Origin of the sequence: uncultured Alistipes sp., from assembly GCF_902388705.1 — a bacterium.
GTDB lineage: Bacteria > Bacteroidota > Bacteroidia > Bacteroidales > Rikenellaceae > Alistipes.
In genome coordinates, this window is the sequence record NZ_CABMQJ010000003.1 from 115,344 (window position 1) to 173,014 (window position 57,671).

Below are 57,671 nucleotides of genomic sequence, written 5' to 3' on the forward strand. Positions count from 1 at the left end.
GCTTCGCGGATGCCGTTCCAGTCGAACGAAGAGTTGAGTATTGCCTCGGAAAAATCCCCGTTGGGCAAGAAATCCGTCCACTGGCGTTGTCCTTGGAATCCGCCGGCTATTGCATTGTGCCCCATAGCCTCTTCACGAAATCCCATGTGTTCCAGTTTCGGATTTCCGATCATCAAATCCCGGATAATCATGGTCATTTTAACGACGTATTCCCAGATTGCATCTTTTTCGGAACGGGAATAAACGAGGTGTTCGGGATTGTGATCCTGCCCCTCTTTGCAATGCTGTTTTGTCCATTTCAGGGCTTGTGCGAACTCTTCGTGGTCATAGATTTCAAGTCGTATGCGGCGTTCCACTTCTACCGATTCCACGAACTCGTTGCGCATCCCCAGGTATTCCTGAAAGAAGTCTGGGTTGACCATTGATCCGGCGATACCCATTGAACATGAACCGATTGCGAGATAAGACTTTCCCCGCATCTGTGCCATGGCAAGTGCTGCCCGCCCGAATCGGAGCAGTTTTTCCTGCACGTCCTTCGGAATCACCGGGTCGCCCATATCCTGAACTTCTCGGCCATAAATTCCGAAAGCGGGAAGTCCTTTCTGGTTATGGCCCGCCAATGCGGATGCAAGGTAGACTGCTCCGGGCCTTTCCGTACCGTTGAAGCCCCAGATGGCTTTCGGAATCAGCGGATCCATGTTGATCGTTTCACAACCGTAACACCAGCAAGGCGTTACGGAAAGCACAGCTCCGACGTTTTCCCGACTGAACTTATCATCCGCCATAGCAGCTTCGGTCACCCCGCCGATACAGCGGTCTGCAATGACGCATTCCACGGGTATGCCGTCGCTGTAATGCAGGTTGGCTGTGTAGAATTTTGCTACGTTGCGGGCCATGCTCATCGTCACGTCTTCGAGCGATTCGCGGATGCCGCCGCGCCGCCCGTCGATAATAGGTCGTATTCCGATACGGGGATGCGCCCCTGCCAATTGTTGGTTTTTCATTATTTAAATCAGTTTAGGTCTTTATTTAGGTTTTGTATTATTTGTTGCGGTTCCGGATAGCTTTTTTGGGATTCAATATTTAATTTAAATATTACTATAACGTTTTAGCATAATCCGTAAAAAAATAAAAAATTTCCCCGATAAGCATCTGGTTCCCGGTCATTTGCGTGAAGAGGAATTTCCTTTCACCAATTCCGGGTTTAGCATGATGGCCGAGCATTTTATTTGTTCCTTTTGTCCTATGGCTTTTATCAGCAGGTCGAGTGCTTCCTGTCCGAATTGCTCCACCGGTTGTTTGATATAGCTTACCGTGGTATAGTATAGTTCGAAGGCTTCACTGCTGTCGAAACACACGACAGCGATGTCATCGGGTACTCGCAGATTATGTTTGTAAAGCGTTTTCATGCCTGCGATGGCCAGTGTGTTGGTGGCAAAAACCAAAGCTTCCACACCCTTACTCATTGCCTCCGTTACGACTCTTTCCATTTGGTCGGGAATATTCTTGTATTTGAGCCGGTGAATGCATATGTTTTCTGAAAGGGAAAATTGCTTCATGGTATGCTGGTATCCGGCTTCCCGTTCCGCAATGTTGGAAACGCTCCATGTATAGGAGATCATTTCTATTTTCCGACTTCCGCCTTCGATAAGTTCCCCTACGGCAAGTGCGAGCGCTTTCTTGTTGTTGAGCGTAATATGGTTTACTTCGAGATCAGGGATCGTTCGGTCGAGCAAAACCAGTGGAATGTTGGCCTCGAGCACTTTCTCGATATATTGTCGTGAGCCCTCGCATGGTACGATAATCAGGCCGTCGACGCCCTTGTTGATAAACACTTTGATCAAGTTGTCCAACTTTCCTGCGTCTTCGTCCGTGCTGCCGAAAATAACCGTATATTTGTATTGGTAGGCTTTGTCTTCGATGCAGCGTGCGATGTCGGAAAAAAAGGGGTTGGAAATATCGGAGAGGATTACACCGATAGTATTGGAACGTCCTTTACGCAGGCTGCGGGCCGCATTGTTGGGTTGATAATCGAGTGCTTCGGAGATCGAAAGTATTTTCTTTGTTGTTTTGGCGCTTACGCGGTACTTTCCGCCCGACATATTGTTCATGACAAACGATACCAGCGCGACGGAAACTCCTGCTGCGTCGGCGATATCCTTGATCGTGGTTTTACGTTTCGATGCCATTTTGTCGGAATAAGGGATAACTTCTACTGCAAAAGTAGCTAAAACAATTTAACAAACAAATTTTTGGTCGATTATTTTATGATTTTTATAAAAAATGGGCGCAAATTTTATCGCTGATGGGTAAATTGATGCAAGGGCCTGTGTGCAGATTTGGATTCCGGAACGTGTGGAAGTTTATTCTCCTGCCACCTCAAATCTCCGCGAAAAGATTGAACTGGTGCAGCAGGGTGAACGTGAAGAAGGCGCCGATGATGACGCACAGCACGACGAGCAGCGCGTTGAGTATGCGCGGCGAGGGTTTTGTCGCCTGCGAGGCGTTGTTGCGGATGTATTCGCGGAAAAAGAGGTAGAGCGCCGGAACGATGCTGCATGCCAGCAGGTAGTCTTCGGGGATGCCGAAGAAGTAGACTTTCGAAAGGCCGATCAACGCCCAGTGGCAGAGGAACATGGCCAGCACGATGTTGACCCTTTCGGAGAAGGCCAGCATCAGCCCGATGGTGAATACGGCCACCGAGCAGGGCATTACGGGCGAGGTGATCATCGGGAACGTGCGGCCCAGCGCCAGCGAAAAGAGCGGATAGACGAGCGGCATGGCGAACAGCAGCAGTGCGAATGCGGTATGGTTGCCCGTACGCTCGAGCGAAGCGTGTTTGACCGCGAGGTCGTACACCCAGATACACCCCATGATGGCCCAGAAAATCGCCAGCATGTCGTGGTATTCGCGCGGTTCGCAGTACACGAGGTAGTAAACCCCGGCTATCCAGAAGTTGAGCATCGCCATAAAGACTTTCATGGCGATGCGCACGGCGGGCGACGGCCGCAGGTAGAGCAGCAGGGTCAGCACCACGGCGGCCGCGACCAGCACGACCTGTGCGGGCCATGTTGCGGCGTTGTAGGAGGCGATTGTATTCCAGAAAATTTCCATGGGTTGTTATTTGTCGGTGCGTTTGCGCCGCGTGAGCGAGAATGCCCGGCGGTTGAAAACGAAAATGGGCAGCGTGGCCCCGGCGGCCAGCAGTGCGATTACGCTGAACGACACGGTGGCGTTGAGGAAGAACTGCTGCATGTATTGCAATCCCTGTCCCGGGTCGTTGAGCGACTGCAGGAACATGATGAGCGAAAAAACGGTCTTGTAGGCGTAGATGCCCGGCACCATCGGCAGCAGCGCCGGGATATAAAGCGCCGTCATCGGGCAGCGGATGCCCCGTCCCAGCCACAGGCTGCCGAATCCGATCGTTATCGAGGCGAACAGCGAAGCCGTTGCGATGTCGAACGAAAGGCCGTGCATCAGGCAGAAACGCAGCGCGTGCCCCACGGCCGCCAGCAGGGCGATGCGGGGAAATGCCCGCATGGGCGGGTCGGAGATGGCGCCGAATCCGACCGCCGCGATTGCCGCGAAAAGTCCGTCGAGCAGGATGTCAGCCACTATCATAACAGTCCGTCCTTAACCATTAGCAATGTCGCCGAGAGCCCCACGGCGATACAGATGATGAGCAGCAGGGCGTTTATCAGGCGGCTGCAACCGATCAGGATGTGGCCCTCGACGATGTCGATTACGCCGTTGATGAGCGGTACGCCCGGTACGAGGAACAGCACGCTCGTCGCCAGCGCCGTTTCGGCCGTGCAGTCGAAACGCAGTGCGGCCGAGGCGCACAGCGATGCCATGAATGCCGAGATGATGAAAATCAGGAAGTGGTTCACGCCGTGCGCCTGCATGCGCTGTTTGGCGGCGAAACCCACGAGCGTCGCGGTGAAGACGATGCTTACGGCCGTCCAGTCGCCGCCGAACAGCTTGCAGAACGACGCGTTGGCCAACCCGACGGTAATCAGCACGAAAATCGGGTCGATGCGCGGTTTTGCGACCAGTTCGCCGTAGCGCCTTCGGATCTCACCGAGCGGCAGCGCCTCGTCGACGGCGTCCCAGCTCAAGGCGCTCAAATCGGAGTTGCGTTCGAAGCTGATCGGCAGGGCGGGAATCTTCACCACACGGGTAATCGCCTCGCCGCTCGCAGCGTCGCGGGCCGTGATGATCGTGCTTTTCTGGAAACTCGACAACTGGATATCGATTCCCTGCGACTCCCCGATGCGCTGCGAGTTGCGTATTACGCGCGAAGTATGCACGCCCGAGCCGAGCAGGTAGGTCGAATACTCCGCAATGAAGTCGAGGATTTCCGTCAGTTCTTGTCTGGTTTTCATAGCGAGGGCAAAAATAGTGTATTTCGGTCAAACCGCCCTCCCCGGCGCCGGAAAAATGCACGAACCCTTTCGTCCGGTGCCGGGCGGGCATTGTACCCGCTGTTGCGGCTACGGTTTGCGGCGGAAGCGCCCGGTAATATCTTCCATTCCGCCGTCCGGGCCGATTTTGTACAGCCGTTGGTTGGTCGTCGGCGAGGTCAGCGGGCCCAACTCTTCGACCCAGCCGCCCAGCTTTATGTAGTCGAACGCCTGCGGTGCGATGCCCGCGGGCAGTTCGCTGCGGCCCGAATACCATCCTGTGCGCAGCGCCGGAAACTCCTGCCGCACGACGCCCGCCAGCCGGGCGATTTGTGCCGGTGCGGCGTCGCCGCCCATGAAGCAGACGCAGGTCACCGAACGCCCGTAACGGGCGAGCAGCGCCCGCAACTCCGCATCGTCCAATACCTGTCCCGCATCGGCCTGCAGGTGCGGGCTGTGGCATCCCGGACAGCGGTTGGGGCAGTTCGTGATGTTGATTGCCAGCGTCGTTTCGCCCGGAATCTCTGCGAATACGACGTCGAAATTGTGATACCTGACCATCGCCCGCTACTGCGCTTTGGCGTAATAGCGTTGCGCCGCCTCCTTCTGGCGTGCCGCCGAGAAGTTCGACACCCGCTTCATGTAGCCGATTACGCGCGTCAGGTAGTCGAGGTTGTCGCTGTGACACGCGGGGCACTCCTTCAGGTAACGTTTGTCGATGTGCCCGCACTTGTTGCAGACCGTGTTGGGGATGTTGAACGTGAAGTAGTTGCACCCTTCGGCCGCGGCTACGCGCAGCAGGTGGCGGTACTGTTCCTGCGTGAGGTGCTCTTCGAGGTTCATGTGCAGCGCCGAGCCGCCCGTGAGGTGGTCGATGTAGCGGCGGCCGTGGAGCCGGAACTTGTCGATGACGTTCAGCGACTCGTCCTCGACGACGTAGAAATAGGAGTTGTAACAGTCGCGCGGCACGGCGTAGCCGTCCTCGCGGTCCCACTTGGCGTGCTTCACGCCCACGTTTTCGGCCGGAATCATTTCGCAGTTGAACATCACCTCTTTCGAGCGGTACTTCTTGTTGTAACGCTCGATCAGCCCCAGCACGTTTTGCACGAAGGCGACGTAGTCGTCGTTGTCGTTGATGGGGAGCCCCAGCGACTCCGCCGCTTCGACCAGTCCGTTGACGCCGATGGTGAGGTACTGGCGCGCGAGGTTGATGTACCCGGCGTCGAACAGCGGAAGCATGCCTTTGGCCTGCAGCTCCTTGAGGTTTTCGTTGTAGGCCATCTGCACCTTGTGTACCAGGTCCACGACCTCCTCGAGGTACGTGAGGTAGTGCATGCCGTTCTTGGTGGCGTACTGGATGCAGCGGTTGAGGTTGATGGTCAGCACGCTCTTCGAGCCGGTCGAAACGCCGCCCGCCCCGAGCGTATAGCTGAATCCGTTGTCCTGGATTTCGTTGCGCAGGCGGCAGCACGACGACAGCGAGTCGGCGTTGTCGCTGATGTAGGTGAAGAACGAGTGCCCTTCGGAGTACATCCGTGCCGTGAAGTCGCCCCACTCCCTGTCCATCGCGTCACCGTCTTTGGTGAGCAGCGCCATCGTCTCGACCGGGAAGGTCAGCACGGTCTTCGTGCGCTCGCGGTTGAACCAGGTCATGAAACGCTTCTGCAGCCACGACAGCGACTCCCAGTGCGGGTGCGAGCCGTCCGGGAATACGAATTCGCCGAAGAGGCTTTCGAAATAGTAGCGGTCGTAGTAGGCCACGTTCCAGAACACGGCCTGGAAATTACGCGCCCCGGTCGGCTGGTTGATCGAGTAGACGATTTGCTCGAAGCAGTCGGTAATCATCTTGTCGATCGTGCGGTGCTTGTTCGAGAGGTCGACCACCTCGCCGGCCCGCTTGTAGTAGTCTTCGCCGTACTCCTGCTCGATGAAGTAATTCATGTACATCAGGAATTCCGGTGTGGCGCATGCACCCGAGAGCATCGACGACACGATGAATACCATGTTGACGAAGCCGCCGCAGAACGATTTGAGGTTGGTCGGCCGCGTCGAGTTGCCGCCCACCGACAGCGTGCCGTTCAGCAGCCACGGGTACATCGTAATCGAGGCGCAGTAGTTGGCCATCGACGTTTCGTCGTTCTTGTAGATGAAGTGGTTCTTCAGCAGGTATAGGTACTTGTCCGACAGCTCTTTGCCGTACATCTCCTTGATGCGGTCGGTCAGCAGGCGGCGGTTCAGCCGGATGAAGTTCTGCTTGGGCAGCTCGCCGATCAGCGTGGCGATGTTCTTGTTCTCGACATTGGCGTTGGCGTCGTATTTCGAGCCCGAGGCGGGGTTCGAAGCGTCGCAGTAGTTAATCAGGAACTCCAGTTTTTCGCGGTCTTCGCGGTCTTCGGTGTGCTTTTGCCGGTAGAGCATGTAGCTTTTGGCCACGGCGAAATAGCGCTCGGCCATGAGCGCCACCTCGACCTGGTTCTGGATCTCCTCGACCGACATGCCGTCGGCCACGCGTACGCGGCTCAACACCGACGTCAGGTCGTCGTCCGTGGCATAGCCGCCGACCGAAAGGAATGCCCTGCTGATTGCGCGTTTGATTTTCTCGACCGAAAACGTTTCCCGTTTGCCGTCGCGCTTGACGATGTAAAGTTCCGAAATGCCCATATTTATCCTAATAGTTGTTTGTATGCCTGTCGTGCGGGGACGTCGCTCCCTCCCGCGCCTGCCGCGGGAAGAGTGGGTGTCACCCTGAAGAATCTGTGGTGTAAAAATGTCCGGGTATTGCCCTAAATCCCGAGGGCGGATACCGTTCCTCGCAAGGCAGGTCTTCTGACTCGCCCCGTCCGCACGCCTTCCCGCCCCGTGTAGGGGCAGTGGCTCAAAGAGTGTGCGGAACGCAACGGAGCTTACAGCTACGGGAATAGTCCCTGATTTCCACAGGAGTTCCCTTTTGATCCCGTGCCGGCAGCCGCCGGCGGGGAACCTTGCACGGGAGCAAATGTAAAGATACTTCCCCGAAGCGCAAATATCCCCTGCGGCTTTTAATGAACAAATTGTAAACAAAAACGGGTATTCCGGGAATCCGGCGCTGGCGGACAGGCGGTTGCCCGCAGTGCATTCCGCCGGCCCCGCCGGATGCCGGGCCCACGAAAAAAGACACGCCGGACGGAGCGTGTCTTTTGGATTCGGGCGGGCGCCGGAACGCCTTCCCTGTAAATCCCGGCGGGTCAGTATCCGAATTTGGCCGCCGCCCGCCGCATATGCCCGACGATGTCGACGCCGAACGGACAGTTTTTCTCGCACCGGCCGCAGGCGATGCACTCCGAGGCGTGGTGCGGCAGCACTCTGTAATGCTCGCGTACGGTTTCCGGCACTTCGTCCTGCGCCCGGGCCAGGTTGTAATATTTGTTTACGGCGGCGATGTCGATTCCCGCCGTGCAGGGGGCGCAGTGGCCGCAGTACATGCAGTGTCCCTCCCACGAGAACCTGTCCAGTCCGGCCAGCGCCTGCGTGTAGTCGCGTTCCGCCGCCGGGGCCGTGCACCAGGCGAGTGCGGCCTGCATCTCGGCGCGGCTGCGGCAGCCGGCCATGACGGCGGCCACGCCCGGCCGCGTGAGGGCGTATTCGAGGCATTGCACCGGGGTCATCGGACGTCCGAAAGGCGAGTCGGCGTCACTCAACAGGTCGCCGCCGCCGTAGGCTTTCATCACGTCGACGGCGACGCCTTCGCGTTCGCAGAATTCATAGAGCCGCTGCCGTTCGGGGTCGATGTTGTGCAGGCTGCGGGCATAGCTTTCGCCGGCCCACAGCTTGTCCGCGTCGTCGCTCGGCGGCAGCAAATCGTAACAGGGGTTTACCGAGAACATCAGCACGTCGATTGCACCCGTTTCGGCGGCCATGCGCGCGACGACGGGGTTGTGGCTGCTCATGCCGATATGGCGGATGCGCCCTTCCGATTTGAGCTTTTGCGCCAGCCGCAGGACGGGCCCGTCGAGCACTTTCCGCAGGTCGGCTTCAGCGTCGACGTAGTGAATCATCCCGATTTCGAGGTAATCCGTGCCCAGCCGGGCGAGCAGGTCTTCGAACGCCGCCAGCGTTTTCTGCGGGTCGCGCGTGCGCAGGTACTGCCCCGCTTCCCATACCGAGCAGAGGTGTCCCTGGATGACGAACTTTTCGCGCCGCCCGGCCAGCGCCGCACCGATGTTGCTGCGCAGTTCCGGGTTCGAGGCGTAGAGGTCGAGGAAGTTGATGCCGTTGCCGAGCGCGAAATCGAAATCGGCCCGCACCGCTGCGGCCGTCCTGTTCATGAACCCTTCGCAGCCCAGCGCGATGGCGCTGACTTTCAGTCCTGTGCGCCCCAGAGTCCGGTACTCCATGCTATTTCAGCTCAACGAGTTCGTATTGCTGCGAGCCCAGTCCGATCGCTTCGCCGTGCTCGAGCGTGTGGATGCCGTGGCGCGATTCCATGCGTTCGATCAGGTGCACCTTGCCCGCATCGGGCGAGGCGTAGACCAAATCGACGCACGCCTTGTCGAGGGCCACGGGGTCAATCGAGGCGAGTATGCCGATGTCGCCCATCTTCGGCTCCTCGGGGTGCGCGTCGCAGTCGCAGTCGACCGAGAGGTTGTTCATCACGTTGATGTAGAGTATCTTTTCGCCGCAGTGGTCGGCCACCGATTTGGCCGCTTCGGCCATCGATTCGAGGAAGTCGTCCTGCGGGGGCAGATCGCCCCACATCTCGGCGGCGTTCTTCGTCTTCCCGGCCGAATGTATCCAGGCCTTGCCCGACGACGAGGCGATGCCGATCGAGATGTTCTTCACCGCGCCGCCGAAGCCGCCCATGGCGTGTCCCTTGAAGTGCGAGAGCACGACCGTGAAGTCGTAGCCGGGGTAATGCGAGCCGACGAAATTCTCCCGGAGGTGCCTGCCGCCCTTCACGGGCAGGCTCGCCTCGCCGTCGGCGTCCATGATGTCGATGGGGGCGATGGCCGTGAAGCCGTGGTCGGCGGCGGCTTTCAGGTGGTCTGCGGTGCTGGCGCGGCCGCCGCCGTAGGCCGTGTTGCACTCGACGATGGTGCCCCCCACTTTCTGCACGAGGTCCTTGATAAGCTCCGGCTTGAGGAAGTTATGCCCGCCCGGCTCCCCGGTGCTCAATTTGACGGCGACCTTTCCGGACACGGGCCGCTCGAGCGCCTCGTAGAGGCGCACCATGTTCTCCGGCGTGATTTCCCGGACGAAATATACCTCGGGCGTTTCGGGCTCCTGCCCGCCGCCCTGTGCCGATCCGCAGCCTGTGGCTGCGAAGGGCAGAACCGACAGCAATGAAACCATATATGTTTTTATCATGGCTTTGAGGAATTAGTTGCGGAGTAAATACCGGATGACCGCATATCCGCCTGCCACCTGCGCCAGCATGCCGGGTATTCCGATGCGGATGTCCTGCATGGCTGCCGCCGGCGAACCCGTCCAGGCCCATTCGCCCAGCGAGCCGAACAGTTGGTAGAAGAGGACTACACCCGCCAGCAGCGGCAGCGACACGCGGCCGGAGCGCCGAGCGGCGAACGCGGCCCCGAGGGCGAGCAGCACCGATTTGAGCAGGATTACGGGCAGCACCGCAGCAGCAGGCATGCCGAACAGGGCGGAGTTCACGAGCGGCGACAGCAGGGCAGTCAGCAGTCCGACCCGCCAGCCGTATTTGTAGGCGCCGACCAGCGTGAAGAAGTAGATGGGCAGCCACCGCATTCCGCCCTGCGGTACGAGGTGGCAGAGCTGCGGCAGGACGATGTTGCCCGCGACGAAGAGCGCCGCCGCGAGGTAAGTCTTTGCCTCGCGGTATCCGGGCGAATAGAGTTTTACAGTCGTTGTTTCCATATTGTCGTTATTTGGTTACTTCAAAAATAGTGTTTTTCGGCCGGATTCAAAAGTCCAGGCTTACGCCTCCGAAGAGGGTCGCCCGGGGCATCGGGTATCCGGCGTTGATTTCGTAGCGCTGCGCCAGCAGGTTTTCACCCCGGGCGTAGAGCGTCAGGCGGCGGTTGACGCGCAGCGAGGCCCGCAGGTTCCACAGCACGAACTCCTCCTGCGCCGCCGGTGCGGTGGCGGTGTAGAGCCCGGCGATGTACTGTACGCCCGTCGACAGGGCCCAGCGTCCGCGGACGAAATCGGCGCCCGCGAAAAGTTTGTGTCCGGGAGCCCCGGCGACGGGATGCTCCATGTTGAGCCAGCTGTAATTGGCCGACAGCGTCCATGCCCTGCCGATTCGCCAGGCGACGTTCGCCTCGGCGCCCCAGTTCTCGATGCGGCCCGAGTTGACGTTGAGCCGCCGCCCGTCGATTATCAGGGGCAGGATGATGTTGTCGCCTTTTATATAATAGAAGTTCACGCCGTACGAGAGCGCTCCCGCCGCGGGCCGGTGCGACCACGCCAGCTCATAGCTCCACAGCCGCTCGGGCTCGAGGTCGGGATTCGCCGGGCGGAACATGTAGAGCTCGCGGATCGTGGGGTTGCGGAATCCCTTGCCCGCCGTCGCTTTCAGTTCGGCGTTCCCCGCCGGGCGGAATGCGACTCCGGCCTGCGGCACCCACTCCAGCCCGCTGCGGGTATGGTAGTCGGCGCGCACCCCCGCGTCGATGGTGAAGCGGCCCAGCGTCTGCCGGAAATCGACGTATCCGGCCGCTTCGTCCTCGGCCTTGTCGGAGAGCTGCTCCCGGTGGCCGTCCGTTACGTACCGGTTCCAGGCCCTGCCGCCGAAGTGCTGGTAGTCGACGCCCGCCGTCAGGCGGTTGCCGCGGAACAGCGAAACGCTCTGGTACAGCGAAACGCCCAGCATTTCGTCCCGCGAGTTGAACCGGAAGTCGAGCGGTTCTTCGCCCGTTTGGTATCCGTCGTCGATTCGGTGGCGGCCCCAGTTGTAGAAGAATTTCAGTGCGCCCGAACTCCGGCCGTAGTCGTTCTCCAGCGAGAAGGAGGCCATGCCGCGCGTGATGCGCGAGTCGTTGTCATAAATCCGTGCGGTCACGGTGCCGGGATTCGAGGCGTTGAAATGCGTCAGGTTCACGTCGGCAAAGGCGTTCCAGTGCGTGCCGAAATCATATCCCAGTTTGACGTAACCGCCGTACTGTTCGAATCCCATGTCGGCGCGGTGGCCGTCGGTGCGGTTGTACGAACCCGCTGCGACGCTCGAAAAACGCCCTTTGCGGATGCGGTTCGTCAATTCCGTCTGCAGGGTGTTGTACGAGCCGTAGCCGGCATTCAGCCCTGTCTTTACGCCGTCCTCTTTCTGCTGCCGGGTGACGATGTTCACCACGCCGCCCATGGCGTTCGAGCCGTACAGCACCGATGCCGGGCCGCGCAGGACTTCGACCCGCTCGGCCAGCATCGACTGGTAGGCGTCCGAAATCGGATGTCCGAAAAGCCCCATGTACTGCGGATGTCCGTCGATCAGCACGAGCAGCTGCGCCGCCGAGCCTGCGCCGATGCCGCGCAGCGACATGCCGCCCGCCGCACCGTCCGACACGCCGTATCCCATCACGCCGCGCGCGGTGATGAACAGCCCCGGCACCTGCTCCGTGAGCGACGGCAGCAGCGACGCCTGCCTGCTGCGTTCGATTTGTTCGCGTCCCACCACCGACACCGTCATCGGCAGGGGGGGGATGTCCGACGCATAGCGGGCGCCCGTCACGACAATCGAGTCGATTTTCACGTTTTGCTCCGCCGGGACCTCCGCCTGTGGCATTTTGGCATGTGCCGCTGCGGAAAAACACGTGCAGAGGGCCAGCAGCCCCAGTATTTTCATCGGTCTATCCATGTTGTTGCTTTATCTTACGCATGAATCCGTCGATCAGCGGCAGGCATTCGGCCGCCGTTTCCGCCCTTTCGCAGAGCTGCTCCACGGGACAGATACCCGTCCCGGCACGGTTGACGATATTCGGCACGGCAACGGTATATTCCACCGCGATGCCCGCCCCGGCGAGCAGTTCGAGCGCCGGACGGCTTACGACGTCGGCAAAAAGCCCCGCTACGCCGCCCCGCACCATCAGCGCCGCCGCACCCTTGCCCACCACCTTGTCGGCGATGAAAGCCCCCTGCAGCAGGTGCGGCTCTTCGCGCAGCAGGCGGTAAAGGTCGGCGACGCCCCGCTGGCGGAAGATGCGTACCGTATCCCCGTTGCGGATTACGCACGAGCATTTTTCGGTGAACAGCAGCCCTGCGGCCTGTTCCTTTTGTTCTTTCGTTATCATATATTTATCGTTTTCCGCCGTCGTTTCCTGCCGCCGGCCGGTTTGCCCGGGTTTCATGATGCAAAGATAGCGCGTCCGGCCGTCCGTGCTACTACCCGGATTACGGTTCGTGATACCAATTTTACAGAATTCCCTTCCTGCCCCGTTCCTGTTCACCCGCAGCTGGCACGACCCTTGCCGACTCCTTCCGGCCTTTCCCGGCCTCTCCCGACTCCTCCTGACCTTCCCGACCCCTCCCGGCTGCCCCGGTTTTCCCAGCCGCTCCGCCGTCGCGCGCTCCGCCGGTTTCCTGCTGCCTTTCCGTTGCGGCGATCGTCCCTGTTTGCAGGGCGTATCCGTTCGGAGCAGGCGGTCGGCACACCGTCCGGATTCAGGCAGTTTCGCTGCGAAACCCGTGAAAACGGCTGGATTTCCGAAAAATCAATGAATCCCGAACCGGGAAATTCGATGGGAAAGTACGTTTTTTAGCCGTTTCCGGCGTATGCAAATCTATATAACATTCGATTTGATGAAAATTCAACCTGTTTGTTATCAGTTGTTTGTGAATTTACAGGCTCTATATTTTCAGAGTCCGATATTTACCCCCCCCCGGAAAATAAGTAATTTTGCCTTGCCGCCTCATTATAAAGATTCCGATTCGCAATTTTTAAAATCTCCACCTAATTATCAATAAACTTTAACCTGATTGTTCTATGAAGAAAACGTTTTTACACCTGTTGCTTTTATCGGGCTGTGTGTGTCTGCTTGCTTCCTGTATCGAGGATAAAGCGGAAGATGCCGCACACCGGCTCGTCGTGAGCAAGGCCGACGTGGAGCTGATTCAGACCGGTACGCTCAATACCGGTTCGAAAGCTTCGCTCGACGTGCTTGCGAACCGGGGGTACGTCATCACCTCCGATGCCGAGTGGCTCGGTGTCGACAAACCGGTCGGCAAAGGCCGCGTGTCCGTGACGCTCGAAGCGAAACCCAACGAAACTGCCGGCGAACGCACCGGCCACCTCACCGTCACGAGCGGAAAACTTACGGAGGAAGTCACCGTCACGCAGACGCTCGATCCCGATCCCGACGACGGCAACCCCGTGGGATATGTCTATTACCTCGAAGATTTCGACTGGATTGCCGTGTACGGCGGTGCCGACTGCGTAGGCGTCGGTTCGCAGGACGGTGCGAAGAATATCTATTCGACCGGCGACGCGCTGCAGAAGTTCGGCCAGGCCGGGCTCGAGGATTACAACCCCGTCGGCCGGACAATGTATGCGTGCGCCGGCTATTTCAAGATGGGTGCGACGGACAAACAGACCGGAATCATCCTCCCGGCCCTGAAAATCGGCCGCAAGAAAGCCTCCAACGTCGAACTTACGTTCGAAGCCTGTCCCAATATCGGCGGTTCCGGCAAGGTCGACGCCGTAACCGTTATGGTCGAAATCGTCGAAGGCCCGGGTACGGTCAACGGCAACTCCGACCGCAAGAGCGAGGGCATCAAGCCCGACCAGGCCTGGAAATGGACGCCGATGAGCGTGAAACTCTACGGCGTGACCGCTGCGACCCGCATCGTCATCCGCTCGACGCAGCAGGGCGACCCCGGGGTAACGGCCGGCGAAAAGGGCCTGTTCCGCTGGTACCTCGACAACGTGAAGATCGTGAAAGCTCCCCGCAACTAACTGCAATTAACCCAAAATCAGAATCACAATGGATTTCAAATATATGATAATCAGGGCATCGTCCGCCCTGTTGCTGCTGTCGGGCTCCCTCTTTACGGCTTGTGACGACGACGATCCCGACGCGTTCATTTCGGTTTCCCGGCAGGAGATCGAAGTGGAATACAACGGCCTGACTGCCAACGGCGAAACGGTCAATTTCGAGCTTGGAACCAACCGTCCGTGGCAGGCTACGTACGTCGAAGAGTGGATTCATCCGACCCATACCGAGGGGGATCGCGGACGTACGCGCATCTTCCTTGCAATCGACGAAAACAACACGGGCAAAGACCGTGAAGGCTATATCGTATTCGAGGGCGACGGTTCGCGCCGGACGATTGCCGTCACCCAGAAACTCAAGGTCGACGCCCTGATGGTTTCGCCGGGCAAGGTGACCGTCGTCAAGTCCGGCCTGCTGGAAACGGGCGAAAAGGCTTCCGTCTACATCTCCGCGAACAGCGACTGGACGCTCGAAGTCGCCGGGGACAGCGGCTGGATCACGCCCTCGAAAAACTCGGGCAAGGCCGGCGAGGAGGATGTTGAGCTGACGATCGCGCTCAATACGACCGATGCCGTGCGTACCGGAACCTTCGTTGTGACCGCCGGTTCGAAAAAGGCGACCGTCACCGTGATTCAGAACCTCGAGGGGCTGAAAGTTTCCGAAACTTCGTTCACGGTCAATAAATTCGGTTTTGCCGACGAGGCCGGCACGCCGCTGACGTTCACCGTCACCGCCGCCGAGGCGTGGACGGCTACCGCCGACGGCTGGCTGACGCTGAACCCGGCTTCGGGCGAACCCGGCCAAACCGAAGTGACGCTTATCGTCGGTGAAAACGGCACGGGCGGTCCCCGCAGCGGCGAAGTGAAGATCGTCACCGCGCTGACCGGACTCGAGGAAATCGTGCGCGTCAGTCAGAACGCCAAGGACAATCTTTTCGAGGACGACGGCAAATCCCCCGGGTATGTCTATTACGACGAAACGTTCGAGTGGTGCAAACCTTTCAACAAGGACGACCAGGTCGGCAGCGACGGAAAGAAAACCAGCACCCTGCCCATCTACGGAGATGAGGCAGACCAGAAACAGGGCAAGGAGGCTTTCGCCAATTCGGGACTCGAGGACTATAACCCGGGCGGTAAATGCATGTACCTCGCTTCCGATTACCTGAAAATGGGTCGGAGCGGCAACCAGACCGGGGTAATCCTGCCGGCCCTCGAAGTTGCGGAGGGCCGCTGCACCGACGTGGAACTCGCGTTCGAAATCTGCCCCAACATCGGCGGCAGCCTGAAACCCGACGAAGTTACCGTTTCGGTCGAAATCGTTGAGGGCCCGGGTACGATCGACGGCGGCGAGGCGAAATTGAGCGACCCGATAACCCCCGAAGGCAGGTACGTGTGGACGCCCGTGAGCATGAAACTCTACGGTATTACGGGCGATACCCGTATCGCCATCCGCTCCACCCAGCAGAAGGTGTCCTCCGGTTATTTCCGCTGGTTCCTCGACGACATCAAAATGACGAAGATCGCAGCCGAATAATCCTGCGGTGACAAATCAATGAAAAACAAGAGAGAAAAAGATATGAAAAACAGATTTGCAGATACGGGAAAATCCTATGCAGGGTATTTTCTGCGTTTCGTGTGCTGCCTGGCGCTGACGGCCGCCGCGTCGCTGGCGCAGGCCCAGACCCGCAACCAGGTGAGCGGCACGGTGACCGATACGGCGGGCGATCCGCTTGTCGGCGCCACGGTCGTGGTCGTCGGCACGACGACGGGTGCCACGACGGGTATCGACGGAGGTTTTACCATCAATGCCCCGGCCGACGGCCAGCTGAAGTTCTCGTACATCGGTTATGCCGAGCAGACCGTCAGCGTCGGTGCGCGGTCGGTCATCGACATCGTCATGGAAGACGACAGCCAGATGCTGAAAGATGTCGTGGTGATCGGTTACGGTACGATGGAAAAGAGGTCGGTGACCTCGTCCATCTCCTCGATCAAGGGCGACGACCTGACGGCCGGTATGGGCGGTTCGACCATCGCGACGGCACTTCAGGGCAAGATTCCCGGCCTGACCATCTCGGGCAGCGCCAGCCCCAACAGCAGCAACGATTTCCAGCTGCGCGGCATCGCGTCGGTCAATGCCAGCCAGAGTCCGCTGGTGGTTATCGACGGCATCCCGGGCGGCGACATGCGGGCGCTCAACCAGGAGGATATCGAGTCGATCGACGTGCTGAAGGACGCTTCGGCAGGCGCCATCTACGGTACGCGCGCCGCCGGCGGTGTGATTCTCGTTACGACCAAACGCGCCAAGCAAGGCCGCGTGACGGCGAACTATACGGGCGAGTTTTCGTTCGAAAGCGTCCGTAAATACCCTGAACTGCTCTCTTCGGGCGAGTACGTCGAGTACGGCCTGGGCGAGGACTACGGACACGACACCGACTGGTTCAAGGAGCTGACCAACGAGTTGCCCTTCTCGCAGCGCCATACGGTGAGCCTTTCGGGCGGTACGGAAGTGGCGCAGGTCTACACTTCGTTCATGGCCCAGAACCAGAAGGGTATTGTCATCGGTGACAACCGCAAGGACTATTCGGGACGTGTCAACGCCCGCTTCAACCTCTTCGACGGCGTGGTCGAGGTGCGTGCCAACGCCCAGTTCCGCGAGGCCGAGCGCGACAACCGCAACTCGTCGGGTATCTTCAAGATGGCTTTCGGGCTCAACCCGACCATTCCGCTCTACGATCCGGCCAGCCCGTCCGACTACAACGTGGTGGGAAACGGCATCTCCGGCACGAGCTTCAACCCCGTGGCCGACATTATGCTGCGCACGAAGAACGGCAAAGACCAGTGGCTGCTGGCCGATGCGACCGTGAAAATCAATTTGATGAAGGGACTTTCGCTGCAGGGTACCGTGGGAATTGACAAACGCCAGTACCAGGAATACACCTACGTTTCGCATGACCACAAGGAGTCGATCGACAACAGCCGCCGCGGCGGTGCGTCGCACAAGTTCAGCAAGGACAACCGTGTTTCGGTCGAGGCCTATGCCAACTACCACCGCGTGTTCCGCGAGGATCATACGCTCGACGTGGTTGCCGGTTACAGCTTCTGGCAGGCCGGGGGCGAGGATTTCAGCATGTCGAACTACGACTTCCCGGTCGACGGCGTCGGCCCGTGGGACATGGGTGTCGGTTCCTACCTTTCGGAGGGCCGCGCCTCGATGGACTCGAACAAGGATCCGCGCGAGCGCCTGCTCTCGATGTTCGGTCGCGCCAACTATTCGTACAAGGACCGTTATATGGCTACGGTGAGTTTCCGCCGCGAGGGTTCCTCGAAATTCGGCGCCAACAACCGCTGGGGTAATTTCTGGGCTGTTTCGGGCGGCTGGCGCATCTCGAACGAGGCGTTCCTGCGCGACGTGAAGTGGATCAGCGACCTCAAGGTGCGCCTGGGTTACGGTGTGACGGGTAACAACGGCTTCGGCAACGGCTATACCACCCGCATGTACAAGGCCAACGACATGTGGCCGACCAACGGCGTCTGGCAGCCCGGTTACGGCTCGATCCGCAACGTCAATCCCGACCTCAAATGGGAGGAGAAGTCGGAGCTGAACTTCGGTCTGGACTTCTCGCTCTTCAACGACCGCCTGTGGGGTAAGTTCGACGTTTACCACCGCAAGGTCGACGACATGCTCTACAACGTCAATGCTCCGATGCCCCCGATGGTACACGATACGGTCATGAAGAACATCGGCAGCCTCGAGAACAAGGGCTGGGAGTTCGAGCTCGGCGGCGACATCGTCCGCGGCAAGAACTTCCGCTATACGTCCAGCCTGCGCCTGTCGCAGAACAAGACCAAAATCAAGCGCCTGGGCGACGACGGCTTCTTCCTCGACGAGGTGACCTTCCCCTCGCCGGGCAATCCGGGCACGGCCGTCCGCCTGCAGAACGGCCTCGAACTGGGACAGTTCTTCATCTACAAGTACGCCGGGCTCGACGAGGACGGCAAGTGGCTGATATACGACAAGAACAATGAAATCGTTCCCGCCGTCGACGGCACCAAGTCGAACCTCGTCGCCGAGAACAAGCACTTCGTGGGCAATGCCATTCCGAAAGTGATTCTTTCGTGGGATCACACGTTCAGGTACAAGAACTGGGATCTGTCGATTTTCCTGCGCAGCTGGCTCGGCTACGACGTCTTCAGCCAGGTCAACATGTACTACGGGCTGGCCAACGATTCGCAGCTCAACGTGCTCAAGTCGGCCTACACGCGCAACCGCAATATCAAGGACGAGAAGATCCTCTGCGACTACTGGCTCGACGACGGTTCGTTCCTCAAGATCGACGCCGTCAACCTCGGCTATACGCTCGACCTGCGTAAATGGACGCGTTATATCCAGTCTGCGAAGATTTACCTGACGATTCGCGATCTGGCCGTATTCACCGACTACAACGGCCTCAATCCCGAGGTCAGCATCAACGGCCTCTATCCCGGGTTCGAGTATGTCAACAACACCTCGACGATGTATCCGCAGACGACCCGTTTTACGCTGGGCGTGCAATTAACGTTCTAAATAAAAACAGAGAATCCTATGAAATTCAAACATATAGTAGCTGTGCTGACCGGAGCGGCCGCCCTCTCCGCTCCCTCGTGCAGCCTCGATGAGAAGTTCTATTCGGAGGTGACCCCCGACACGTTCTTCACCTCGCCCGAGAGCACCTATGCCGTGCTGTGCCGTCCCTTCACCCACTGGAAGTGGTATATCGGCGCCGACCGCTGGTACCTCCAGGAACTGACGACCGACGAAATGGTCTGCCCCAAGCGCGGTGCCGACTGGTACAACGGCGGCGAATACTACCGCCTGCACTACCATACCTGGTCGCCCGACGACCGCTTCGTGGTGAATACCTACGACGGTACCACGGGCGGTATTTCGCGCGCCCTGGAGGCCAAGTCCGACCTCGAGGGCGTCGACTACAACGCCCTGGGGCTCAACGACGCCGTCAAGGCCGACCATATCAACCAGCTGAACGCCATCACGGCCTATTTCTACATGAAAGGCCTCGACTACTTCGGCGGCATGCCGATTTACCATTCGGTGAACGACGGGCTGCGCCCCCGCAGTACGGCACTCGAAACCTACCGGCATGTCGAAACGCTGCTCAAGGAGGCCATCCCCTCCCTGGCGAAGAAATCTTCGCTCGGCGCCTCGGAGGACGGCTACATCAAGCAGGCTGCCGCGGCGGCCATGCTGGCGCAGCTCTATTTCAATGCCGAAGCCTACATCGGCGAGGAGCATTTCGACGAGTGCGCGCAGATCTGCCGCGACATCATCGGCGGCGTTTACGGCGTCTACGAGCTGGACGACACGTGGTACGGCCCCCATAATTTCGACAACGACTCCTCGCCCGAGGTGATCTGGAACGTTCCGTCGGAGAACTCCAAAGTCGAGTGGAGCTGGTATTTCAAGTATTTCTACCACTATTCGTCCTACATCTATTTCGACATCGAAACCGCGGGCTACAACGGCTTCATCCTGACGCCCTCGCTCAACCCGCAGGGTAACTATTACACGCAGTGGAAGCTGGGCAATCCCTACCGGAAATTCAACGACAAGGATTTGCGCAAGAAGCCTTACCGCTACCTCGGCAACAAGAAATACGAGGGTATGTTCCTCGTCGGCAAGCAGGTCAATTTCGACGACCCGACCAAAGAGTGCCTCGGCCAGAAAGAGTACAGCGGCAAGGTCATCGACATGGTGGATCAGGTGGCCCGCTTCTCGGAGGTGGGCAGCAAATACGGTTCGGTCGCCGAACTGCCTTCGACGATGGCCGACGGCGAGGAGAACTCGGGCATCCGCCTGGTCAAGTCCCCGCAGCCCAACCTCGAGGACAAGCAGCTGCGCTGGAATCCCGACTGCCCGGTTATCCGCCTTTCGGAGATTTACTACATGCTGGCCGAGTGCGAATTGCGCGCCGGGCGCAAGAAACAGGCCGCCGACCTGATCAACGAGGTGCGTGCGCGTAACTTCGCCGACCGCGCAGATCCCGATCCCGTGACCGGGGACAACCTCGACGAATACCGCATGCTCGACGAATGGATGATCGAGTTCCTGGGCGAGGGCCGCCGCCGTACCGATTTGATTCGCTGGGGCGTGTTCACCACCGAATCGTGGTGGGACCACACCCCCTCGAACGACAGCAACATGAACCGTTTCCCGATTCCCAACTCGGCCATTTCAGCCAACAACCTGATTAAGCAGAACCCCGGGTACGGAGGTGCCGCCGAGGAGTAAACCGCCGCTTTTCCCCCGGATGCCCGAGGGTGTCCGGGGAGAATCCCGGCTTGTGCATAAACCAAACAAAAAACCTGAAATATGATCAAATACCTGTTTAAATACCTGCTGGTAGTCCTGCTCGCCGTGGGCTTTGCGGCCTGCTCCGAGGACGAAGGCGCCCAGATACTCGGCAGCCTTTATGAGAAGGTGGATATCACCCCCGATCCCGGCATGAACCTCGTGGGCCGCGTCACCGACGGCAAGAACCCCATCGAGGGCGTGGTTGTGAGCGACGGCTTCACCGTGACGGCCACCGATGCACAGGGCATCTACCAGATGCGCGTGAAGAAGAGCACCCCGTTCGTCTTCGTTTCGGTTCCCGCCGAATACGAAATTCCCCTCAAAGACGGTTTCCCGGCCATCTACAAAAAAATCAGCCTCGGCGACCGCGATGTCGTGCAGCGCAGCTTCACGCTCGAGCGCACGGGCAAGAAGGACAAATTCACCCTGCTGGCGCTGGCCGACGTGCAGATCGGCCGCGACGACGAGGTCGTCATGCTGGAAAAGGAGGTGCTGCCCTTGCTGGTTCCCTATGTGCAGCAGGAGCTGGATAAGCCGGTCTACGGTATTTCGCTGGGTGACCTGGTGTGGGACAACATGCCTTTCCACAGTGTCTACAAGGAACAAATCCGGAAAATCGGCGTGCCCGTCTTCCAGGTTATCGGCAACCACGACCACGACAAGGCGATCGGCGTCGACACGGAGGCCGACCACAGCTTCCGCTCGGCATTCGGCCCCACCTACTATTCGTACAATATCGGCGACTGCCACTTCGTGGTGCTCGACGACGTGCTCTACACCGGTTCCTCCAACTATACCGCCGCAATCACCGATGCGCAGATGGCCTGGCTGGAGCAGGATTTGAAGTACGTTCCCAAGGACAAGCTGATTATCCTCGGCGTGCATATCGCCACCTCGCGCCGCAACCGTCCCACGAGCCATGTCGCCAACTACAGGGAGCTTTACGAACTGTTCGACGGATACCATGTCCGCATCCTCTCGGGACACTCGCACAACAACTACACCACGACGATTTCCGAAACCATCGAGGAGAACACGCTCGGCGCCGTGATGGGCGCCTACTGGAACGGCGAGGAACTCTGCAACGACGGCAGCCCCCGCGGTTATGCGGTCTATGAAATCGAAGGCAACCGAATCAAAAACTGGTATTACAAAGGCACCGCCTATCCCGAGGAGTACCAGATGTACCTCTACGGCCCCGGCCAGGCGGTATCGGAGAAATACCGCGACGGCCTTATCTTCAACATTTTCAACTGGCATTCCACGTGGACGGTCGAGGTGAAAGAGGACGATGCGGCCTGGGAAACGATTCCCTCCGGTTCGAACCTGAAGTACGAGATGGATCGCCGGGCCTATGACTTCATGTTCGGCGAAACCGTGCCCGAGCACCGTCCGACGGCCGAACCGGAGTCGAACTGCGACCACATGTTCTACTACAGGCCGTCGTCCGCGGCATGGAGCCAGGTTACGGTAAAGGCCTCTGACCCCTACGGCAACGTCTATACCGAGAGTATCCGTAATACGGCGGACAAATAGCCCGTTTACGACAGCCTTTTCTCCGCACCGCCGTGACGGACGGTGCGGAGAATTTTAATCCCCATACCATTTTTCCGATTCATGAAAAACCGCATTTTACTTCTCCTGCTGTGCCTTTGCGGCGGGATCACCGCCGCGGCGCAGCCTGCGGGCAACCCCCTCGTTTTCGGCGAAAACCGCCTGACGCTCATTACGCCGACGCTGTTCCGGCTGGAATTCGCCCACGACGGCAAGTTCATCGACGACCCCACGTTTTTCGCTTACGACCGCTCGAACCTGCTTCCTGCGGATCAGTTCGAGGTGCGGGCGCTGGGCGGCGACCGTTACGAGATTACGACCTCGGCCCTGCGGATCGTCTACGAGCACGACGGGTTTCCCTTCGGACTGCATAACTTTGCGGCCTACTATAAACTCAACGGCAAGGAGAAGAAGTTCACCAACCGCTGCATCTTCCGCAACAACCTCGGCGGCCCGGTCGAAACCCTCGACCGCGTCACCGGCGAAATCCCCATGCAGGACGGACTGTTGAGCCGCGACGGCTGGTACGTAATCGACGACGAGCGCTCCGATTTGCTGGTCGACGGCTGGCTGCACCCGCGCGACACGCGCAGCCACGTGCAGGATCAGTACTGCTTCGTCTACGGCAACGACTACAAGGCGGCGCTCGCCGACCTGGGGGCCGTCAGCGGCCGGGTTCCGATGACCCGCAAATACATCCACGGCGTCTGGTACTGCCGCTACTGGGACTACACTTCCGAGGAGTTCCTCTCGATTATCGACGGCTACGAGCAGAACGATTTCCCGCTCGACAACCTCGTCTTCGACATGGGCTGGCATACCTATACGGCCCGAATCGGTACCGGGCATGCCGGCAGCCGCAGCTGGACGGGCTATACCTGGGAGCGCAAACGCATTCCCGACCCCGGGGCGCTGATTGCCGAGGTGCACCGCCGCGGCGTGACCGTGTCGCTCAACGACCATCCGCACGACGGCATCCGCCCCCACGAGGAGATGTACGGCGACTTTATGCGGGACATGGGCGCCGATCCCGCCAAACCGCTCCTTTTCGATTTGGGCGACCGCAGGTACATGGAGACGTTTTTCAAGCACGCCCACCATACCACCGAGGACATGGGCATCGATTTCTGGTGGCTCGACTGGCAGCAGAATTACCTCTATCCCGAGGTGCGGGGCTACCGCTCCACGTCGCTGCAGTGGATTAACGAGCTCTATTACCGCGAGACCGAGCGCAAGGGGCTGCGCGGCGCGGGTTACAGCCGCTGGGCCGGATGGGGCGACCACCGCCATCCCATCCAGTTCTCGGGCGACGCGCAGGCCAACTGGGAAATGCTGGCTTTCGAGGTGAAGCTCACGGCCGCCAGCGGCAATGCGGGCTGCTATTACTGGGCGCACGACATCGGCGGCTTCCGCGGCGATCCCAATCCCGAGCTCACCGTGCGCTGGACGCAGTTCGGGGCCCTGTCGGCCGCCCTGCGCGTGCACTCGACCAAGGATGCGCGCCTCGATCGCCGTCCGTGGATCAGCGGCGAGCGTGAAACCGCCGCCATGCGCCGCATGTACCACATGCGTTCGGAGCTGATGCCCTATATCTACAGCAGCGTCTGGCAGACCCATTCGACGATGGTGCCGCTCAACCGCCCGATGTATATCGAATACGGCAGCGACGAACGTTCGTACCGCAACCCGCAGGAGTTCCTTTTCGGCGACCTGCTGCTCGCCGCACCCGTTTCCACGCCCGGCACAGGCCCCGACAAAATCGCCTCGCAGCGGGTGTGGTTCCCCGGGGAGGATGCCTGGTACGACTTTTTCACCCACGAACGGTTCGACGGCGGGCGGGAGTGCGAAATCGCCAAGCCGCTCGAAGAGTTCCCGCTCTATGTCCGCGGAGGCTGGGTGCTGCCCATGCAGCCCTACACGCCGCGTCCCGCCTCGACGCCGCTTACCACGCTTGTCATGCGCGTATACCCTTCGGCCGGCGATGCCGACAATACCTATACGCTCTACGAGGACGACGGGCTGACCCGTGATTATGAACAGGGTGCGTATGCGACCACGCAGCTCAATTACCGCCGAACGGGCCGTGTCACCACCGTCACGGTTCGTCCCGCCCAGGGCAGCTACGAGGGGCAGGTGCCCCGGCGGGCCTACCGCCTCCAGCTCCCGGCCGCCGGGGAGATCAAAAAGGTGAAAGTCGGCGGCCGCACCGTAAAACCCGTGTTCGACCAAACGCTGGAGTGCAGTGTGGTTGAGGTTCCTGCGACCGACATCCGCCGCGAGGTGAAGATCGAGATTTTCGGTTGAACCGCACCCGTAGCCCGTTTATACGACGAATCCCCGCCGGGCGACGGTGCGGGATTCGTCTTTTTTTCGTATGTTTGTGCGTAAACCCGAGCCGATGAAAAATTGCCTTCCGTATATCGCTTTTGCCTTCTGCCTCGTTGCGCTCTGTGCCTGCCACAAGGGGGAAACGGAGGTGCTGCTGGCCGAACTGGACCGCACCATCGAAAACAAACCCATTTACAGGGGACGCTTCAACCACCGCGCCGATTCGCTCCGCCGGGCGCTGCGGGACGCCGGCGACGATACGCTGCGCTGGCAGACCGCGAACCGGCTTTTCGACGCCTATATCACCTACAACATCGACACCGCCGCGCGTTACGTCGCCCTGATGTACGACCTTGCCCGGCGTACCGGGAGCCGGGATATGAGATTTTTGTCCACCACCTGCGATGTTTCCGTGCTGATCGGCCGCAATAACATCGAGGATGCCTACGACCGCATCCGCTCGCTCGATACCGCGGGCATCACCAGGCGGATGCGGGCGAGTTACTACACCCAGCAGATGGTCGTTTACGGCCGCCTCGCCTCGCAGAATACCTCCGAAGTGCGCAGCAGGGCCTATGCCGATACGCTCGCCCGGATACGGCGCACGCGCATCGGCTTCGGCGGGCATTCGTATGTCACGCGCCAGCGGCTGCTGGCCATCGATTTGATGTCGCAGCAGCGCTACGACGAGGCGCTCGGCGTGCTGCTGCCGCTCTACGATCCTGCGCAGAGCTCCCGGACGCTGGCCCGCGTGGCCTATAACATCGCCAATGTGTACGAGTCCCTCGGCGATCGCGAACAGCGTAAGTACTGGCTCGCCCGTGCCGCGATCAACGATTTGAAAACCCCCGTCCGGGAGTACCTTTCGCTGTACGAGCTGGCCCTGATGATGTTCGAGGATAAAGACATGGAACGGGCGGCGCGCTATATCCAGTGTACGGTCGCCGACATGCTCGCGTGCAATTACAACACCCGGATTTTCCACTCGAGCCAGGCCGAGATGATCATCAACCAGGCCGTCGTTTACAGCATCAATTCCCGCAGCCGCATCCTGACGGTCATGGTCAGCGTCTTCCTGCTGTTGCTGGTGGTCATCGCCCTGCTGCTGTTCCACACGCTGCGCCAGCACCGGCGGTTGAGGCGCAACACCGCCCTTATTTACGAGGTCAACGGACGGCTGCACGAACGCAACGAACAGTTCCGCGCCGTGAACGACCGCCTGCGCGACGCCAACAAAATCAAGGACAGCTACGTGTTCCGCTACATGTACCTTGCGACGCATTACATCGGCCGGGTCGACGAATACCGGCTCGAACTGCGGAAAACCGCGAAAACCGACGGCACGGAGGCCCTGATGCGCAAACTGCGCTCGCCCTCGGACGTCGACCGGGACTACCGCGACTTCTACCGCATCTTCGACGAAACGTTCCTCGGCATTTTCCCCGACTTCGTGGAGCGTGTCAACGAACTGCTCGAGGAGCCGGCGCGTTTTCCCGTCCGCACCGACGGGGCGCTTCCCACCGAGCTGCGTATTTTGGCCGTCATGCGTCTGGGCATCACCGACAGCGGCCGTATCGCCAGTTTCCTGAACTGCGCCTCGGCGACGGTCTATACCTACCGCACCAAACTCCGTAATTCGGCCCTCGGATCGCGCGGCGATTTCGAGAACCGAATCAGGCATATCGGCCTCTGACGGGTTTGGCCGCCTTGCCGAATGGTAACGCCGGCTTTTTTGCCTGGCCTCTGCCGGGCATTTCCCGGTATGCTGCAGAATCTTTCCCCGGAGCGCTGCCGGTTTTTTCCGGAGCGTTGCCGGGCTTCCGTCATATCCCTGTCGGAAGCCCGGCAAAAGCCCGGAGTTTTAGTGTTCCCCGCGTACGATCACATAATCGCCGGGGGCGAGCGACATCCCGTCGAGGCCGTCGAGCACGCCTGCTTTCTGCCGCTTGCCGTTTGCGAGGCGGTAGAGCGTGTATTTGCCCTCTTTCCAGGCCTTGAGCCGGATGCTCATGGTGTTCGGCGTGTCGTAGTCGAGCGCGCTGACCGTGCCCTGGACACGGCTGTTCCACGGCTCCGAGAGCCACCGGTGGTTGGGCTCCAGCGTGACGAACAGCTCGCCGTCCCGCTCGTCGATGAAGTAGATGCCCGTCCCGGTGTAGGTCACCAGCGACGAACTGCCTGTGCCGGCGATGCTTTTAACCCCGTCGCTGACGTTCAGCGGGCACCATTGCGTCACGTCGCCCGAATGGTAGAACTTTTCCGGCGAGGAGAAGATGCTCACGTCGCGGCTTTTCGAGATGGCGAAGTTGCTGCCCAGCTGCTCGTTGACCAGCCGGTCGTACATCTGTCCCGCCGGGGTGGATTTGTATATCTCGCCGGCGACGATGAAGCTGGCCGCTTTTTTCGGCGTGCAGGTGAGGCTTAAGAAATGCGACCCGCTGTGATAGGGGGCGTATTCCTGCATGGTGTACGTCCACATCGAGGCGCACTGCACGCCCAGCGCCCGGAAATACTGTGCCTGAATGGGGTAGAGGTATGCGCTCTGGTTGAAGAAGGTTTCGAATTCGTAGACCGCCTTGGCCTTGCCGGCGTATTCGGGAAGCGTCATCCACCCGTAGCCGTTCACGTCGTCGAAATACTGGTTGAACCAACCCGAATAATCCTGCGAAGTGAGGTCCTTGGGATTGTTCCAGTAGTCCTGCGACACGAGATCCTGCCCGGGGTAGTTGCAGCAGGCCACGGCTTCGGCCTTCGAGGCGAGGGCGCCTTTGAAAATATCGGAATTGCCGTTGCGGTAACGGTGCCAGTTGTGGCTCCAGACGACGGGCTGCTGCGCTCCGGCCGCCCGTATGAGGTCGTGCATGCCGTCGATGTAGTCCCGGATGAGTTCCTCCCGGAAGAGTGCATACGAAACGTCGTTGTCCTGCCGCCCGTTGCCGGCCGCCCAGGCCTGGAAATCGGCGTAGAGGGCCGGTTTGGTCTGTATGTCGGTATAGCTGAAGGCATCGGGTTCGTTGATCAGCTCCCACAGGGCGATGTGCTTCTCTGCCGCATAGGTCGTCCCCGAATAGCTGTTTTTGCGCGCGAGCAGCTGGCGGATGTAGTTTTTCGATTTCCGCACGACCTCCTTGTCATGCACCCATTCCTGGCGGGTGGCGGTCATGAATACCGAATTGGGTACGTAACCGTTGCCCATGTGGTTGATGAATGCGAGCGTGACGTAAATGCCCTGTTCGGCGGCTTTGGCGACCATGTAGTCCAATACGTCCAGGTAGGGCGTTTCGACCAGGTTGCCTTCGGCGTCGGTGAAGTCGGCCGGGGTCAGGTGGCAGCGGATGACCGAAACCTTGAGTTTGGCCACCTCTTCGAGGTTGTTCTCGGCCACGCGTTTGAGCGCTTCGGCCGTTTCCGGAATCCCGCGTCTTTTGAGCCGGTCGTTGTATTCCCAGCTCAAACAGGGCTGGAAGTTGACGCCCCAGAGCGCTAATTCTCCGCCTTCGGGCGCATATAATTTTCCGTTCTGCACGGATACGTAATCCCCCGTCGCGGGCGGAGTCGGGGGCGTCGGCGGGTTGGGGTCGGGCGTTTCGTCCGTTCCGGAGTTGGAACAGCAGGCCAGGGTCATCAACAGACCTATTGCAACGATAAAGCGCGTCTTGATCATGAGTTTGGTTTTTATTCGGTTTTCAAAGATAATTCAAATGCGGCCCAACCCCGTCCTTTGGCCGGACGGGGTTCTGCGGCCGTGTTATTTTTCCCAGGCGAGTTTGGGGTATCCGCCGCCCGAGTTGCCCAGCGTGCGCCAGTAGGCGTCCGGGGCGTCGGCCGTGGTTCGCCATGCCTGGTGCGTCGAGGGCTGGGGCCATGCGGCGCCGAACTTCGCATTGCCGGTCTGGCTGCCGCCCCCGCCGGCCGGGATGCCGTCCAGGTCGCCGTTCCAGTAACAGTAGGAGATGCTGCCGGAGTTGTGCTCGCCGACGATGGCGCCGATGGCGCTGTCGCCCTTCACCTGTCCGATGTGGTAGCAGGCCGTGATGGTTCCCTTGTGGAATCCGCAGATGCCGCCTGCCCCGGCCCAGCCCGAGGTCTGGCACTCGATCAGCCCGTCGTTGTGGCAGGCGATGATCTCCGCACTGGTGCTCTGGCCCGCAATGCCGCCCGAGTTCCATTTGGCGCCTACCTTGCCCGCATTGTAGCACGAGCTGATCGTCGCCCCGCTGTTGAGCTGCCCGCAGATGCCTCCGGCCTGCGACCCTTCGACGATAACGGTGCCCGTGTTGTAGCAGCGCGTGATGAGCGTGGCGTTGTATGTGAGTCCCGCGATTCCGCCGTTATTGTCGCCTGCGCCCCACGGCAGGATGAGGTCGCCCGTGTTGTAGCAGTCGGCGATTTCACATCCGTCGGCCTGCCCCGTGATACCGCCCGTTTTGCTGGGTTTGCCGCCGATGCCGCCCGCGTTGCCGCAGCCGCTGATCGTTCCCTTGCCGCAGTAGCCGGCGATGCCGCCCGTGCCGTCCGACGGTACGGTGGCGTCGATGGTCAGCGTGCCCGTGTTCAGACATTCCGAGATGGTGCCGTTGTTGTTATACCCGCAGATGCCGCCCAGCGTGTTGCTGCCGCCGTCGGTCACCGAAGCGCGGTTGGTGCACCGCTCGATTGTTCCGGTGTTCTCTCCGCAGACCATGCCCGCATGCCACTGCCCCTTGAGTGCGCTGGCCGAGGCGATCACCACGTTCCGGATGGTCCCCGCATTCGCGGCGAAGAGCCCGGCGTTACCGTTTCCGAGCGACACCTTGAGGCGGCTGACGGTAAAGTTGCCGCCGTCGTAGATGCCGTTCAGTTTCGAAATGGGCGTCCACTCGGCGTCGAGCAGGTCGATATTGCCCTGCTGGAGGTATTTGTTCCCGCGGCTGGCGTCGTCGAGGTCGATCATCTTCAGTTCGGCGATTGTGTTGACGGGGATGAAGCCGTTGTCGTCCGCATCGCGGAAAGCGACTTTCCCGTCGACGATTCGGAGGCTGATTTCACTGCTCTCCTCGCGTCCGATTTCGTATTCCATGCCGTCGCAGACGATTCTTGCGATGGTGCCGACCGGAACCCCGGCCTGTTCCAGGGCCTCGCCCCCTGCGTCGAGCGTGATTTCCGTCGGGCTGTCCGACCCGGCCAGGTAAACCTCGACGGTGCGGTTTTCAAGCCCCTCGAGCCGGTAATGCGTCGGGGTCATGCCCTGGGCCGTTCCTCCGGCACCTTCGGCCCAACTGCCCACGCCGATGGTTCCCAGCGTCAGTTTGCTGCCGTTGAGCACCAGCGGTACCGTGTAACGGTAATCGGCGAGGAACACTCCGTCGGTGGGGGATGCCGCTGCGCTCACCTCCGTGGTGCTGACGGCCCCGTTGACCGTAACCGAAACCGTAAACCGGGGTGTCGACGGTTCGATGATTGCCTGCCATTTGTTGCCGTTTGCGACATGGTAAGCCTTTATTCCGTCCACCGTGAGCGCCGTGGCCGCAATCGTTCCCATTTCGAATTCCACCATGGTTTTCAGGTGCCTCATCGGGACGTTGTCCATCTCCCGCAGCGGTACCTGGGCGGGGTTGTCCCAAGCCAGCTGGTCGGCGTCGACGAGTCCCTGCGCCGTGCCGTCCTGTATGGCTGCGCCCTCCTTTTTGAGGGTGATTCCTACGGGCTGGCGCTTGTTGTCGGGGAATACCACCGCGTCCCCGTCCGGCACCCATTTCCCGCCGTCGTATTTATATGTGGCCTGCATGCGGTCGCTGCCGCTGCCGAGCGTCACCGACATCGTATGTCCCGCGCGGGTCGATGCCGGGCCCATCGTGGGGTCGTCGTCGCCGGCCTCGGCGCGTGAAACCTCGGCCATTCGGGTGCGGATGGAGATGCTTTCCACCGTCGTAGGCTCCGGCCGGCCGTTCTTTGCAGTGTCGTCGTCGGAGCATCCTGTCGCTGCCGTGCCCAGCGCGAGCATGGCCAGATAGAGGATATGTCGTTTCATGATATGCGCTTTAATAGATTAGAAGTTGATTTCGATCGTGTGGTTTTGCCCGGCTGTCAGGGCCGGCATCGTCTTGATGACGAAGTTCCGGGGACGCTCCTGCCCGCCGATTGTGACGGTGCCGATGGTCTCGGGGGCGATTTCCGTATCCCCAGGCAGCATAATCAACTGTGCGTCGCCTGTCTGCGTGTCGCAATAGGCGTCGTATCCTGCCACGCAGAGCGACGTGATTTTGCTGCCCGACATCGTGCCGACGAGCGTGAATGTGAGTTTCGGCCGTTCGTGTCCCAGCGTCAGGGGAACGGCCTGCGCCGGGTCGACATCTTTCAGCTCGGCCGAAAGCCAGTCCGCGGCGAGGAATGCCTCCTTCGTCTGCTGGTCTTTGGCCACGGTTCCGCCCTGGGCCTGCCGCGCCGCTTCTGCCGGCCAGCTTACCCTGACGGTGGACAGGGCGCTCCCGTCCACGGGGAAGTAGAGCACGTCGTCCTGCGTGGCTCCTGCCAGCGTATTGTCCGCATAGGCGTAGGTCGCCGTCCGGGCTTTAACGGTTACCGAGGCTTCGCCCAGCCCCGGAATCCCGAAGTAGTCGTCCGCCGCATAGTTCGCCGCGGCGCGGCTTCCGGTGCCGATTCCCGCGATGCGGAGCCGGACGGGTGTGCCCGTATCGAGCGTTTGCTGTTCCGAGCAGGAGGTTCCGGCAAGGAGTGCCGCAACGGCACAAAAGAGTAAGAGTTGTTTCATAGTTTATCGGGTTTAGGTTGTCTTCTCCGGTTGTGCGGTATAACAAAAATAGTCCGCCCCGGCGACTTAAATTATCCCGGAATTATCAAATACTATTACGTTTCCGCCATTTACCCTTCCTGCGCGGCCGCAAAGGCCTGCCGTCTTTGTTCCGGGCAGGCGGGGGATACGAAAAAGCGGCCGGATAGGTGTCCGGCCGCTTCCCCGTCCGTTCGGGGCTGCTCTATTTCCTGCGGTATTTCTCGGCGTATTCCTTGGGCGAAAGCCCGAAGTGCTCGCGGAAGCATTTGGTGAAATAGGAGTGGGAGTTGAACCCCACGCTGTACATGATTTCCGAGATGCGGGTGTCGCTCTGGGCCAGGTACTGCGCCGCCCGCTTGAGCCGTACGGTGCGGATGAATTCGTTGATCGACTCCCCGGTCAGCGCCTTGACCTTGCGGTAAACCTGCTGGTAGGAGTAACGTGAAATCTCGCACAGTTCCTGTATGCCGAATTCCGAGTTGTCGATATTCTGCTCGATGGCCTTGACCAGCGTGTTGATGAATTTGTCGTTCTCCGATTCGATCGGGATTTCCGAAGGGTCGGTGAGCAACTTCTGCCGGTAGCGTTCGCGCAATTTGATGCGCTGCTCGATGAGCGAGTTGACCCGTGTGCGCAGCGTCTTGATGCTGAACGGCTTGGCGATATATCCGTCTGCGCCGGCCGAATATCCCTCGGCGCGGTTCTCCTCGTCGCCCTTGGCCGTGAGCAGCAGGAACGGGATGTGGCACGTGAGCAAATCGGCCTTGCTGCGGCGGCACAGTTCGAAGCCGTCCACCCCGGGCATCATGACGTCGCTGATTACCAGGTCGGGGTAGATGTTGCGGATTTGCTCCCAGCCGTCGTCCCCGTCGTGCGCCGTGTATATTTCGTACTGCTCTTCGAGGTTTATGCGCAGGAAATTCCGCATGTCCTCGTTGTCCTCGACGATGAGCACCTTCGGGTTGCGCTCGGCGGACTCCGCTCCGGGCTGCCTTTCCGCCGCCCTGCCGGCGGACGGCGCTTCCGCCGGGTCGACCGGGAGCGTGAACGTGAAAGTGCTGCCTTTGCCCGGGGCGCTTTCGAGGGTGAGCGTGCCGCCGTGCAGCTCGACGAAATCCTTTGCCAGCATCAGCCCGATGCCCGTGCCGCGGATCGATTCGAACGACGGGTTGCTGCCCTGGTAGAACCGCTCGAAGATGTGTTCCCGGTCGGCTTCCGTGACGCCTATTCCGGTGTCCGACACCTCGACTGCGGCAAACCGCCCGTCGTCGCTGCGGCGCAGCGAAACCGTTACGCCGATATGCCCGTTGTCGGGCGTGAACTTGAAGGCGTTGGAGAGCAGGTTGTACAGCACCTTTTCGACTTTGTCGCTGTCGAACTGGAAGGTGAGCTCGGTTTCGGAGGACTCGAAATCGTAGTCGATTCCCCGGCGTTGCGCCTGGTAGGCGAATGAATCGTAGATCACGCGCACGAAGGAAACGAATTCGCCCGTGCTGGGGTTGAGTTTCATCTTCCCGTTGTCGAATTTGCGCAGATCCATGATTTGGTCGATCAGCCGCAGCAGCCGCTCGCCGTTCTGCCGCATCAGCGCGAGCTGTTCGAGCTGGCGCTTGTCCTGAATCTGCTCCCCGAGGCTTTCGATGGGGCCCAGAATCAGCGACAGCGGGGTCTTGAATTCGTGCGATACGTTCGTGAAGAAACGCATTTTCACCTGGTTCAGCTCCTCCGTCTTCATGCGTTCGAGTTTTTCGAGCCGGAGTTCCGAGAGGAGTTTCATTTTGGTGAGCGTCAGGTTGTAGGCGATGATTACCACCGCGATGATGAGCGCCGTGTAAATCGTGTATGCCCACCAGCTCAACCACCAGGGCGGCAGGATGTGCACCTCGATGCGTGCCGTGCGGTCGCTCCATATGCCGTCCGAGTTGCAGCCCTTGACCTTGAAGAGGTACCTGCCCGGCGAGAGGTTCGAATAGGCGGCGTAATTCTGCATGCCGCCCGTCATCTGCCACTCCTTGTCGTATCCCTCCAGCCGGTAGGCGTACTTGTTGTCCGAGGATGCGAAGTTGAGCAGCGAGAAGTAGAAGCGGAACGAGTTTTCGTTGTGGCGCAGCCGCAGCCCGTCGCTGTACAGGATCGAGCGCGGCAGTACGATGCGTTTGCCGATTCGGTGTCCGGGGCGCACCTCCTTGTTCCACAGGCTGAACGAGGTGATCACGGTCGGCGATTTGTCTTCGTTGAGCAGGATTGCGTCTGGGTGGTAGCGGATGTAACCCCCGTCGCCGCCCATGTAGATGTAACCTTGCGGGTCGATGAAGAAACTGTTGTAAATCAGTTCGTCGATTCTCAAGTCCCGGTTGAGGTCGCAGACGATTTTGTTTTTCCGCACCGGGTCGTACATGATGAGTTTGTTGGTCGTGGCGGCCCAGATGCGGCCGCGGTTGTCCGACGTGACCGTGCGTATCGACTGCGAGAGGTCGAGGTCGTTGTCGAAACGCTCGAACAGCCCCGTCGCGGGGTCGAGTTTGCAGAGTCCCCGGTCGGTGCCCGTCCACACGTTCCCGTCGCCGTCGACATGGATGGTGTAGATGCGGTTGCTTATCAGGCTGTGTGGATCGTTCGTGCGCACCTTGTATTGTACGAAGCGGTCGTTGCGTTTTTCGTACTTGAACAGCCCTTCCTGCGTGGCCGCGAACCAGATGTCCCCCTTGCCGTCCACGTCGAAATACCCGATGTCGCAGTTGTCCGACTTGATGATGTCGCTGATCAGCCGGGTCTTGTAGCTCAGGTGCGAAATGCCGCCGTCGGGGCGGTAGTGCGGGGTGATGAAGCACAGGCCGCTGCTGATGTTGGTCACGATGTCGTGGTCGGCGTCCTCCTTGATGTCGTAGATGTACTTGAGCGAGAAGTTCCGGTTCGGATGCTCGGCGCGTACGAAGCGGTCGCGCGCGGCGTCGTAATAGTCGATTCCGTCGTTGGTGCCCAGCCACAGGGTGCCGTGGCTGTCGCGTACGAGCCGTTTGGCGATGCTGTGCGAAACGCCCCTGTCGGCCATGTAGCGGGTGTATCCGGGGTTGCGGCGGGTGCTGTCGTACCGCAGGACGCCTTCGTTCGTGGTAATCCACAGGCTGTGGTCGGGCGTTCCGAGCAGGTCGTTGACGATGACTTTGCGTTCGGCCCCCTGCCTGCCGTTGGTCAGGCGGACACAGTCGATTTTCTTGCGTTTCAAATCGAGTTTCGCCAGTCCGCTGTCGGTGCCGAGCCAGATGATGTTCTGCCGGTCGCGGAAAAGCGTGCGCAGCGAATTGTTGGGCAGCGACGTCGGATCGAGCAGCGAACTGTAATAGGCGCTGGCCTGCCCGCTGCGGGTGTCGTAGAGCGTGAGCCCGTCGGCCGTTGCCAGCAGCAGGTGCGTGTCGTCATAGCTGATTATGCTCTTTACGTCGTTGTCCGTGAGTTTGCCGTCTTCCTCGCGCAGGGTGGCGAGCGGCTGCTCGGGATGCCGGATATCGAGGACGACCAGTCCGCTGGAGCTTCCGACGTACAACAGGTCGGGGGTGTTCTCCGGAATGTACAGCGCATTCACCAGGTTGTTGTAGGTGTCGTTGGGCAGTTTCCGGCTCCGGGTTTCGTAGCGGACGAAGCTGTTGTCCGCCGGGTTGAAGCGGTAGAGTCCGTCGAAGGTGCCGAGCCACAGCATCCCGTGCCGGTCGGCGCAGATGCTGCGGATTTCGTTGGCCATCCGGTCGAATGCATCGGGCACCAGTACGAAATAGTTGATATAGCGCTTCTGGAGGTCGAGGCGGATCAATCCTTCGAGCGTTCCGACCCACATCACCCCTTGCGGGTCGTCGTGGATGCAGCGGATGCGCAGGTTGTTCAGCAGCCGCAGCGAGTCGTTGTCCGCGTGGTATTTCACGAAACTCTCCGTCGCGGGGTCGTAGAGGTCGAGCCCTTTTTCGGTGCCGACCCACAGCCTGCCCGTGCGTGTGAGGTGTATGCAGTTGATGAACGAGGCGCTGACCGACGTCGAATCTCCGGGATTGTAGCGGAAGGTTTCGAAATTGTAGCCGTCGTAGCGGTTGAGCCCTTCGGCCGTTCCGAACCACATCAGCCCCGTACTGTCCTGTGCCACGGCGAAAACCATTTTGTCCGACAGCCCCGCGTCGATCGAGAGGTTGGTGAAATGGAGGTTCGTGACCTGCCCCCACAGCGGCAGCCAGCAGAGCAGCAACAATCCGGTCGCAAGATGTTTCATCGGTCGTTTTTTAGGATGTCACTACAAATATACCTTTTTTTTACATCATTTCGCCTGTTTGTTCCACAGGAAAACCGCACACTCTTCGGCTGCCAGCCGGACGACGGCTCCCGCTGGCACGGCCTCCCCGCACAATCGCCGTGCCGAAGCGGGCAGCGGTTCCGAGAGCTCCACCTCGGCGGGTTCCGTGCGTTTGTTGATTAGTACGGCCAGCCGCTGCGAGGGGGATTCCATCAGGCGCATCAGCACCCCGTCCGCCGGGCGGGAGAAGTGCATCGGGGCGCGGTCGATCTGCCCGCGGCAGCAGGTGCCGTAGAAATCCACGACCCCTTTGTTGTCGGCGTGCCAGCCGCCCAGTTCGAGCAGCGAGGGGAGCCATACGGCCTCGCCCTTACCGTAGCGGTGGCGGGTGCCGACCACCTCGCCGCCGTCCGTGGCGATTGCCTGCGCCTTGTCGGGGCGGAGTATCCCTTTCCACATATGTACGGGCAGGGTGGCGGCGGGGACGTCGCATCCGATTGTGAAATAGGGCGCTACGGCCTTGTACTCGCTGATTTGTGCACCCAGGCACTCGCGCAGCGGGAAATCGTCCATCAGGATGCAGTGCATGTTCTCGTCGTAGAAGCCCGTAAGCCCCGTTACGATCAGGCGGCCGCCTTCGCGGACGAACTTCCCGAGCTGTTGCCAGTACTTCGAAGGCAGCGCCACCAGATTCGGCAGTACGACCGTCTTCCCCTGCGGGTCGCTCCAGTCGTAGGCGCCCATTTCGCACACCTCGGGCACCACGCCCCAGGCGGCGACGGCTTCGTAGGCTCCCGCCAGCGATTTCATGGTGGCGCTGGCCTTGCGGCCTTCAAGGCAATCGTCGCCCGCCGCCGCGGCGTTCTTTCGCTGGGTGCGGAGCGACTCGACGTTGTAAAGCAGCGTGATGCCGCTCCGCACGGGTTCGGCGTCCCGGAAGAACTTTCTGCAGGCCTTTGCCGTGCGCGCCACTTCCGCCGCGGCCGTCAGCCGGTCGCTGGGGCGGCGCTGGAAGTCGAGCATGCCCCATTCGCCCGCTTCGAGTGCCGAAGCCCGCTGGTTCAGCGTCCAGAAGATGATTCCTTCGGCGCCCGCGGCGATGCCTGTCCAGAGCCATTGCGTGATTTCCTGTGCCGTGGGGCAGAGCACCTCCTTGCCGCTGGCCGTGACGTTGCCGCCCTGCATTTCGGTAATCCAGAACGGGTTTTTCCCGGCTCCGGCCCGGACGATGTCGGCCATGAGCGAAATCCCCAACGGGTATTGCGCCCGGGTGAAATAGCCGAAATGCCAACTCAAATGCATCGATACGCCCAGCGAGGTGAGGAACCCTTCGTAGGCCGGGAAATCGTAATCTGCGAGGTTGTCCAGGAGTTGGTGCGGGTTGATATGCTTGTGGTGTGTGCGGTCGTGGGAATCGACCTGCGAGGCAATCCATTGCAGGTACCATGTGGTGAAGTCGGTGTGGAACCGCTCTTGCGTAAAGTCGGCTTTCAGGTAGCCGTTGTCGTAGGCCGGAGCCTTCTGCGCGGCTTTCCAGCGTGCGAAAACCTCGTCGGTCAGGTCGTTTCGACCGGGGCCTGCCCCTCCGGTTCCCGGTTCGTTCTGCAATACCCAGGTGTCGAGGGCGGGATGCTCCCTGAAATGACTCACGACGGCTTTGATATAGTCGGCGATTTGCTTTAGGTGGGCTTTCGAGCGGGGATATTTGAACCCGCCCACGTCGCCCAGTTCGTCGGTCGGCGGAAAGAGCGTGGCGAAGAGCTTCACGCCGTGTTTTGCAGCGGCGTCGAACGCCTTGTCGTAGAGCGAGAAATCCCACGAGCCGTCCGGACGCAGCATGTGCGCCCCGAACATCCGGATGCGGGCCGTTTCGAACCCGTGCCGGGCGAGGATGCCGAAGAATTCGTCGATTTCCCCGTCGGTCTGCCCCGGTTCGATGAATACCTGCGCGCCGATTTGCGGATAATCGGTTCGTTGTGGATAGAGGGGCCGGCACAGGAAGCCCAGGGCCAGCAGCAGAATCAGTTTTCTCATGGTTTATGGTTTGTTGGACAGCCGCCGGCCGTTGCGGATGGCCTCGGGCTCGTTGTTGCAGGGAAGGAGCGTGAATCGGTATGCATAGCGTTTGTCGAGCAGCCGGTACTGCTGCGAGGGGCGTGCGTTCAGGCTCCAGGTGTCGGTTCCCCCGACCCCGGCCTGTGCGCAGTCGATGTTCACCGTCAGCGCATCGGGGAGTTTTTCCACTTCGGTGCTGTGGCGGGCCCGGTCGAGCGCCTCCTGCGTGCAGTCCCATACGGACATGCCCAGCGGTTTGTCCCCGACCACCTGGATGCCGCGGCCGTTGCGTGCCGTGAGCGTGAACCAGCGCACGCCGCAGCGGTTGCCGTTTTCCTGCGGGGTGATATAATCGTGCATGAACGCTTCGGGAGTGCCCCGGTAGAGGCCGAGCCAGGCGCCGCACGAGCGGTCGGAATAGTTTTCCTGGGGCCCCTTGCCGAAGTAGGCCATCTTTTCCAGTGTGTCGGGAACGCGGGTCTGGAGCCCGACGCGCAGCGGTTCCGGCATCCTTTCGCCGATTTGCAGGTCGTATTCCACGGCCAGGGCCCCGGCGCCGTCGAGCGTGTAAACCAGCGTCAGCCGTATACTGTCCGGAACTGCCTTTTCGACGGATACCCTTCCGGCGGCTTCGTCCACATGCACGGACAGGGTACGTAACCTGTCGGGCATCTCTTTCCAGCAGCCTGCGGTATTTCCGATGCGCCATCCGCGCCAGTCGTTGTCGGTCGAGGCCCGCCAGAAGTTGGGCCGCAGGGTGTCGCACACCAGTGCCTGCCCGCGTACCGTGTAGGAAACGACGTAGCCGCTGCTGCGGTCGATTTCCGCACGGCTGCCGGCTGCCTCCAGTACGATACGTCGTGCTTGCTGCGATACGGTGGTTTTGCCTTTGGCGGGTTTGTGTACGGGCTTTTTATGGAAAGGCAGTACGAACTGCTCTTCCGCGGCCACATGCCCGGCTTCGGCATAGGGTGTCGCCCTGTTTTCCCGGGCCTGCACGCGGAGCAGGTACTCGGCGCCGGGTTCGGGTTCGAAGGGGCGGATGCCAATCGTGATTCGGGCGCTCCCGCCCGCGGGCGTCGGCGGCACGTCGAAACTGCCGCGCTGCAATACGCCTTTGTCGGTCGATATTTCCCAGGTGAAGTCGTAGCGGTCGGTCGGGGAGAAGAAATTGCGGTTGTGAACGACGATTTTTCCCGCCGAGAGGTCGTCTGCCGCGAACCCGACGGGCTGGAAGACGTACTTGCACTCCAGGGCCGCAGGTTTCAAGGTGCGGTCGGGGTTGACGATGCCGTTGCAGCAGAACGCCGCGTCGTTATGTTCCCCCGCCGGTTCGAAGTCCCCGCCGTAACCCCAGTAGGTGCGCCCGCGGGCGTCTTTTTTCACCAGTCCCTGTTCCACCCAGTCCCAGATATGGCCGCCCAGCAGCCCGGCATGGCTGCGGATGACTGCCCAGTAGTCGTTCAGCCCGCCGGTCGAGTTGCCCATCGAGTGGGCGTATTCGCACATCAGCACGGGGCGGTCGATTCGCGGGTTGAGCGCCATGCGCTCCAACTCGGCGACCGTGGGATACATGCGGCTCACGATATCCACGTAGGCGGGGTCGGTCGGATTGCCGCCGTCCTGCGGCTGTTGCGGGGCGGCGGGCTGTCCCTCGGCGGGTGCCGCACTCGTGAATACGGCGGCCGAGGTGCGTTTCAGGGGTACGTAAAGCGGGCTCATGGGTTGTCCCTGCGCCCCTTCGTAGTGAATCAGGCGCGTAGGGTCGTAATCCCTGGCCCAAGCGGCTGCCGCCGCGTGTGCCGGGCCGCAGCCCGATTCGTTGCCCAGCGACCACATGACGATGGAGGGATGGTTGCGGTCGCGGACGACCATCCGGCTCACACGCTCCAGGAACGGGGCGGCCCATTCCGGGTCGTTCGAGAGCCGTCCGCCCGAGCCGTGGCTCTCGATGTTGGCTTCGTCGATGACGTACAGGCCGTAGCGGTCGCACAGTTCGTAAAAATAGGGGTCGTTGGGGTAGTGCGACGTGCGCACGGAATTGAAATTCAGTTGTTTCATCAGCCTCACGTCCCGCTCCATCGACTCGCGGGTGACGGTCTTTCCCGTATACGGGTCGTGGTCGTGGCGGTTCACGCCGTAGAGCTTCACGGGGACGCCGTTGACCAGCATCTCGCGTCCGCGGAGCCGGACGTCGCGGAACCCGACCTTGCAGCTGCGCGATTCGGCGACCTGCCCCGCGTCGTTGCACAGGGTCAGTACGAGGGTGTAGAGTGCGGGATTCTCGGCGCTCCATTTTTCGGGCGCTGCGATGCGTTGCTCCAGCAGTGCGTAGTAGACGTTGTCGCGCTGCGGGTACGCTTCCGACAGGAGCTCTTCGATCGGCAGTTCCATCTCGCGCCCTTCGGGCGTTCCGTCGGGAGCGTAGAGCTGCGCCCGGAGGTGCCATCCCGCCGTGGGGGTGCCTTCGCGCAAATCGATTGAGGGGCGTATCTGCAACAGCGCGTCGCGCATGTCGCCGTCGAAGAGCGTCCGCACCCCGAAGTCGCCGATTGCCGCGTCGGGTTTTGCGGCGAGGTAGACTTCGCGGTGGATGCCCGCCATGCGCCAGTGGTCGGCGTCTTCGAGGTAACTGCCGTCCGTCCATTTGAAAACCTTCACGGCGAGCGTGTTTTCACCCGGTCGCAGCAGGCCGGTGACGTCGAATTCGCCGGGCAGGCAGCTGTCCTCGGCATATCCCGCCAGGGTGCCGTTCACCCAGACGTAGTAGCCCGAGTACACGCCTCCGAAATGCAGCACCACCCGGTCGCCTTCCCAGTCAGCGGGCACGGTGAACCGGCGGACGTAGCATCCCGTCGGGTTGTCGCGGGTGATCAGCGGCGGCCTGAACTCGAACGGATAGGGGATGTTGGTGTATATCGGATACCCGTAGCCCTGCATTTCCCAGCACGAGGGAACCACTGTTTCGTCCCACCCCGCGAGGTCGGCATCCGGCCGCCAGAATCCTTCGGGGCTTTGGGCGGCGTCTTCCGCGAAGCGGAATTTCCAGGTGCCGTCGAGCATCATTATCCGTGACTGCATGCGGTTTCCCGCCAGCGCGTCCTGCGGGGTTCTGTAGGAGTAGGAGGTGGCCCGGGCGGGCAGTCGGCGCAATGCGTTGACGTGCTGGTCGGCCGGGGCGTTCCACCCCTCGGCGGCTGTTGCTGCGCAGTATGCCAGCGTGCACAGGAGGGTTGCCGTAAGTCGTTTCATAGTTCGGGTAAGGTGAGTTTTCAATGGAACAAATATAGGAATACTCCCTTCTCCGGATTTGCACGGATTTATCAAAAATTAACAGAAAACCGGGCTTTTGCCCTTTCTGTGCCGTTCCGACGAAAATGTGTTAGCATCTGTCGAACCGGTTACACTCCGTGCGCGGGGAATTTTCTACTTTTATCCTGTCGCTAAAATTTAATACTACGACCTATGAAACGACTTCTCCTTTTGACATGCATCCTTGTTTTCGCAGCGGCGCCGCGTGCGGCGGCCAAAGGCCCCAAACGTTCCCTCCGGCGCTCTTTCGTACAGGTCAGCGCCGCAGATCCCCGTTATTTCTGCCTTTCGGACGGGCAGCCCTACATTCCCGTCGGGTGCAACATCGCCGCCATGGGGTCCGTCGCCGACATGGAGCACTACTTGGATCAGATGCACCGCAACGGCGCCAATTTCGGCCGCGTGTGGCTCAATACGAGCCTCTTCGAGATTGAAACCCGCTACGGCGAGGTGGACAGCGCGAAGCTCGGGCGCATCGACCGCCTGCTGGAGCTGGCCGACCGGTACGGCATCAAAATCAAATTCTGCATCGAGAGTTTCCGCCACATCCGTCCGGGCGAGAACAAGTGGGACACCAAGGCCTCCTACCACACCTCGAACGGCGGCCCCTTTGCCGATGCCGACGATTACATCACTTCGCAGCGGGGCGAAGAGGAGTTCCTGCGCCGCGTGCGGATTTTCCGCGAGCGTTACGGCGACCATCCTGCCGTTTTCGGCTGGGAGCTGTGGAACGAGATGAATGCCGTGGAGACGCCCGAAGAGCACCTGCGCGCATGGAATGTCCGTATGCTGCCGCGCGTGAAGGAGATTTTCCCGAAGAACCTGGTGATGCAGAGCCTCGGTTCGCTCGACCGGGAGTCGAGTTTCCCGATTTATGAATTCATCAACCGCCTGCCCTCGAACGAAGTGGCGCAGGTGCACCGCTATATCGACGAGGGTGCCGAGCTGGCCGTATGCAGCGCCCCGGTCGACAGCATGGCTTCCGATGCCGTCGCCGTGCTGCGCCGCTATGGCCTCCGCAAGCCGATGCTGCTGGCCGAATCGGGCGCCGTGAAACCCGTGCATACCGGACCCCATCCTATATATAAGGTGGACACCATGGGATCCGTGCTCCACGACGTGCTCTTCGCCCCCTTCTTCAGCGGCGCTGCCGGGCCGGGACACCTCTGGCACTGGGATCACCATATCGACAAGCAGCACACCTGGTTCCAGTTGGGACGCTTCGCGCATGCCGTCGGGGGCGTCGATCCCGTCCGCGAAGGGTTCGAACCCGTGCGCTGCGACACGGCGGGGCTGCGGGTTTATGTGCTCCGGGGCAAACACACGCTGCTTGCCTGGTGCCGCGATACGGTGAGTACGTGGCGGCACGAGCTGGTCGAACGCGTTCCTGCGCAGCGGCTGTCCGGCCTGCACATCGACTTCACGCCGCAGCTCGGCGGCCGCAAGGTGAAGAAGGTGCGTATCTACGACCCCTGGCAGGACGAGTGGATGCGCGCCTCCCGCCGTGCCGACGTGTCGCTTCCGGACTTTACGCGTTCGGTAATCGTCCGGATCGAATATTGAACCCCCGGGAGGACGAATGATGAAAACGGACAAATAAATGATAGATTCGTTCTTTATATCCCTGTTCCGTCTTCCTAAATTTGTTGTAACGAAATCCTGAAGCACAACCAAACCTATCAGCCTATGAAAGAAAAAGACTCTCCGACCTTTTCGATTCTGTGATCCGGCCCGCTGCGTGAATGTCAGTTCGGGCACTCCCGCGCGGGCGATTCCCTGCGGGATGCAATCAATCAACTACAACCTAAATACCTATGAAAATGAACCATTATTTGAATGTGCCGGGGCTCCTGCGCAGATTCGCGAAGATCGGGCTGGCTCTCCTGCTCGCCCTGCCGGTCGCTTTCGCCGCCGGGGCGCAGGATGTCTCCCCGGCCAGGGTTTCCGGGACGGTCGTCGACCAGCAGGGCATGCCGATCGTCGGGGCAGGGGTAATCGTCAAGGGAACCCAGACGGGCTCTGTGACCGACCTCGACGGACGTTTCACGGTCATGGCGGCCAAGGATGCGACGTTGACTGTTTCATTTATCGGCTATACCACCCGGGAGGTGCCCGTAGGAACCCAGACCGATATCCGCATCGTGCTCGCGGAGAATGTCCAGAGCATCGACGATGTGGTGGTGGTCGGCTTCGGCACCCAGAAGAAGGAAACCGTCACCGGCGCCATCGGGCAGTTGTCGGGCAAGGAGCTGATGCGCTCCCCCGTGACCAATGTTTCCAATGCGCTCGTAGGGCGTATCGCCGGTATGGCCGCCGTGCAGAAGACCGGTGAAGCCGGCTTCGAAGAGTCCACGATTCGCGTGCGCGGCGTGGGTACCTATGCCGGCGACCAGAACCCGCTGATTGTCATCGACGGCATCGTGCGCGACATGACGGCCTTCAACATGCTCGACCCGAACGACGTGGAGAACGTCAACGTGCTCAAGGACGCCTCGGCGACTGCCGTGTACGGCGTGCGCGGCGCCAACGGCGTGATTATCGTGACGACCAAGCGCGGCCGCGAAGGCAACCTGAAGATTTCGTTCACGGCCAACGTCGGTTTCACCTCCCCGACGACCCTGCCCAGCCTGGTCAACTCCTACGATTATGCCGTGCTGCGCAACGAGGCGTTCGCCAACGACGGCAAGCCCGACGACATCAAGGTCTTTTCGCAGGACGAACTGTGGAAATTCCGGCACAACCGCGACTACACGCCTGCCGAGGTCGAGGCGATGGGGCACCTTTCGCCCGAACAGAAACAGGCGTTGCTCGACAGCCCCGCCATCTACTACGGCAGCACGGACTACATGAAGCGGATTTTCGACGCAGGGGTGTCGCCCCAGCAGCAGTACAGCGTCAACATCTCCGGCGGCACCGAGAAAGTGGCCTTCTTCACCTCGGTGGGGTACTCCAACCAGAAGAGCCTTACCAACGACTTCGGGTTCAGCGACGCGGCCTCCAATTCGGGCAGCCACAAGTATAACTTCCGCACCAACTTCGATTTCAACATCATCCCGCTCACCGAAATCAATGTTTCGCTCTCGGGACAGGTGCGCGAGACGAATATCATTACCGACCGCAACAGCAGCGTCGAGATGTGGGGCCGTTACCGCGACCTGATGCTCAACATCTACGAGGCCCCGCCCTTCTCGGCGCCGGGCGTTTCCGACGGCCGCATCATCACCGATTACGCCGGCGGTACGATTATGGACAGCAACAAGGGTGCGTGGGGCAAATCCCCGATTGCCTACATGCTCGAAAAGGCGCAGGCGCGCATCAACCAGAGCAGCCTGAATACCTCGATTCGCATCCGCCACCGGATGGACTACCTCGTCGAAGGGCTCTCCGTGCGCGGGGCGTTGTCGTACGACCATTATTTTACCAAGACGCTGCGTGTCGCGCCCAACCTGCCCACCTATTCGATTACGCGCAATCCCGACAATCCGGCCGAGCTGCTCTATTACGGCGGCGAGCACAGTGCCAAATCCTACGAGGAAACCGGCTGGGGTAAAAACCGCAAGGTCTATGTCGAGGCCGGTATCGACTTCAACCGCGATTTCGGCAAACACGCCGTCACGGCCATGGCGCTCGTCACCGGCGAACGCTATACCTCGCCCGGGCTGAAGTACAACGTTCCCCGCGGGTATTACGGCGTTGTGGGGCGTGTGACATACGGCTACGACCAGCGTTATCTGGCCGAATTCAACATGGGTTACAACGGCTCCGAGAACTTCGCGCCCGGCAAGCGGTTCGGGTTCTTCCCGGCCGTTTCGATAGGCTGGGTCGTGTCGAACGAACCCTACTTCCCGAAGAACGACATTCTCACCTGGCTCAAATTCCGCGCCTCCTACGGACAGACCGGTAACAGCGAAATCGGCGGCGACCGCTTCCTGTTCCTGCCCGGCACGTGGGGCAGCCATAGTTACGGTCCCTGGAACGGCACCCCGCTCAACGGATATTTCTTCGGTTCGTCGAACGGTTCGGTCTACAATCCGGCCTTCCCCGGCAAATACGAACAGTCTACGGGCAACCCCGACGTCACGTGGGAGAAGAAGGAGTCGTACAACATTGCCGCCGAGGTGCGCATGTTCCGCGACCGGCTCTCCGTCACAATCGACCTGTTCGAGGAGAAACGCAACAACATTCTCACCAAACTGGGGGTTACGCCGGGCATCATCGGCTTGAGCGGCAGCGCCCTGCCGCCCGTGAATGTGGGACGCATGAACAACCGGGGCTACGAGATTCAGGTGTCGTGGCGCGACAATGTCGGCACGGATTTCTGGTATGAAGTGGGCGGGCAGGTTTCCTATGCCGTCAACAAGATCGACTACAAGGCCGAGCCCTCCTATATGTACGCCTGGATGAACGAAACGGGATTCGCCTACGGACAGTACAAGGCCTATTACAACGAAGGCTTTTACAACACGCCCGAGGAGATTGCCAACCACCCCTACAACGCCATCGACGGCAACCACGTCCAGGGCGGCGACCTGCGTATCGTCGACGTCAACGGCGACGGTATCATCGACGACAAGGACATCACCCCGACGGGCTTCTCGAACGTTCCGCGTTTCGCGTTCAGCAGCAACTTGAGTTTCGGTTATAAGGGATTCGAGGTGTCCGCGCTCTTTACCGGCTCGGCGCAGGGGACGTTCAACATGAACGGTTACCTCATCACGCCCTTCTCGCAGGGCAACGGCACGCCGTTGAACTACATGAACGGCCGCTGGACACCCGAACGCTATGCCGCCGGCAAACAGATTACCTTCCCGCGCATGTCGGTGAACATGGCCAACAGCCAGAACAACCAGAACAACGCTTTCTGGTTCCGCTCGACCGACCATATCAAGCTGAAGAATGTCGAGGTGGCTTATACGTTCAGGAATGCCCGCTGGATGCGCAAGGCGCATATCGGGTCGATTCGCGTATTCGTCAATGCCAACAACCTCTGCACCTGGGGCGGCAAAGACCTGATCGACGGCATCGACCCCGAACTGGTGCAGGACGGCAGTACCTCCGAAGGCATCATTTATCCGCTGACGCGCGTGTACAACTTCGGTTTCAACATCCAATTTTAAGACGCAGCCTTATGAAAAAGACCATTTATACGCTTCTCTGCCTGTTGCTGGCGGCCGGCCTTTCGTCCTGCCAGGACTGGTTTATCGAGAAGCCCGAAGTGACGGGCATGGATCAGGACGAAGTCTTCAGCACGGCCAAGAATGCCGAAGGGGCTATCGCCGAGGCTTACGGCACGATTCTCTCCTCGGGTCTTCCCGTGCTGGTGTGGAACAACTCCCCGATTATGCCTTACGAAACGACCGAAGCCATCATGGGCGGCGAAGACCTCTGCCGCCTGACGTGGGGCTATATGGACAAACAGGTCGTGGCGGGCATGCTGGCCAACAACGAGAATAACGGCGCCGGCTATACCGACGACTATTTCCCCAACAACTACGCCTATATCCGCAAGGCGTGGCTCGTGTACGAGAACATCGACAAGGTCGCCGACATGTCCGACCGCGACAAAGCCGTCGTCAAGGCCGAAATGCAGGTGCTGGTGGCCTTCCGCTACGTGGAGATGCTCAAGCGCTACGGCGGCGTGCCGCTGGTCGAGTCTACGCTCACCACGGTCGACGTGCGTTCCCGCGCCACCGTGCAGCAGACGCTCGATTTCATCGTGGAGCTGTGCCAGTCCGCCGCCGCGACGCTCGAGGGCGTGCGCTGGCCGGCCGATTGGCTGGGACGCGTGAACAAGGGCGTGGCGCTGGCCGTCAAGGCCGAGGCGCTGATGTATGCCGCCCGTCCGCTCTTCAATGCCGACGCTCCCTACATGCAGATGGCCGATCCCGCGAACAACGAGATGATTTGGCTCGGGGGCTACGACGCCAAGCGCTGGGAAACAGCCCGCCTGGCCAACCAGGAGGTGATCGACTGGGGCAAGGCCAACGGCTTCGAACTCATCGACACGGGCGACCCCGTCAAGGATTACGGTACGGCCGTCGGCACGCCGTCGAACCGCGAGGTGCTGCTGGCCTACAAACAGCAGCGCGAGTCCGACGACAACGGCATCTACAAGAACTACACCTTCATGCCGACCCATACCGGACACGACCTGGGACAGTACCGCGGCACCGGCTACGGGCAGCTTTGCCAGTACCGCAAGGCCGACGGCACGGATCAGACGTGGGCGGGCGTGGACGACTGGCGTCCGGCCGGCGAATACCGCGACAAGGCCGAAGAGCTGGAACCCCGTGCGCAGGCGTCGCTCTATTTCTACGGCGTCAACCCCAAGAACAATACGGGTAACAGCCGCTGGGATTTGTACCAGAACTGGCAGCTCGAATACAAGTGGCAGGACGGCTGTGCCAAGAACATCAAATTCTGGTATGAAGCCGGTTCGCGCGAATGGTTCGAATTCCCCATCTACCGCATGGCGGAGTTCTATCTCAACGTCGCCGAAGCCTACAACGAGGAGGGCAACCCGACCATGGCGCTCCGCTACCTGAACGACATCCGGGGGCGCGGGGGCATTCCCGACGAAACGCAGACCGACAAGGTGCAGCTGCGGCGGAGCATCCACCGCGAATGGGCCGTGGAATTCTACGAGGAGAACCAGTGGTACCCCCACGCCCGCCACTGGAAGGAAGGGGCGTCGATGATCGGCGGGGCCAAGTACAAATTCGAGTTTTCGCAGGCTCCCGGCGTGTCGTGGAATCCCCGCAAACCCGAGGAGTTCGCCAACTACACGCGCAAGCCGTCCTATGTCGCCGAATACATGTGGCACGAGCGCATGTCCCTCTCGCCCTTTACGCTCAGCGAGGTGAATAAGGGGTATCTGGTGCAGAATCCCGGATATTGATCCGCCGAAACACAATCGTTTACCGAAAAAAACAGAATTACATGAATCCCAACCATATGAAAAGTGTGTTCCTCGGAGGCGCGGCTCTCGCGGTTCTGGCCGTCGGTGGCGCCGGCTCGGTTTCCGCCCGGGATACCGCGGCTGCGGAACAGCCCGACAGTGCGGCCCTGGAATATGTGATCCCCGGGACGTCCGCCCGGACCAAGGCGGCGCTAATCACCTCGTCCGTTTCTTCCGTGACGGGCGACGAGGTGTCCATTCCGTCGGCCAATATCAACAACATGCTCTACGGCCGTATTCCGGGCCTGGTCGTGTCGCAGACCAACGGGGAACCCGGCTACGATGCCGCTACGCTCAATATCCGCGGCGTGGCGACCTACAACAACTCCTCGCTGCCGGTCTATGTCGACGGCTTCCAGACCAACATGGCCTATTTCCAGTTCCTCTCGCCTTCCGAAATCGACCGGATCGAGGTGCTGAAAGATGCCGCGGCGCTGGCCCCCTTCGGCATGCGGGGCGCCAACGGCGTGATATGGGTCACGACCAAACGCGGCCGTATCGGCCGTCCGCGGGTCACGGTCAATGTCCGCGGTGGCGTGCAGCAGCCCATGAACCTCCAGAAACCGCTGCGTACGGGCGACTATACCCGGCTTTACAACGAGGCGGCAAGCAACGACAACGGCAATGTCTGGACGCCCTATTATACCGACGACCAAATCGCCCAGCTGCCCGACGTGGACTGGTACCGCGAGGTCACCAAGAAAGCCACGCCCTATACCGATGCCGACGTGTCGGTTTCGGGCGGTGACAAGACCGTGCGTTATTTCGTGCTGTTCGGCTATATGGGGCAGCGGGGAATCTACGACACGCCTACCAACGACACGCTGGCCAACGCGGGCATCGACCGCTACAACATCCGCACGAACCTCGACATGAACCTCTTCAATTTCCTCGAAGCCAAGGTGGACGTCGGCGGACGCATCGAGGATCGCCGTTATCCCAACCGTGCCGCGGGTAACCTGTGGAACGACCTTGCCAAATACCCCAGCTCGGTTTATCCCGTGCAGAATCCCGACGGGACGTGGACGGGTACCCCGATTTACAATTTCAACCCCCTGGCCTCGATTAAGGCACTGGGGCGCAACTCCACGCACGACCGCACCCTGCAGGCCAATTTCCAGCTGAAGGAGCGGCTCGATTTCCTCGCGCAGGGGCTCTACCTCTCGGAGGCGATGTCGTTGAGCAGCTGGACGCGCGACGGCGCGAGCAACAGGCGCAACTATTCGCGCTGGCTCGACGGGACGCAGCAGACCACCGACAACGACACCCCCTATACCCGCGGCGAGGACAGCGGCCAGAACCAGTGGACGTGGCAGCATTACAACGCGACGCTGGGTTACGACGGAACCTTCGGACAGCATGTGCTTTCCGCTTCGGCCGGGATACTCTACAATATCTACAAGACCGACTTCTCGCAGAACGGCGCTGCCGGCAAAATGATCGAATACCGCCATATGACCGTCAACGGCGCCGTCAACTATGCCTACGACGACCGTTATGTGGCGACCTTCTCCTTTGCCGCCGACGGTTCGGACAATTACAGACCCGGCAACCGCTGGGGTTTCTATCCCTCGCTCGGCCTGGGCTGGGTCGTATCCCGGGAGCCTTTCCTGCGGGACAGCCGTACGGTCGATTTTCTTAAAATCAGGGCTTCGGTCGGCAAGAACGGCTGGGACCCGATGGGCGAGATGCGTTACCTGTGGGAGGGTTACTACACGGGTCGCGGCGGCCTCAATACGGGCAACAGCGAACATACGTGGCACGGGGGAACGGCGCTGTCCTACCTCCCGAACTCCGATATTTTTGCCGAAAAGAGCCTGAAGTACGACGCCGGCATCGACGTGCGCCTGTGGAACAGACTGGGCGTGAACGTCGATTTCTTCCTCGAGAAACGTTCGGGTATCGTGACCCAGGACTGGATGATTCCCGGTGCTTCGGGCGTGGACAACCCGCCTTACCGCAACATCGGCAAGATGATTAACAAGGGTTTTGAGGTGCAGCTCTCCTGGGCCGACCGCGTGGGCGACTTCAATTACGCGCTCACGGGCATGGCCTCCTACAACAGCAACAAGATCGACTACATGGCCGAGATTGTGACCGTCCCGACGGCTGCGCGCACGGGCCAGCGGCTCAATGCCCTGTTCGGATACGTGGCCGACGGCTTCTACGACTGGGAGGACTTCGATGTCAACGGCGAGCTCAAGGAGGGGCTTCCCAAGCCTACGTTCGGTGCCGTGCAGCCCGGCGACATCAAATACAGGAACCTGAACGGCGATACGGTCATCGACGAGAACGACCAGACGGCCATCGGCGACTCCTACCTGCCCAAGCTGCAGTACTCGTTCTCGCTGGCGGCTTCCTGGAAGGGGTTCGACCTCTTCGCCCTTTTCCAGGGCGCTGCCGGACGCGATGTGAACCTGCTCGACGCGCCTTTGCAGAACGTGGCGTTCCGCGATAACGGCAACGTCTACAAGATTGCCGAAGGCCGCTGGGCCTATTATCCCGAACAGGGAATCGACACGCGCGCCACGGCCACCTACCCGCGCCTGTCGTTGCAGGACAACAGCAACAACTACCGCAATTCGACGCTCTGGAAGCGCAACGGCGATTTCCTCAAGCTGCGTAACGTGGAGCTGGGCTACACCTTCACGCAGCCCTCGTTGAGCAAGGCCGGCATCTCGAAAATCCGCGTCTACTTAAGCGGTGTCAATCTGCTGACCGTCAGCAAGCTGATGCGCGACTACGACATCGATCCCGAAATCCTTTCCGGCCACCCGGCGCTGAAATCCTACAACCTCGGTCTGACCGTAACCTTCTAAACACGACTGCCATGATACGAAAAAATATGAAACTCCTTTTCGCGGGCGCCCTCCTCTGCTCCTTGTTCCTGGCGGGGTGCGATGCGCTCGACACCAAGGAAGACCTGAACCTGACGGACGAGATGATGGCCACGCGCCGCTACCAGATGTTCGACTGGGGATACCGCGTTTATGAACACATTCCCTACGGGTTCACGGCCATCGACGGCAACCTGTTCGCAGCCGTTTCCGACGAGGCGCAATACGTGACCACGTTCAGCTCCACACAGCGGTTCAACGAAGGCAGCTGGGGTATCCACTACAACCCCGACGATTGCTATACGAGTTATTACAACGGCATTTACGCGGCCCATGACTACCTCGACAAATCGGCCGATTACAAGTATATCCTCGGTATGCACCGCGACACGCTCACTTCGAACGGTCTGGACAGTTACCGCCGCGATTTGGTCGACGTGGAGCGTCTGCGCGCCGAGGCGCATGTGCTCAAAGCCTATTACTATTTCGAACTCGCCAAGCGTTACGGCGGGGTGCCCCTCGTCGACCGCGTGTATGACGACCGGAAGCAGGCTAACCTTCCGCGCGGTACGTTCGACGAGGTTGTCGACCTCATCCTGCGCGAGATCGAAGGGGTGCGCAACGAACTGGTCGTCGACTGGCGGGCCGAGAACCTCGACGAGAAGTCGGGGCGCATTACGCGCGGCGCGGCTTTGGCGCTCAAATCGCGGACGCTGCTCTATGCCGCCAGCCCGCAGTTCAATCCCTCGGGCGACAAGTCCAGGTGGGCGGCTGCTGCCGCTGCCGCTTTCGAGGTGATTAACATGGGCATCTACTCCCTGCATTCCGATTACGGCGGGCTGTTCGTCGCCGAAACCTCCACGACCAGTCCCGAAACCATCTGGGCCGTGCGTATGGGGGCGACCAACGAATTCGAACGCAAGAATTATCCCATCGGCACGCAGGGCGGCGGTACGGGTATCTGCCCTTCGCAGAACCTCGTCGAGGCCTATGAATCCGCAGGAGAGGATGCGGACGATGCCTATGCCGGCCTCGACCCGCGCTTTTATGCCACCGTCCTGCGCAACGGGGATACATGGAACGGCCGCACGCTCGAGATCTATGCGGGCGGCGCCGACGACCCCGCCCGGAAGAACGCTTCGCCCACGGGGTATTACCTGCGCAAGTTCCTGAACGAAAACCTGAACCTCACCAACGACGACAAGCGGCTTCGCAGCTGGATCGTTTTCCGCTATGCCGAAATATTGCTTAACTTTGCCGAAGCGATGAACGAGGCCTACGGCCCCGACGACGCCCACGGCTACGGGATGACGGCGCGCGACGCCGTGGATGCCGTGCGCAGCCGCACGGGTGTGGCCATGCCTTCGGTCGACGTCGCCCCGGGCGATGCGGCTGCCATGCGCACGGCCATCAAACACGAGCGCCGCATCGAGCTGGCTTTCGAAGACCACCGTTACTGGGATCTCCGGCGCTGGAACGATGCCGGTACGGAGCTCAACCGGCCCCTGCGCGGTGTGAAAGTGACCCGCAGCGGCGATGGCTTCGCCTACACGCCTTTCGAAGTGGCCAAACGCTCCTTCGAGGCGCCGAAAATGAACCTTTATCCGATCCCGCAGGCCGAAATCGTGAAATCGGGCGGGGTCCTCGAGCAGAATCCGGGTTGGTAGACCGAAAAATATCGAACTATGAGAAAGATTGTTATATTCTTTTCTGTGCTGCTCCTCGCATGCGGAGCGGCCTCATGCCAGAAAGCCGACAGCGAAAGGCCCTGGGGCAGTGCGGTGATTTATATGCCGCAGGCCAGCTACACTCCCTATGCCGTGCCCAACGGCGGGACGGCGCAGCAGTCCAACAAGAACTACAGCGTCGACAAGGATGCGGGCAAGGTGCGGATTTTCCTGGGAATCTACCGCGCCGGGCTGGAGGAGTTGCAGGCCTATATGGTCTATGTTTCCGCGGGCACTGTGCCCCTGGACGGCACGACGCTGCTGCCCGACGGGGCGTACAAGCTGCCCTCCTCGGTGAGCTGCCCCGACGGGAAACGCGACGCGACCTTTTTCCTCACGGTCGACATCGCCTACCTGAAGGCCAATGCCGACAAGGATTTCTCCCTGCCGGTCACCATCTCCGACCCCACGCGCTATGCGCTCAACGAGAAGCTCACCACGACGCAGGTGCGCATCGACACGTCGGAGCTGCTCTCGAAAGAGGGGCTGTAACCCGGCCCGGCCACCATTCCGGCCCGGAGCCGCCAAAAAAGGCGGCTCCGGTTGCCGTTTTGTTTCCGGATGCCGTATAAAACCGGTTTATATGAGAAAGTTATTTGCCGTACTGATTTTTGCGCTCTTCCTTGCCCCTGCTGCCCTGTGCGCCCGGCCGGCCTCCCGCGGCCGCATCGTCGTGCATCCCGGCGGGCGTTACCTGCAATATGCCGGCGGCAGCCCGTTTTTCTACCTGGGCGACACGGCGTGGGAGCTGTTCCACCGTACGACGCGCGAGCAGGCGCGCCTCTATCTCGAAGACCGTGCCCGCAAAGGGTTCACGGTCATACAGGCTGTATGCCTTGCGGAGCGCGACGGGCTGCGCGTCGCCAATGCCTACGGCGAATTGCCGTTTGCCGATGCGGAGTTCACCCGGCCCAACGAGCGGTATTTCGCATATGTGGACGAAGTTATCGCCCTGGCCGACTCGCTGGGACTGGTCGTCGGCCTGCTGCCCTCCTGGGGCGACAAGTTCTGCCTGAAATGGGGCCCCGGGCCCGAAATCTTCACGACGGAAGAGCGTGCCGAGGCTTTCGGACGTTATCTGGGGGAGCGCTACCGGGCCCGGCGGAATATCATCTGGATACTGGGCGGCGACCGTCCTCCCGAAGGGCGCGAACCGATATTGCGGGCTTTCGCCCGGGGCATCGCCTGCGGTGTCGCCGGCCGGGAGGATTATGCGGCCTGCCTGATTACCTACCATCCGTGGGGAAAGTCCTCGTCGGGCGACTGGCTGCACGACGAGCAGTGGCTCGCGTTCAATATGCAGCAGAACGGCCATGCCTACGATTTCGATGTCTGGGAACGTATCGCCCGCGATTATGCCCGGCAGCCGGTCAAACCCGTGCTGGACGGCGAGCCGATTTACGAAGAGCATCCGATTGACTTCGACCGCGAGAAATACGGCACTTCCGAAGCCCTGCATGTGCGGCGGGCTTTCTACCACGAGGTCTTTTCCGGGGCCTGCGGACACACCTACGGCTGCCATGCCGTATGGCAGATGTGGGAACCCGGCAAGTACGCACCCGTCACGGGACCCGTGCGGAGCTGGCAGGAGTCCCTGTCGCTGCCCGGGGCATACCAGGTGTGCTACGGGCGCGAACTCCTCGAGAGCCGTCCGTTTTTCCGCCGCATTCCCGACCAGGGCGTTATCGCCGGGGATGCCGGCAGCGGGCATGACCGCTGTACGGCCACGCGCGACAGCCTCGGCACCTATGCCATGGTCTACTCCGAGAGCGGCCGGCCGTTTGCTGTCGATCTGGGGCGGATTTCCGGGAAACGTATTGTAGCCTGGTGGTACGACGTGCGCAGCGGGCGTCCGCTGCGGATCGGCGAATTCCGCCGCCGGGAGGCCGGTGCGACGATGACTTTTACGCCCCCGACCTGCGGCAAGGGGAACGATTGGGTGCTCGTGCTCGACGACGCGCGGATGAAATACCCGGCCCCCGGGAAGTGCCGGGTGCCCCGTGCCGGGGCTTCCCGATAAGCGCGTGTCCCGTGCGTTTTTCCCGGGTGGGCACAGGTCTTCCCTCCCCGCCGGTTGTGTCCGGCCCCGGCTGCCTTTTGCCTGTATAACGAAACACCCCGCACGCAATCGTGCGGGGTGTTTTCCGGTGCGGGGTGATCTCCCTTTATCTGGTCAGGTATTTGCCCTGTTTCTTGAGGGCGTTGTATACCGAGCCGGCCCAGTAGTTGCGCAGGCCGAACCCGCCGGCTTTGCCGGCCATGTCCATTTGGATGATGACCTGCTGCGTGGCGGGGTCGAACAGCACGGCCGTGTAGTGCCCGATACCGTTGCCCTTGTCGAGCGTCGAGGCTATCAGCAGCAGCCCCTTGTTGCCCGAATGGTTGTTGTAGCGGGCCAGAATCTGCGGAAGCTGCGCCGCGATGTCGGGCGTGGTGCTCCGCGGGGTGAACTGCTCCGCCGCCAGTGCTCCCAGCGATTCGTTGGCCTGTTCGATAGTGGTCGAGAGGATGTCTATGCCGGTGAATTTGGCGACGTCGTATTTCCTGGGCTCCGAAAGGAAGAGTTTGTTGATTTGCCCGAACGCCCGGATGAAATCTCCCGGCTCCTCGTCCGTCCCTATCACGTCGACGCAGCTGAAATCCACGCCGTAGAAATCGGCCGACGCCGAAACTTTTCCTTTTTGTGCGAAACCGGTTGCGGCGAGCAGGCACAACGCGGCGGTGAGTAATTTTTTCATGGCGGCGAAACTTTTATTTGATTTGTTCGCGTAAATCTACGAATTTTATTTGTTTGCGGCTCATTTGGGGCATCTGTTTTTTCGCAATGTACTCCGCGGGTTCGAAAACGACCTCCGGGGCGACGCGTACTTTCGAGCGGAAGGTGTCCTTGATCTCTTTTTCGAACGCCTCGTCGCGGCGCGTACTGCCGATGCGCAGCACGATTTGGTCGGTGCCGAGGCTGCCCGTGAATACTTCGACGATGTAGTTGCTCACGCCGGGGATGTTTTCCAGCACGTCGTACAGCGCGGGCGGGTAGAGCGTCGTACCCTTGAATTTAATCATCTGTCCCCGGCGGCCGATGACCGACGAGAGGCGCATCGTCGTGCGGCCGCAGGCGCAGCGGCCCGTGTGGGCGATGCAGATGTCGCCCGTCTTGAAGCGCAGCAGCGGCATGCCCCTTACGCCGAGCGTGGTGATGACCACCTCGCCCTCCTCTCCTTCGGGTACGGGGTTGTTCTGATCGTCGAGCAGCTCCACGAGAATCATGTCGGCCGGGACGTGCCCGCCGCAGTGGTGTTCGCACTCGGTGATTGATGTCTGCATTTCGGTCGAGGCGTAGGTCGAGAAGAGCTCCAGTTTGGGCCACAGTTCGCTGATTTTCGCCCCGAGCGTGTTGTTGCGGAAATCGGTGCCGCGCAGCGCTTCGCCGATGCAGATTGCCCGGTGCAGCGACGAGCGGCGGTAGTCGATGCCGTGCTCCTGTGCATAGCCGACGAGTTTTATCAGGAACGACGGCACGACGATGCAGCCCGTGGGATTGATGCGGCGTATGGTGTCCCACTGCAGTTCGGGAATGCCGTTGCCGACGCGGATTACGCCGCATCCCAGCTCCCGCGCCCCCATGAAGTAGGCCAGTCCCGCCATGAAACGGCGGTCGATGGTGGTCATCAGCTGCAATACGTCGTCCGGCGTGCATCCCGCCGTGGTGAACGACATCGCCTCGTTGTAGGCCAGGCGGCCGAGGTCTTCCTCCGTGAGGGCGAATGTCACCGGGTCGCCGAGGGTTCCCGACGTGGTCACGTAGTCGACGATGCGGCTGCGGGGCACGCAGACGAACTCCCCGGGGTGCAGTTGCAGGTCTGTTTTCGTGGTTACGGGCAGCCGCCGCAGGTCGTCCGGCGTGCGGATGTCGCCCGGCTGCGCGCCGCAGTTGTCGAACATGCGCCGGTAGTAGGGCGAATTTTCATAAAGGTAGGCGATTTCTTCGCGCAGGCGCTCCTGCCGGAACGCCGCGACCGCGTCGTCCGGCGCGAACTGTATGTTCGGGTTTCGTATCATGGTTCACATTCCGATTTGAGTTTTTCGATTGCTTCCCGCTCGTCGGCGCGGGGCACCGCGGCCTCCGACGCCCTGCCGAAGCTCTGTGCCGCACGGGCCTTGTCGCCCCGTGCGAGGTAATATTCCCCCAGCAGTTTCCAGGTGTGGAAATTCCCGGGATTGGTGCGTGCGAACGCTTCGGGCAGCCGTTCGTCGGCCGCCTCCCCCTTTTCCATGGCTTCGCGAAGCCGGCTCCCGTATTCGCGGTACGCCATCAGGCGCGGATAGTCGTGCGTGAGGTACGCCGTGTCGGCCGGTATCTCCTGCGCCTTGTCGTACAGCTCCGCTGCGGGGTCGGGATTCCGCATCACGGCCCCGAGGTCGTAGCAGACGTAGGCGCCGCCCTGCCACGGTGCGGTCGAAACCCACATTTTCAGCTCCCCGGGCCGGAAAACGACCGAGTGGTGGGCGATCGACTGGTTGACGGAGCAGTCGTTGCCCACTCCGATGTCGATGCCGCCCGCCCCGCGCTGGTCGCGCAGCATCGACACGGCTTCCGGTACGTCCAGGGGTGCATTCGCGGCCATCAGCTCCTCCAGCCGTGCGAAACGGTAGGGGCTGTCGGTCATGGCGATGTTTTCGCGGTTGTGCCTGTCGTCGGCGAACTCCTCCGACTGGTAGTGGTTCGTGCAGACGATTTGTTCGCCGCCGCTCCGGTAAAGGACGGTTTTGCGGGGTGTCTTTTCGATGATTGCGGCCTCGGCGTCGCGTGCCGAGGCGATGAGCAGCGATTCGCTGACGAACGTGTCGCGGCTTTGGGCGATTGCCAGCGCCTCGCCGATTGTCGCCGCATGCTGCAATATCTCGCGTGCGAGAATCGAAATGGGCGTTGCCGACGAGAGCGGCAGGGGCCCTTTCGCGGCGTTTATCGTGACGGTCAGTCCCTCGGTGTTCATGCCCGACAGCACGCCGACTATCCCCGCCCAGCCGATGCTGGCGAACGGATAGCCGGCCTGCGGGCGGCAGAAGGTGACAATCCGGTTGCGGGCGAAGTCGTCGCCCATGTAGAAGTCGAAGTTGCGCCCGACGATCAGGCCTCCGTCCGCGCTCATGCCGCCCCATGCCGCG

35 protein-coding genes and 1 riboswitch (2 of these 36 cut by a window edge) are annotated in these 57,671 nt (G+C 60.7%); of the genes, 14 read left to right on the forward strand and 21 right to left on the reverse strand.

What is annotated here, in order from left to right; genetic code table 11:
• From QZT71_RS02020 to QZT71_RS02075, 12 genes are all read right to left on the reverse strand, one after another.
• Positions 1 to 1,004, reverse strand: partial view of an L-fucose isomerase gene (locus QZT71_RS02020; RefSeq protein ID WP_295911690.1) — the 5' portion only. 778 nt of this gene lie to the left of the window's left edge; only the first 1,004 of its 1,782 coding nucleotides appear in the window; the start codon lies at positions 1,002 to 1,004; its stop codon lies beyond the left edge, outside the window.
• Positions 1,005 to 1,163: 159 nt separating this feature from the next.
• The gene (locus tag QZT71_RS02025) at positions 1,164 to 2,189 is read right to left on the reverse strand and encodes a LacI family DNA-binding transcriptional regulator (protein ID WP_295911692.1); all 1,026 of its coding nucleotides are present in this window, start codon (positions 2,187 to 2,189) and stop codon (positions 1,164 to 1,166) included.
• Between the two features lie 190 nt (positions 2,190 to 2,379).
• Positions 2,380 to 3,114 carry a DUF6064 family protein gene (locus QZT71_RS02030; RefSeq protein ID WP_295911695.1) on the reverse strand — a complete coding sequence of 245 codons (735 nt, stop codon included), beginning with the start codon at positions 3,112 to 3,114 and terminating at the stop codon, positions 2,380 to 2,382.
• A 6-nt stretch (positions 3,115 to 3,120) separates the two neighbouring features.
• Entirely contained in the window at positions 3,121 to 3,621 is a 501-nt protein-coding gene (locus QZT71_RS02035; protein WP_295911699.1) for a threonine/serine exporter family protein, read from the reverse strand.
• Positions 3,618 to 4,385: a threonine/serine exporter ThrE family protein gene (locus QZT71_RS02040; RefSeq protein WP_295911701.1), complete on the reverse strand. Its 768-nt coding sequence runs from the start codon at positions 4,383 to 4,385 to the stop codon at positions 3,618 to 3,620. Before QZT71_RS02040 ends, QZT71_RS02035 begins: the two co-directional genes overlap by 4 nt.
• Positions 4,386 to 4,493: 108 nt before the next feature.
• The gene (nrdG, locus tag QZT71_RS02045) at positions 4,494 to 4,964 is read right to left on the reverse strand and encodes an anaerobic ribonucleoside-triphosphate reductase activating protein (protein ID WP_295911704.1); all 471 of its coding nucleotides are present in this window, start codon (positions 4,962 to 4,964) and stop codon (positions 4,494 to 4,496) included.
• A 6-nt stretch (positions 4,965 to 4,970) separates the two neighbouring features.
• Entirely contained in the window at positions 4,971 to 7,064 is a 2,094-nt protein-coding gene (gene nrdD, locus QZT71_RS02050; RefSeq protein WP_295911707.1) for an anaerobic ribonucleoside-triphosphate reductase, read from the reverse strand.
• A gap of 137 nt (positions 7,065 to 7,201) precedes the next feature.
• Positions 7,202 to 7,402, reverse strand: a riboswitch (cobalamin riboswitch).
• Between the two features lie 225 nt (positions 7,403 to 7,627).
• Complete coding sequence (locus QZT71_RS02055; RefSeq protein ID WP_295911710.1) at positions 7,628 to 8,776, reverse strand: aldo/keto reductase; 1,149 nt, start codon at positions 8,774 to 8,776, stop codon at positions 7,628 to 7,630.
• A 1-nt stretch (position 8,777) separates the two neighbouring features.
• On the reverse strand, positions 8,778 to 9,746 hold the full coding sequence (locus QZT71_RS02060; protein ID WP_295911714.1) for a DUF362 domain-containing protein: 969 nt from the start codon (positions 9,744 to 9,746) through the stop codon (positions 8,778 to 8,780).
• Positions 9,747 to 9,758: 12 nt separating this feature from the next.
• Positions 9,759 to 10,271 carry an ECF transporter S component gene (locus QZT71_RS02065; protein ID WP_295911716.1) on the reverse strand — a complete coding sequence of 171 codons (513 nt, stop codon included), beginning with the start codon at positions 10,269 to 10,271 and terminating at the stop codon, positions 9,759 to 9,761.
• A gap of 46 nt (positions 10,272 to 10,317) precedes the next feature.
• On the reverse strand, positions 10,318 to 12,135 hold the full coding sequence (locus QZT71_RS02070) for a TonB-dependent receptor (protein ID WP_295911808.1): 1,818 nt from the start codon (positions 12,133 to 12,135) through the stop codon (positions 10,318 to 10,320).
• A gap of 64 nt (positions 12,136 to 12,199) precedes the next feature.
• On the reverse strand, positions 12,200 to 12,640 hold the full coding sequence (locus QZT71_RS02075) for a DUF1893 domain-containing protein (protein ID WP_295911718.1): 441 nt from the start codon (positions 12,638 to 12,640) through the stop codon (positions 12,200 to 12,202).
• A 692-nt stretch (positions 12,641 to 13,332) separates the two neighbouring features.
• On the opposite strand from QZT71_RS02075, the gene QZT71_RS02080 reads away from it, so the two are divergent.
• From QZT71_RS02080 to QZT71_RS02110, 7 genes are all read left to right on the forward strand, one after another.
• Complete coding sequence (locus QZT71_RS02080) at positions 13,333 to 14,301, forward strand: BACON domain-containing protein (RefSeq protein ID WP_295911721.1); 969 nt, start codon at positions 13,333 to 13,335, stop codon at positions 14,299 to 14,301.
• 28 nt (positions 14,302 to 14,329) lie between these two features.
• Positions 14,330 to 15,871 (forward strand): BACON domain-containing carbohydrate-binding protein, encoded by a 1,542-nt coding sequence (locus tag QZT71_RS02085; RefSeq protein WP_295911724.1) that lies wholly within the window; start codon positions 14,330 to 14,332, stop codon positions 15,869 to 15,871.
• A gap of 42 nt (positions 15,872 to 15,913) precedes the next feature.
• Positions 15,914 to 18,901 (forward strand): TonB-dependent receptor, encoded by a 2,988-nt coding sequence (locus tag QZT71_RS02090; RefSeq protein ID WP_295911727.1) that lies wholly within the window; start codon positions 15,914 to 15,916, stop codon positions 18,899 to 18,901.
• An 18-nt stretch (positions 18,902 to 18,919) separates the two neighbouring features.
• A complete protein-coding gene (locus QZT71_RS02095) occupies positions 18,920 to 20,623 on the forward strand; it encodes a RagB/SusD family nutrient uptake outer membrane protein (protein ID WP_295911731.1) in 1,704 nt (567 codons plus the stop codon).
• 81 nt (positions 20,624 to 20,704) lie between these two features.
• Positions 20,705 to 22,222 carry a calcineurin-like phosphoesterase family protein gene (locus QZT71_RS02100; RefSeq protein ID WP_295911734.1) on the forward strand — a complete coding sequence of 506 codons (1,518 nt, stop codon included), beginning with the start codon at positions 20,705 to 20,707 and terminating at the stop codon, positions 22,220 to 22,222.
• A gap of 81 nt (positions 22,223 to 22,303) precedes the next feature.
• On the forward strand, positions 22,304 to 24,544 hold the full coding sequence (locus tag QZT71_RS02105; protein ID WP_295911736.1) for a TIM-barrel domain-containing protein: 2,241 nt from the start codon (positions 22,304 to 22,306) through the stop codon (positions 24,542 to 24,544).
• A gap of 94 nt (positions 24,545 to 24,638) precedes the next feature.
• A complete protein-coding gene (locus tag QZT71_RS02110; RefSeq protein ID WP_295911739.1) occupies positions 24,639 to 26,261 on the forward strand; it encodes a DUF6377 domain-containing protein in 1,623 nt (540 codons plus the stop codon).
• A gap of 168 nt (positions 26,262 to 26,429) precedes the next feature.
• Here QZT71_RS02110 and QZT71_RS02115 read toward each other — a convergent pair whose 3' ends face one another.
• The 6 genes from QZT71_RS02115 to QZT71_RS02140 all read right to left on the reverse strand — a co-directional run bounded on the left by QZT71_RS02115 (position 26,430) and on the right by QZT71_RS02140 (position 40,923).
• Positions 26,430 to 28,232 carry a hypothetical protein gene (locus QZT71_RS02115; RefSeq protein ID WP_295911742.1) on the reverse strand — a complete coding sequence of 601 codons (1,803 nt, stop codon included), beginning with the start codon at positions 28,230 to 28,232 and terminating at the stop codon, positions 26,430 to 26,432.
• A gap of 84 nt (positions 28,233 to 28,316) precedes the next feature.
• Complete coding sequence (locus tag QZT71_RS02120; RefSeq protein ID WP_295911745.1) at positions 28,317 to 30,578, reverse strand: hypothetical protein; 2,262 nt, start codon at positions 30,576 to 30,578, stop codon at positions 28,317 to 28,319.
• 18 nt (positions 30,579 to 30,596) lie between these two features.
• Positions 30,597 to 31,319, reverse strand: a complete 723-nt coding sequence (locus QZT71_RS02125; protein WP_295911749.1) for a hypothetical protein — start codon at positions 31,317 to 31,319, stop codon at positions 30,597 to 30,599.
• Positions 31,320 to 31,542: 223 nt separating this feature from the next.
• Positions 31,543 to 35,595, reverse strand: a complete 4,053-nt coding sequence (locus QZT71_RS02130; RefSeq protein WP_295911752.1) for a two-component regulator propeller domain-containing protein — start codon at positions 35,593 to 35,595, stop codon at positions 31,543 to 31,545.
• Positions 35,596 to 35,640: 45 nt separating this feature from the next.
• Positions 35,641 to 37,650 (reverse strand): beta-galactosidase trimerization domain-containing protein, encoded by a 2,010-nt coding sequence (locus QZT71_RS02135; protein ID WP_295911756.1) that lies wholly within the window; start codon positions 37,648 to 37,650, stop codon positions 35,641 to 35,643.
• Between the two features lie 3 nt (positions 37,651 to 37,653).
• Positions 37,654 to 40,923: a glycoside hydrolase family 2 TIM barrel-domain containing protein gene (locus QZT71_RS02140; protein ID WP_295911758.1), complete on the reverse strand. Its 3,270-nt coding sequence runs from the start codon at positions 40,921 to 40,923 to the stop codon at positions 37,654 to 37,656.
• Positions 40,924 to 41,136: 213 nt separating this feature from the next.
• Between QZT71_RS02140 and QZT71_RS02145 the strand changes: the two genes are divergently transcribed.
• From QZT71_RS02145 to QZT71_RS02175, 7 genes are all read left to right on the forward strand, one after another.
• Positions 41,137 to 42,546, forward strand: a complete 1,410-nt coding sequence (locus tag QZT71_RS02145; RefSeq protein ID WP_295911760.1) for a cellulase family glycosylhydrolase — start codon at positions 41,137 to 41,139, stop codon at positions 42,544 to 42,546.
• A 251-nt stretch (positions 42,547 to 42,797) separates the two neighbouring features.
• The gene (locus tag QZT71_RS02150) at positions 42,798 to 46,100 is read left to right on the forward strand and encodes a TonB-dependent receptor (protein WP_295911763.1); all 3,303 of its coding nucleotides are present in this window, start codon (positions 42,798 to 42,800) and stop codon (positions 46,098 to 46,100) included.
• A gap of 11 nt (positions 46,101 to 46,111) precedes the next feature.
• Positions 46,112 to 47,881 carry a RagB/SusD family nutrient uptake outer membrane protein gene (locus QZT71_RS02155; RefSeq protein ID WP_295911766.1) on the forward strand — a complete coding sequence of 590 codons (1,770 nt, stop codon included), beginning with the start codon at positions 46,112 to 46,114 and terminating at the stop codon, positions 47,879 to 47,881.
• A gap of 56 nt (positions 47,882 to 47,937) precedes the next feature.
• Entirely contained in the window at positions 47,938 to 50,760 is a 2,823-nt protein-coding gene (locus tag QZT71_RS02160) for a SusC/RagA family TonB-linked outer membrane protein (RefSeq protein WP_295911770.1), read from the forward strand.
• Between the two features lie 11 nt (positions 50,761 to 50,771).
• Positions 50,772 to 52,445, forward strand: coding sequence for a RagB/SusD family nutrient uptake outer membrane protein (locus QZT71_RS02165; RefSeq protein WP_295911773.1), 1,674 nt, complete (start codon positions 50,772 to 50,774; stop codon positions 52,443 to 52,445).
• Between the two features lie 18 nt (positions 52,446 to 52,463).
• Positions 52,464 to 52,997 carry a hypothetical protein gene (locus tag QZT71_RS02170; protein WP_295911776.1) on the forward strand — a complete coding sequence of 178 codons (534 nt, stop codon included), beginning with the start codon at positions 52,464 to 52,466 and terminating at the stop codon, positions 52,995 to 52,997.
• A gap of 91 nt (positions 52,998 to 53,088) precedes the next feature.
• Positions 53,089 to 54,525, forward strand: a complete 1,437-nt coding sequence (locus QZT71_RS02175; RefSeq protein WP_295911779.1) for a glycoside hydrolase family 140 protein — start codon at positions 53,089 to 53,091, stop codon at positions 54,523 to 54,525.
• Positions 54,526 to 54,670: 145 nt separating this feature from the next.
• Here the strand turns inward: QZT71_RS02175 and QZT71_RS02180 are convergent, their stop codons facing one another.
• The 3 genes in view from QZT71_RS02180 to QZT71_RS02190 are tightly spaced (at most 13 nt apart) and all read right to left on the reverse strand, a layout consistent with a single transcriptional unit that may run on beyond the window.
• Positions 54,671 to 55,243: a hypothetical protein gene (locus tag QZT71_RS02180; protein WP_295911784.1), complete on the reverse strand. Its 573-nt coding sequence runs from the start codon at positions 55,241 to 55,243 to the stop codon at positions 54,671 to 54,673.
• 13 nt (positions 55,244 to 55,256) lie between these two features.
• Positions 55,257 to 56,564 carry a phenylacetate--CoA ligase family protein gene (locus QZT71_RS02185; protein ID WP_295911786.1) on the reverse strand — a complete coding sequence of 436 codons (1,308 nt, stop codon included), beginning with the start codon at positions 56,562 to 56,564 and terminating at the stop codon, positions 55,257 to 55,259.
• Positions 56,561 to 57,671: the 3' portion of a C45 family autoproteolytic acyltransferase/hydolase gene (locus QZT71_RS02190; protein WP_295911789.1), read on the reverse strand. The gene runs 548 nt beyond the window's last position; 1,111 of the gene's 1,659 nt are visible here — the last part of the coding sequence; its start codon lies off the right edge, out of view; the stop codon is at positions 56,561 to 56,563. The genes QZT71_RS02185 and QZT71_RS02190 overlap by 4 nt, the downstream gene beginning before the upstream one ends.

Excerpts from the sequence above, each read along its gene's own strand:
- QZT71_RS02025 (WP_295911692.1), bottom strand. The coding sequence starts at position 2,189 with ATGGCATCGAAACGTAAAACCACGATCAAGGATATCGCCGACGCAGCA.
- QZT71_RS02030 (WP_295911695.1), bottom strand. The coding sequence starts at position 3,114 with ATGGAAATTTTCTGGAATACAATCGCCTCCTACAACGCCGCAACATGG.
- QZT71_RS02035 (WP_295911699.1), bottom strand. The coding sequence starts at position 3,621 with ATGATAGTGGCTGACATCCTGCTCGACGGACTTTTCGCGGCAATCGCG.
- QZT71_RS02040 (WP_295911701.1), bottom strand. The coding sequence starts at position 4,385 with ATGAAAACCAGACAAGAACTGACGGAAATCCTCGACTTCATTGCGGAG.
- nrdG (WP_295911704.1), bottom strand. The coding sequence starts at position 4,964 with ATGGTCAGGTATCACAATTTCGACGTCGTATTCGCAGAGATTCCGGGC.
- nrdD (WP_295911707.1), bottom strand. The coding sequence starts at position 7,064 with ATGGGCATTTCGGAACTTTACATCGTCAAGCGCGACGGCAAACGGGAA.
- QZT71_RS02055 (WP_295911710.1), bottom strand. The coding sequence starts at position 8,776 with ATGGAGTACCGGACTCTGGGGCGCACAGGACTGAAAGTCAGCGCCATC.
- QZT71_RS02060 (WP_295911714.1), bottom strand. The coding sequence starts at position 9,746 with ATGATAAAAACATATATGGTTTCATTGCTGTCGGTTCTGCCCTTCGCA.
- QZT71_RS02065 (WP_295911716.1), bottom strand. The coding sequence starts at position 10,271 with ATGGAAACAACGACTGTAAAACTCTATTCGCCCGGATACCGCGAGGCA.
- QZT71_RS02070 (WP_295911808.1), bottom strand. The coding sequence starts at position 12,135 with ATGCCACAGGCGGAGGTCCCGGCGGAGCAAAACGTGAAAATCGACTCG.
- QZT71_RS02075 (WP_295911718.1), bottom strand. The coding sequence starts at position 12,640 with ATGATAACGAAAGAACAAAAGGAACAGGCCGCAGGGCTGCTGTTCACC.
- QZT71_RS02080 (WP_295911721.1), top strand. The coding sequence starts at position 13,333 with ATGAAGAAAACGTTTTTACACCTGTTGCTTTTATCGGGCTGTGTGTGT.
- QZT71_RS02085 (WP_295911724.1), top strand. The coding sequence starts at position 14,330 with ATGGATTTCAAATATATGATAATCAGGGCATCGTCCGCCCTGTTGCTG.
- QZT71_RS02090 (WP_295911727.1), top strand. The coding sequence starts at position 15,914 with ATGAAAAACAGATTTGCAGATACGGGAAAATCCTATGCAGGGTATTTT.
- QZT71_RS02095 (WP_295911731.1), top strand. The coding sequence starts at position 18,920 with ATGAAATTCAAACATATAGTAGCTGTGCTGACCGGAGCGGCCGCCCTC.
- QZT71_RS02100 (WP_295911734.1), top strand. The coding sequence starts at position 20,705 with ATGATCAAATACCTGTTTAAATACCTGCTGGTAGTCCTGCTCGCCGTG.
- QZT71_RS02105 (WP_295911736.1), top strand. The coding sequence starts at position 22,304 with ATGAAAAACCGCATTTTACTTCTCCTGCTGTGCCTTTGCGGCGGGATC.
- QZT71_RS02110 (WP_295911739.1), top strand. The coding sequence starts at position 24,639 with ATGAAAAATTGCCTTCCGTATATCGCTTTTGCCTTCTGCCTCGTTGCG.
- QZT71_RS02115 (WP_295911742.1), bottom strand. The coding sequence starts at position 28,232 with ATGATCAAGACGCGCTTTATCGTTGCAATAGGTCTGTTGATGACCCTG.
- QZT71_RS02120 (WP_295911745.1), bottom strand. The coding sequence starts at position 30,578 with ATGAAACGACATATCCTCTATCTGGCCATGCTCGCGCTGGGCACGGCA.
- QZT71_RS02125 (WP_295911749.1), bottom strand. The coding sequence starts at position 31,319 with ATGAAACAACTCTTACTCTTTTGTGCCGTTGCGGCACTCCTTGCCGGA.
- QZT71_RS02130 (WP_295911752.1), bottom strand. The coding sequence starts at position 35,595 with ATGAAACATCTTGCGACCGGATTGTTGCTGCTCTGCTGGCTGCCGCTG.
- QZT71_RS02135 (WP_295911756.1), bottom strand. The coding sequence starts at position 37,650 with ATGAGAAAACTGATTCTGCTGCTGGCCCTGGGCTTCCTGTGCCGGCCC.
- QZT71_RS02140 (WP_295911758.1), bottom strand. The coding sequence starts at position 40,923 with ATGAAACGACTTACGGCAACCCTCCTGTGCACGCTGGCATACTGCGCA.
- QZT71_RS02145 (WP_295911760.1), top strand. The coding sequence starts at position 41,137 with ATGAAACGACTTCTCCTTTTGACATGCATCCTTGTTTTCGCAGCGGCG.
- QZT71_RS02150 (WP_295911763.1), top strand. The coding sequence starts at position 42,798 with ATGAAAATGAACCATTATTTGAATGTGCCGGGGCTCCTGCGCAGATTC.
- QZT71_RS02155 (WP_295911766.1), top strand. The coding sequence starts at position 46,112 with ATGAAAAAGACCATTTATACGCTTCTCTGCCTGTTGCTGGCGGCCGGC.
- QZT71_RS02160 (WP_295911770.1), top strand. The coding sequence starts at position 47,938 with ATGAAAAGTGTGTTCCTCGGAGGCGCGGCTCTCGCGGTTCTGGCCGTC.
- QZT71_RS02165 (WP_295911773.1), top strand. The coding sequence starts at position 50,772 with ATGATACGAAAAAATATGAAACTCCTTTTCGCGGGCGCCCTCCTCTGC.
- QZT71_RS02170 (WP_295911776.1), top strand. The coding sequence starts at position 52,464 with ATGAGAAAGATTGTTATATTCTTTTCTGTGCTGCTCCTCGCATGCGGA.
- QZT71_RS02175 (WP_295911779.1), top strand. The coding sequence starts at position 53,089 with ATGAGAAAGTTATTTGCCGTACTGATTTTTGCGCTCTTCCTTGCCCCT.
- QZT71_RS02180 (WP_295911784.1), bottom strand. The coding sequence starts at position 55,243 with ATGAAAAAATTACTCACCGCCGCGTTGTGCCTGCTCGCCGCAACCGGT.
- QZT71_RS02185 (WP_295911786.1), bottom strand. The coding sequence starts at position 56,564 with ATGATACGAAACCCGAACATACAGTTCGCGCCGGACGACGCGGTCGCG.